The 51,481-nt window shown below is 44.8% G+C and carries 32 protein-coding genes and 1 pseudogene (1 of these 33 cut by a window edge); 15 read left to right on the top strand and 18 right to left on the bottom strand.

Translation table 11 applies throughout. The annotated features are described in order from the left end of the window. Positions 1 to 394, top strand: partial view of a hypothetical protein gene (locus BCT49_RS16885; RefSeq protein ID WP_102436808.1) — the end only. The gene continues 2,003 nt to the left of window position 1, outside the view; only the last 394 of its 2,397 coding nucleotides appear in the window; its start codon lies off the left edge, out of view; the stop codon is at positions 392 to 394. Between the two features lie 137 nt (positions 395 to 531). On the opposite strand, the gene BCT49_RS16890 is transcribed toward BCT49_RS16885, so the two are convergent. The 3 genes from BCT49_RS16890 to BCT49_RS16900 form a co-directional block, all read right to left on the bottom strand. Beyond that, a complete protein-coding gene (locus BCT49_RS16890) occupies positions 532 to 1,968 on the bottom strand; it encodes an amidohydrolase (protein ID WP_102436810.1) in 1,437 nt (478 codons plus the stop codon). 194 nt (positions 1,969 to 2,162) lie between these two features. After that, positions 2,163 to 5,231 carry an efflux RND transporter permease subunit gene (locus BCT49_RS16895; protein ID WP_102436812.1) on the bottom strand — a complete coding sequence of 1,023 codons (3,069 nt, stop codon included), beginning with the start codon at positions 5,229 to 5,231 and terminating at the stop codon, positions 2,163 to 2,165. Between the two features lie 2 nt (positions 5,232 to 5,233). Next, on the bottom strand, positions 5,234 to 6,067 hold the full coding sequence (locus tag BCT49_RS16900; RefSeq protein ID WP_102436815.1) for an efflux RND transporter periplasmic adaptor subunit: 834 nt from the start codon (positions 6,065 to 6,067) through the stop codon (positions 5,234 to 5,236). Positions 6,068 to 6,298: 231 nt separating this feature from the next. On the opposite strand from BCT49_RS16900, the gene BCT49_RS16905 reads away from it, so the two are divergent. Both BCT49_RS16905 and BCT49_RS16910 read left to right on the top strand, forming a co-directional pair. Continuing rightward, the gene (locus BCT49_RS16905; RefSeq protein WP_102436817.1) at positions 6,299 to 6,997 is read left to right on the top strand and encodes a response regulator transcription factor; all 699 of its coding nucleotides are present in this window, start codon (positions 6,299 to 6,301) and stop codon (positions 6,995 to 6,997) included. Between the two features lie 56 nt (positions 6,998 to 7,053). Continuing rightward, the gene (locus BCT49_RS16910; protein ID WP_102436876.1) at positions 7,054 to 8,304 is read left to right on the top strand and encodes a sensor histidine kinase; all 1,251 of its coding nucleotides are present in this window, start codon (positions 7,054 to 7,056) and stop codon (positions 8,302 to 8,304) included. A gap of 89 nt (positions 8,305 to 8,393) precedes the next feature. Here the strand turns inward: BCT49_RS16910 and BCT49_RS16915 are convergent, their stop codons facing one another. The 5 genes from BCT49_RS16915 to gcl all read right to left on the bottom strand — a co-directional run bounded on the left by BCT49_RS16915 (position 8,394) and on the right by gcl (position 14,371). Beyond that, a complete protein-coding gene (locus tag BCT49_RS16915) occupies positions 8,394 to 9,011 on the bottom strand; it encodes a TetR/AcrR family transcriptional regulator (RefSeq protein WP_017111425.1) in 618 nt (205 codons plus the stop codon). A 191-nt stretch (positions 9,012 to 9,202) separates the two neighbouring features. Continuing rightward, entirely contained in the window at positions 9,203 to 10,513 is a 1,311-nt protein-coding gene (locus BCT49_RS16920) for a glycerate kinase type-2 family protein (RefSeq protein ID WP_102436819.1), read from the bottom strand. A 258-nt stretch (positions 10,514 to 10,771) separates the two neighbouring features. Then, positions 10,772 to 11,668 carry a 2-hydroxy-3-oxopropionate reductase gene (locus tag BCT49_RS16925; protein ID WP_102436821.1) on the bottom strand — a complete coding sequence of 299 codons (897 nt, stop codon included), beginning with the start codon at positions 11,666 to 11,668 and terminating at the stop codon, positions 10,772 to 10,774. Positions 11,669 to 11,705: 37 nt separating this feature from the next. Then, entirely contained in the window at positions 11,706 to 12,482 is a 777-nt protein-coding gene (gene hyi / locus BCT49_RS16930; RefSeq protein ID WP_102436823.1) for a hydroxypyruvate isomerase, read from the bottom strand. A 116-nt stretch (positions 12,483 to 12,598) separates the two neighbouring features. Next, the gene (gene gcl, locus BCT49_RS16935) at positions 12,599 to 14,371 is read right to left on the bottom strand and encodes a glyoxylate carboligase (RefSeq protein ID WP_102436825.1); all 1,773 of its coding nucleotides are present in this window, start codon (positions 14,369 to 14,371) and stop codon (positions 12,599 to 12,601) included. A 313-nt stretch (positions 14,372 to 14,684) separates the two neighbouring features. Here gcl and aceB point away from each other — a divergent pair, with 313 nt between their 5' ends. Further along, a complete protein-coding gene (gene aceB, locus BCT49_RS16940; protein WP_102436827.1) occupies positions 14,685 to 16,310 on the top strand; it encodes a malate synthase A in 1,626 nt (541 codons plus the stop codon). Between the two features lie 103 nt (positions 16,311 to 16,413). Next, a complete protein-coding gene (locus tag BCT49_RS16945) occupies positions 16,414 to 16,854 on the top strand; it encodes a GlcG/HbpS family heme-binding protein (protein ID WP_008220964.1) in 441 nt (146 codons plus the stop codon). A gap of 113 nt (positions 16,855 to 16,967) precedes the next feature. Here BCT49_RS16945 and BCT49_RS16950 read toward each other — a convergent pair whose 3' ends face one another. Continuing rightward, on the bottom strand, positions 16,968 to 17,405 hold the full coding sequence (locus tag BCT49_RS16950) for a DoxX family protein (RefSeq protein WP_102436829.1): 438 nt from the start codon (positions 17,403 to 17,405) through the stop codon (positions 16,968 to 16,970). 205 nt (positions 17,406 to 17,610) lie between these two features. On the opposite strand from BCT49_RS16950, the gene BCT49_RS16955 reads away from it, so the two are divergent. Next, positions 17,611 to 18,516, top strand: a complete 906-nt coding sequence (locus tag BCT49_RS16955) for a LysR family transcriptional regulator (RefSeq protein ID WP_102436831.1) — start codon at positions 17,611 to 17,613, stop codon at positions 18,514 to 18,516. A gap of 28 nt (positions 18,517 to 18,544) precedes the next feature. On the opposite strand, the gene BCT49_RS16960 is transcribed toward BCT49_RS16955, so the two are convergent. Beyond that, positions 18,545 to 18,847 (bottom strand): hypothetical protein, encoded by a 303-nt coding sequence (locus BCT49_RS16960; RefSeq protein WP_102436833.1) that lies wholly within the window; start codon positions 18,845 to 18,847, stop codon positions 18,545 to 18,547. Positions 18,848 to 19,106: 259 nt separating this feature from the next. Next, on the bottom strand, positions 19,107 to 19,589 hold the full coding sequence (locus BCT49_RS16965) for a MarR family winged helix-turn-helix transcriptional regulator (protein WP_102436835.1): 483 nt from the start codon (positions 19,587 to 19,589) through the stop codon (positions 19,107 to 19,109). Positions 19,590 to 19,713: 124 nt separating this feature from the next. On the opposite strand from BCT49_RS16965, the gene BCT49_RS16970 reads away from it, so the two are divergent. Both BCT49_RS16970 and BCT49_RS16975 read left to right on the top strand, forming a co-directional pair. Then, entirely contained in the window at positions 19,714 to 20,607 is an 894-nt protein-coding gene (locus tag BCT49_RS16970; RefSeq protein ID WP_102436837.1) for a DMT family transporter, read from the top strand. A 218-nt stretch (positions 20,608 to 20,825) separates the two neighbouring features. Beyond that, positions 20,826 to 22,346 carry a DUF1254 domain-containing protein gene (locus BCT49_RS16975; RefSeq protein WP_102436839.1) on the top strand — a complete coding sequence of 507 codons (1,521 nt, stop codon included), beginning with the start codon at positions 20,826 to 20,828 and terminating at the stop codon, positions 22,344 to 22,346. An 81-nt stretch (positions 22,347 to 22,427) separates the two neighbouring features. Here BCT49_RS16975 and BCT49_RS16980 read toward each other — a convergent pair whose 3' ends face one another. Further along, on the bottom strand, positions 22,428 to 23,336 hold the full coding sequence (locus BCT49_RS16980; RefSeq protein ID WP_102436841.1) for a LysR family transcriptional regulator: 909 nt from the start codon (positions 23,334 to 23,336) through the stop codon (positions 22,428 to 22,430). Between the two features lie 141 nt (positions 23,337 to 23,477). Continuing rightward, positions 23,478 to 24,743, bottom strand: a complete 1,266-nt coding sequence (locus tag BCT49_RS16985) for an MFS transporter (RefSeq protein WP_102436844.1) — start codon at positions 24,741 to 24,743, stop codon at positions 23,478 to 23,480. Between the two features lie 91 nt (positions 24,744 to 24,834). Here BCT49_RS16985 and BCT49_RS16990 point away from each other — a divergent pair, with 91 nt between their 5' ends. Next, positions 24,835 to 26,571, top strand: coding sequence for an ABC transporter substrate-binding protein (locus BCT49_RS16990; protein ID WP_102436846.1), 1,737 nt, complete (start codon positions 24,835 to 24,837; stop codon positions 26,569 to 26,571). A 105-nt stretch (positions 26,572 to 26,676) separates the two neighbouring features. Here BCT49_RS16990 and BCT49_RS16995 read toward each other — a convergent pair whose 3' ends face one another. Together BCT49_RS16995 and BCT49_RS17000 are read right to left on the bottom strand one after the other, a co-directional pair. Next, positions 26,677 to 27,072, bottom strand: coding sequence for a RidA family protein (locus tag BCT49_RS16995; protein ID WP_102436848.1), 396 nt, complete (start codon positions 27,070 to 27,072; stop codon positions 26,677 to 26,679). Then, the gene (locus BCT49_RS17000) at positions 27,072 to 27,380 is read right to left on the bottom strand and encodes a putative quinol monooxygenase (protein WP_102436850.1); all 309 of its coding nucleotides are present in this window, start codon (positions 27,378 to 27,380) and stop codon (positions 27,072 to 27,074) included. Before BCT49_RS17000 ends, BCT49_RS16995 begins: the two co-directional genes overlap by 1 nt. Positions 27,381 to 27,494: 114 nt before the next feature. Here BCT49_RS17000 and BCT49_RS17005 point away from each other — a divergent pair, with 114 nt between their 5' ends. The 4 genes from BCT49_RS17005 to BCT49_RS17020 all read left to right on the top strand — a co-directional run bounded on the left by BCT49_RS17005 (position 27,495) and on the right by BCT49_RS17020 (position 32,093). Next, positions 27,495 to 28,397: a LysR family transcriptional regulator gene (locus BCT49_RS17005; protein ID WP_102436852.1), complete on the top strand. Its 903-nt coding sequence runs from the start codon at positions 27,495 to 27,497 to the stop codon at positions 28,395 to 28,397. Positions 28,398 to 28,649: 252 nt separating this feature from the next. Continuing rightward, positions 28,650 to 29,567 (top strand): DMT family transporter, encoded by a 918-nt coding sequence (locus BCT49_RS17010; protein ID WP_102436854.1) that lies wholly within the window; start codon positions 28,650 to 28,652, stop codon positions 29,565 to 29,567. A gap of 250 nt (positions 29,568 to 29,817) precedes the next feature. Next, complete coding sequence (locus BCT49_RS17015) at positions 29,818 to 30,660, top strand: helix-turn-helix domain-containing protein (protein ID WP_102436856.1); 843 nt, start codon at positions 29,818 to 29,820, stop codon at positions 30,658 to 30,660. Between the two features lie 86 nt (positions 30,661 to 30,746). After that, positions 30,747 to 32,093 (top strand): MATE family efflux transporter, encoded by a 1,347-nt coding sequence (locus tag BCT49_RS17020; RefSeq protein ID WP_102436858.1) that lies wholly within the window; start codon positions 30,747 to 30,749, stop codon positions 32,091 to 32,093. A gap of 151 nt (positions 32,094 to 32,244) precedes the next feature. On the opposite strand, the gene rtxA is transcribed toward BCT49_RS17020, so the two are convergent. Genes rtxA through BCT49_RS17035 form a run of 3 tightly spaced genes read right to left on the bottom strand, consistent with a single transcriptional unit; the run spans position 32,245 to position 48,395 of the window. Beyond that, positions 32,245 to 47,541, bottom strand: a complete 15,297-nt coding sequence (gene rtxA / locus BCT49_RS17025) for an MARTX multifunctional-autoprocessing repeats-in-toxin holotoxin RtxA (protein ID WP_102436861.1) — start codon at positions 47,539 to 47,541, stop codon at positions 32,245 to 32,247. A 21-nt stretch (positions 47,542 to 47,562) separates the two neighbouring features. Then, entirely contained in the window at positions 47,563 to 48,024 is a 462-nt protein-coding gene (gene rtxC, locus BCT49_RS17030; protein WP_102436863.1) for an RTX toxin-activating lysine-acyltransferase RtxC, read from the bottom strand. Between the two features lie 26 nt (positions 48,025 to 48,050). Further along, a complete protein-coding gene (locus tag BCT49_RS17035) occupies positions 48,051 to 48,395 on the bottom strand; it encodes a hypothetical protein (RefSeq protein ID WP_004732223.1) in 345 nt (114 codons plus the stop codon). 356 nt (positions 48,396 to 48,751) lie between these two features. On the opposite strand from BCT49_RS17035, the gene BCT49_RS17040 reads away from it, so the two are divergent. Further along, complete coding sequence (locus BCT49_RS17040; RefSeq protein ID WP_102436865.1) at positions 48,752 to 50,857, top strand: peptidase domain-containing ABC transporter; 2,106 nt, start codon at positions 48,752 to 48,754, stop codon at positions 50,855 to 50,857. After that, positions 50,854 to 51,462: pseudogene (locus tag BCT49_RS17045) on the top strand (HlyD family type I secretion periplasmic adaptor subunit); the annotation flags it as partial. The gene BCT49_RS17040 and the pseudogene BCT49_RS17045, both read left to right, overlap by 4 nt. Between the last annotated feature and the right edge of the window lie 19 nt (positions 51,463 to 51,481).

Genomic DNA, 51,481 nt, shown 5'->3' on the forward strand with positions numbered 1-51,481 from the left:
CCGCGTTAGGCTTTCCACGGTACGAGTGTTCTTAGAAGGTGAAAACTTACCTTATGGCAAACAACTGAATCTACGAGTCTCCAGTTCAGGCAACTATGCCGACCGATATGAAAACCAAGATTATCAGTTCAGCTCAAACCCCGTGTCACGTGCGTTCTACTACCGTCTAGATGATCCAACCACCAACGATGTCAGCATCATCACCGACGGTGCCGTAGCGAATAAGTTCGAATACGCGTATTTCCAACCTACTCCATTCACCTCATGGAATGTCACACTCAACAATTTCGATGAGACAGACCAAGCCAACAACCAATATCTAAAAGATATCGAACAGATTCGCGTCGAATTCTTAGGCAGCGGTATCCCGAATGGCAATAGCTGCTCTAACTAACAAAGCGCTACTTTAATTAACCGAAGCGTTGCTTTAATCCAAGGAACCGAGGTTAAAGGGATAAGCCAGCAACAAAAAAGGCCGACATGATGTCGGCCTTGTTCATTCAGTTCGATTTTTAGAAACCGATTTACATCTTAATCCATCAAGCTCTTAGACTTAATCGCCTTCTTAGAAAGCTCTTTAGCAAAGGCTTTGATATCAGTTTCAAACTCATCGACGCTTTGACGAATGTCATCCAGTTGAACGGTCTGCATCACTCGATTTTCCATTACGATTTGGCCGTTAACAATAGTGGTGTCGATGTTGCTTGGGTTCGCTTGGTAAACCAAAGTCGCATATGGGTCGTAATTCGGCATCATGTTCGCCGATTGTGTCTCTACAATCACGATGTCTGCTTTCTTACCCGCTTCAAGAGAACCGATTTGGTCTTCCATGTGTAGGGCTTTCGCACCACCTAATGTCGCCATCTCAATCACTTGATCAGGAATCATGATGGTGCGATCTGAATGCTTTAAGCGCTGCATATTAGCTGCGTAGCTTAGGGTGCGCATGATATCGACTTGGTTTGAACTCATTGGACCGTCTGTTCCTAAGCCAATGCGCATGTCGGCACGATACATCTCCCAAGCAGGCGCAATGCCTGTCGCCCCTTTGGCGTTCGCCATTGGGTTGTATGAGATACCCGCGTCAGCTTGCTTGAGTAGCTTTTGATCGTTCTCTGACAGGTGGATACCGTGAGCAATCACGACACGCTCATCAAGCACACCGATTTCATCCATGTATTCAACTGGCGATGTCGCTTTGGTTTCGTCTTTGATGCGCTTTTCTTCATTCGGGAATTCAGCAACGTGAATCAACACGGGTACATCGTATTGAGCCGACAGTTTATTGATTTCTTGCAGCTTATCTTTGCTCACGGTGTACACCGCGTGTGGTGCATAAGCAGGTGTGATTAACTCATCGTTTTTGTACTGCTCAATAAAGCCTTTGGCATACTCGATGCCGCCGTAAGGTTCTTTGGCATCAACCACTGGGAATTTAATCACGGTTTCACCCAGCACGGCGCGCAGGCCGACTTCTTTGGTCGCCTTAGCCATTTCGTCCATGTGGTAATACATGTCAGCGTAAGTCGTGACACCACTTTGCGCCAACTCGATAGAACCAAGTTTGGTTGCGTTGTAAATCAATTCACGGCTTAGCTTTTCTGCTTCAAGTGGGAAGAAGTAAGCAAACAGACGATTCGAGATGCCCTCTTCCCCCAAGCCACGAAACGCTATCATAGGCAAATGGTTGTGCGCATTGACCATGCCCGGCATAACGATTCCATCTTGAGCGTCAATCACCTTTTCAGCGCGGTATTGAGTAATCAAATCCTCGTTACCAACAGCGATGATCTGGTCATCTTTCACCACAACCACACCGTCTTCAATCACATCCATTTCTGAATTGATTGTTAGAACCTGTCCATTGGTGATGATCAGATCGGCGTTGTATGTTTGCGTCGAGACTGTCGAACCACAGCCTGCCAGTAGAACTGCGCTGATGGTGCATGCCAAGCTTTTGAGCGTCATTGCTAAACCTATATGTTGTGCGTGTAATATTGTTAGAAGGTCCACTTTGGTGTTCTGAGCTATTCACTTCTAAGAACAATAAGTGTCGCTAATTTTTGCGACACTATAACCTGTTATTTAAATGAAATGGCATACCTAATCGAACCGATTTCAAGTTAAATGAGTTATTGCACAACGGGTCACAAAACCGCGCGTCATGACTCGCGGATGTTGACGTTTAACCTGCTCTCTAAGTGCAAACTGTCCTTAGTTCTCGAAACCGAGCCTTTAGAAAAGAACAACGCATACATGGCAGGAATTACCAACAGTACAACGGGCAATGAGAACAACAGACCATAGCCCAGCGTGAGCGACATTGGCCCCATAAACACATCCGTTCCCCCTAACCCATAAGCAAGAGGAAGCAAGCCAGCCACCGTGGTCAGTGATGTCATCACAATCGGACGCAGACGACTGACTGCCGCTTGAGTTACCGCGTCTATCGCATTCAAACCTTCAATTCTTAACTCATTGATTCGATTAATCAGCACCAAGGAGTTATTGACCACAACGCCCGTCATCCCAAGTACGCCAATCAATCCAAACAGAGACATCGGCTGCATGTGAACCACGAGCGCCATCAACGAAGCCATAATCGCAAATGGGATAACCGCCATAATGAGCAGTGGTTGTAACAATGAGTTGAACATCACAGCTAACACGAAGTAGATCGCTACCATTGCAGCAGGGAACACCACCATAAAGCCGCTCATGGTTTCGTTGGTACTTTCAGCTTCGCCGCCCACATTAATAGTCACGCTCGATGGGTATTGACCTGTAAGCTCTGTGATTAGCTCATCGGCTAATGCGACAGGGCTAATGCTCTCATCAGATAAAGCGGCAGACACCGTCACTTCACGTTCACCGTTGTAATGCTTGATAAGGCGCGGGATTTCTATCTGCTCAACCATAGCCAAGCGACTCAATGGCACTTGCTGCCCATCCGCCGTGTAGATTTTGGTGGTTTTCAGCTTTTCAAGGTCGCGAAATTGCTCATCTAATACCACGCGAATATCGACTTCTTGATCGCCAAGCCACGTCGATGTCACGCTGTTACCATCAAATCCAACACGCAGCGCATTCGATAAATCACTCACCGTGAGGTTGTATTTCGCCAGCCAGTGATACTGAGGAACAATGTTCAACTGAGGATCTTTCAGTGCCTCACTGTGATTGATACTGGTCACGCCTTGGTAATCTCTTAGCCAAGCCATCACTAACTCTACGGTTTGATTGCGCTCACTCTCAGTTCCACCGAGCACGCGGACTTCAACCGGGTCGCCTGGAGGTGGGCCACCAGCATCAATCGAGAACTTGATGAACATGTCATCAGACAGCGCTGCCAACTCTTCATTGAGCGCCGTGATAATCTGTTCTGCTGAACGGGTGCGTTGGTCAAAGTTCGTCAGGTTAATAATGCCCTGCGATACCGGTGATGAGTAAACCAATTCATAGCTGACCAGCTCCGTTTCTGGTAACGATTCTATCGCTTGTTCGATAGACTGATGAGCGTCTCGCACTTTAGATAATGGAGTTCCCGCCTTCACTTCGGTGTAAACCTCAATGTATTTACCCGCTTCTGTTGGGAAGATATCCACTTTCAACGAAGACACTAAATAGCCAGATACCGCGAACCCAACGATGGCTAATGCAATCACTGATTTCTTGTAGTTCAGAGCCATATTCAGCAGAGAGCGGTAACGGTTTGAGATCCATTCAAAACGGTCTTTTTCTTGGGTTTTGTTATTGCTCTCTTTCGCAGAAGCCAAGTGCGCAGGTAGCGTGAGCGTGCATTCAATGAATGAGAACACGAGCGCTGCGATAACGGTAATCGGGATCACCGAGACAGCTTTACCCATGGTGCCCGGAATGAACATCATCGGGATAAACACCAAGGCCGTTGTCACTAGGCTTGCCATCAATGGCTTGATTACTTTTAAAGTCCCCGACACCGCAGCATCGACACCTTTTTTCCCGGCTTCCTTTTCTTGGAAAATACTTTCAGCAATGATCACTGAATCATCAACGATAATGCCGATCACCAGCAGTAATGCTGCCAATGTGATGCTGTCTAAATTCAGCCCCATGATTGGCAGAACCATCATCACACCGAACACACAAAACGGAATCGACACCGACACCCAGAAAGCAACACGACGTTGCAAGATCATGCTCAAAATCAGCAGAACCAACACCAAACCTATCGCGCCATTGGTTGCCACGATAGAGAACTTCTCGCCCATGTCCTTGCCAAGATCAAGACTTGTTTGGAAGATGAATTGCTCGCTAATACGTTCGCTTTCTTTGTCCAACAAAGCCTTAATGCTGTCGATGGTCGCAATCACATCCGCACTGCCACTGTTGGTGATAGAGAAAATCACCGCAGGTTTCCCGCTCATCACCGGATCTTCGGTTGCTCGCGCAAAAGTATCGATAACGGTCGCCACATCAGACACACGGACAACTTGACCGGAATCTAATGCCTTAATCACGATGTTAGACACATCACCCGTCGACTCTACTTTGGTCATGGTGACGATCTTCTGCTCTTGACTCCATGACTCGACAAAGCCACCCGATTGAGACAAGTTGTGCTGCTCTATCGCGGTACTGACATCGTCAAAAGTCACTTGATAACGGCGTGCTTTTTCAGGATCGACTTCAACCCAAAACTCTTGCTCATTAAAGCCGGAAAGCGTGATAGAACCGACGCCACCAAGACTGTTGATTTTCTTTTCTAACTGATACGCATAATGCTGTAACGATGCTGAATCTGTATTGCTATCCGCGAGGCTCACACCAAAATGATACACATCCAAAGAAGAGGTTTTTTGCTGAGTCACAACCGGCGGCGAATCAATGTCTTTCGGCAGGTTACCGACTCTGTCTACCGCTTGCTGGATATCTCTCAAGATCACCGCCGCGTCTTCACCGGGCAGATACTCGACCTCGATAAAGGAACGTCCTTCTGAAGATTCAGACGAAAAGTACACAATGCCATCGACCGAACGAAGTTCTTTCTCTATTGGGTTAGTGATGTTCAGTTCAATATCTTGAGCCGTCGCGCCGGGATAGCTGGTTTCGATTTCCGCGGTGTCCATAGCAACATCTGGATACTCTTGTAGATTGAGCTGCATTAACGACATAGCACCCGTCAACAACACCATGACCGTAATGATACGAGCCAAAAACTGACGATTCGCGAAATATGCTAGAAAGTTCATCGTTATAGCCCTTTACCTTCGTTTGATGCTGTTTGATCCAATGCGACTTGAGCAGTTGTCATGCCTTGAATTGAAAGGTCCGTAGAGGCATAAACCGACATACCCGGCTTAAATTGATGACCTTGGTTGGTGATCTCGACCAATACTGGGTAGGTTAAATTTTGCATCTCGACACCAATGCGCTGCACGTTAGCTTCCATTTTTATCTCTGGATTGGTTTCAGACCACACCACCACTTCTTGACCAACAGTGAAGTGTTTTAGGTCATACTCACTCGCCATGAACGACAGAGTCACTTTGTCGATGTTGACCACTTCATAGAGCAAATCTCCCTCGCTCACCCAAGCCCCTGATTGCGTTGGTTTATTGGAGATGTAACCTGAAATAAGAGATTCAATCTGAGTGTTTTCAAGGTCCACTTGAGATTGTTGGTAGTCAATTTGAGCAACAGACACCGACGCCTTCGCGCTTAAAAATTCAGCACGTGCTGTGTCTAACTCACCGATTGAGAGGCTGTTCTTTTCGATAAGGGCTTGATAGCGGTTATAGGTCGCCTTTCGTAAGGCAAGATTCGCTTCGGCAAGGGCTAGATTCGCTTTAGCCTTATTAACGCTAAACTCAAAGTCGTTGGCTTTAATCTGAGCCAGTATTTGTTGTTGGTTGACGGCGTCGCCCACTTCAAGGTTATTCATCTCCACGACACCGGGCACTTCTGCCACGACACTGTGTTTATTTAAGCCTTGAACGTGACCGATCAGTTCCGTAGCTTGAGCTAGTGATATTTGAGTCGTTGAGACACCGAGAAGTGCTGCCAGCGCGATAATTTTAGTTTTCATAATTAAGCCCTCACCTATTGATGTGAACTATTGTTGAACTGGCTTTGTCGAATTAAAGTCGAAGTCGATTCGACATTGAAAAATAATCTTATGACGTTGAATTTTTTGATTAACGCTATCCATTAGACATAAATTCGACATAATTTTGGATAGGCTACTTTTTTGTTCAGAATGGATGCTTGCTGGGAGTAGATGTTTTGATGAGAGCAGATATTTTAATGGAGCAGATCGATGCTTGAGCGCAGTCGTATTTTAGTAGTTGAAGACAACATCGAACTACAAGGCATTATCGCTGACTTCTTAGAGGTCAAAGAAGCTATCGCGGATTTTGCTTCAGATGGCGAACAAGGCTTCAATTTAGCAATGCAAAACGACTTCGATGCGATTGTCTTAGATGTCATGCTGCCTAAACTTGATGGAATGCAGGTAGCTACTAAGCTGCGTCAAAATGGCATAACGACACCGATTTTGATGCTAACGGCCTTGAATGGCCAAGAAGATCTGTTAAGTAGCTTTGATTCTGGTGCCGATGATTTTGTTACCAAGCCGTTCAAGTTTCCTGAATTAGAAGCTCGCCTGTCAGCACTGATCAAACGCAATAAAGGCTTAGTCGCGAAAAAGACACTGAGCTTTGGTGCAGTGATTATTGATGAAAAGACGCATACCGCATCACGAGAGGGACAAACGCTAACCCTTACACCTATCTTGTTTCAAATTCTGAGAGAGTTGGTCAAAGCTCAAGGTGGCGTCGTGTCTCGTGAAAGCCTAATCTACATGCTTTGGGGCGATGACATCCCAGACAAAGATGTACTCCGCAGCCATATCTACCTACTTCGAAACGTACTCGATAAACCATTCGACTTTCCTATGTTAAAGACGATTCCTAAGCACGGGTTTCAGTTGATCTTGTCTGCTAGCGAGTCTCAATAAGTATGAAAATTCGAACCAAATTAGGCAACTCAATTGAAGATGTCAGAATTCGCACTTTGCGTACCTTTTCTGTCATCGCTCTGGTCTCTTCATGCGTGGTATTTTTTGTGTTCTCGCTTCGTCTCGTTTGGCAGGAAGAAGCTCAAATAGAGAATCATCTGAAATCATTCAAAGGGGTAGCGGAGCAATTCTACAAACGTCTTTCTCCCGATGGCAGCCTAAAGCTATCGGAGAACGTAACGGTTTATTATGGTGAAGCCGACTTTTCCGACCAACTCAAAAAGATCCCGCCTATGGCATTGGATACGGTAGATCGCCAACGCTTTGAACTAAGACTGTCTGAAGAACACATTCTTATACCCGGTGTGGTCGTCTATCATTTTGCCTTCGAAGACCAAGGTAGAACTATCCTTGCTTACATCGCCATCAGCTCTTTTGATATGGATCTGTGGGACGACAGTTGGGGCGTATTGATGGCAATCTCAACTCTGCTAATGCTCGGGTTGATCATCGTATTGCGGATTACCCTCAAGCGGGTGTTTGACCAGCTAATAGCGCCCATTGGAGAACTCAGCACGCAGCTCAGCAAGCATGAGTCTAATAACTTCCATGTTCCCACTCACACGGTTGATGAGTTGCAGATGCTTACTTCACACCTAAACAGCTACTCAAAAATGAAAGACCGACTAGCCAAGCAAGAGATGATGTTTGCGAAGTACGCGAGTCATGAATTGAAAACACCGATAGCGATTGTGATTGGCGCTGCCGAACTGCAAGCCATGAAGCCTAATGACCCTGCATTTCAAGCCAAGCAACGCGAGCGTATTCTTGGAGCAGCCAATGGCATGAGTTCCACCGTTGAGGTGTTATTAAACATTGTGAAACAAGAGAACTCTTCAACCGAGAGAACACTCACCGTTATCGACGATACCACTCTCGATTTCTCGAAGTACCACTCGATGCTAGCTTCTGGCGTTGAGTTGGTGTTAAACGTTGAACCAAACACCACACTTAACATGCCCTTGCCACTGCTGAACATGGTTCTGAAGAACTACATTGAAAACGCGATCCGATTTACCACGCAAGGTAAAATCACAGTGACCATCAACTCAAATACGATTTCCGTTTCTGATACTGGCGCAGGGCTGAGTGATGATACAAAAACAGAACACGGCCTTGGTTTAATCATCGTCAAACGTATCGGAGACAGTTACTGGTGGGCATCAACTCTAACTGATAACGCGCATTCAGATTCGACAACAACCAGTGCTGGCTGCACTGCGACCTTTGCTCGAAGTGATGTATAAAAGCTGTATCTAAGCGACTCTTATAAGAAACAGCGTATACAAAAAAGGGCATCGAGTGATGTCCTTTTTTAATGAATCTGATGAATCAACTATTCCGCCTTTCCTTTCACCCCACACCCTTTAATCACTAGCTGAGTGATGAATTCAGCGGCATCTTCATAGTCTTTGTCATCGAGCTGATCTTTCTGCATTACGCTGCAAATCTGCCAGCCAAAATCGGCGTAGGTTTGGGTGGCCGCCCAGATGGTGAACATCAAATGGTGTGCAGGAACGTCATCCATTAAGCCTTGTGCTGACCACGTTGAGAACTTATCGAGGATCATCTGGGATTGCTTATACAGCTCATCACCAATCTCTTTCGGCAGCACTTTCGCGCCCGACATCACTTCATTGGCAAACACTTTAGAGGCATGTGGATGGTCGCGAGAAATAATCAGTTTGGTTTGAATATATTGAGATAGGGCTTCAACAGGATCGCTGAGCTCTTCAATTGGACGAGACGCTTCCAGTAATGGCTGAGTAACGGTTTCTAGAACGGCATTGTAGAGCTTATCTTTAGAACTGAAATAATAGAATACGTTGGGTTTGGGAATGTCGGCCGCTTTCGCGATATCGGCCATTTTTGTTGCGGCATAACCATGAGTGGCGAATTGTTCACACGCGACTTCGATGATTAAATCTTGATTCTTTTGTCTGATCCTAGACATATTGCATCCTTTACAGCTCATTACTTAAGCCATAGTAATCAACGTGCTTCATTAGTCCAGAAGATAATCTCAGAACTCAAGGTCACCGCATTGATAGCAATAAAATGGTCGCTCTTATGTGCAAAAGAGCGACCATTCAATACTGCTAGTTTCCAACGTTAATATTTTTCGGGCTATTCGTACTGTTCAGATTAAAGAATCAATATGGCGCGGAAGTCATTTACGTTGGTTAGCGTCGGCCCAGTAGTCAGTAACACACCGACTTGCTTAAAGAAGTCGTAGCTGTTGTTGGCCTCTAGGTAGTCATCGGCTTTAAGCGACAGGCTCGAACCTTGTTGCCATGTTTGAGGCGTGATCCATGCGCCCGCATTGTCTTCAACACCATCAATGCCATCAGTGTCAGCTGCTAAAGCGAATATGTTTTCCTGTCCTTTTAGCTCGTTATACAAACTTAAAAGGAACTCACAATTACGCCCACCGCGACCATTGCCCTTAACGGTTACCGTGGTTTCGCCGCCAGACAGTATCACGCAAGGTGTCTCAAATGGGTGATTGTTATTAGCGACTTGTTTAGCTAATGCTGCATGCACCTTCGCCACTTCTCTCGCCTCCCCCTCAATGCAATCACTCAGCACATAAGCGGGAATACCCAAACCTTCAGCTTCTGCAGCGGCAGCTTCCAATGCTGACATTGGGGTCGCGATAATATGATGCTCGGCGTTCTTCCAACAGACGTCATCTTGCTTAACGGTCTCTGATTCTGGATTATTCAACCATTCAAATGCCGAGCGTGGTGTTTCTATTTGGTAGCGTTCTAAAATTGCCATCGCATCAAAACGTGTAGTGGTGTCCGGTACGGTTGGGCCCGATGCAATCACACTGATGTCATCACCCGGTACATCCGAAATCGCCAATGACACGACTCTCGCTGGATAAGCTGCTTTTGCCAATCGGCCGCCCTTTATTGAAGATAGATGTTTTCTAACACAGTTCATCTCATCAATGGCTGCGCCAGATTTAAGCAGTGCTTTATTGATTTGTTGCTTCTCTACCAAGGTAATATCACCACCGGGCAAGCTAAGTAATGCAGAACCACCTCCTGACAAGAGACATATCACCGTATCGTCTTGACTGAGGTTACTCACCAATTCCAACATCCGGTGGCTAACTTCCAATCCCATCGCATCGGGAACGGGGTGCGCCGCTTCAATCACCTCGATGTACTCACATGGCGCGAGGTGTTCATAACGAGTCACCACCAAACCTTCTAAATCACGTAGCGCTAGGTCTTGCTGTTTCTTGGCTTGCCATACGGCTTCTAATTCGGCGGCCATCGATGCTGCCGCTTTCCCAGCCCCAATAACGACGGTTCGCCCAGCGTGATTAGCCGAGCGATAAAATATGTCTTGAGGAAGAAAAGGTTCGATGTAATTTTTGGGTAGTGCCTGATTTACAGCACTTGAGAAAAGGGTTTGCAGAAACTGCTTAGCATCAAAGTCCATCAGCCACTCCTTAGTTGACGGAGAAAAAAAGAACCCCAATACAAGGCGAAAGGGTGCCTGCTAAGATCAAGTTGGAAAGGAACAACTTCAACCTTTGCCTCGTATCGGGAACGCGTATAAAAGGAGACGAAACTACGCGATTTATAAACAAACTGTTTAAAACTGGGGGCTAACTTATCGATGTTAGCCCTGATTCATTGGTTTTGGTTTCAGCAGAAACGACAAAACCAATGTATTAGACGGATTACTCGTCAAGGGTTAGCGAATCGAGTGATCAGAACGCTTCTCTATTGCTTGAATCAGCGCAGAGTGGTCCCAACCTTCACCGCCCATTTCGGCACACTCACCAAACAACTCTTGAGCGTTAGCCGTATTCGGCAGTGCAACACCTAATTCTTGTGCGCCCGTTAGTGCTAGGTTGAGATCTTTCTGATGAAGCGAGATTCTAAAGCCCGGGTCAAAGGTACCTTCAACCATTCGCTCACCGTGCACTTCAAGGATCTTAGAGTTGGCAAAGCCGCCTAATAGCGCCTGACGAACTCGCGCAGGATCAGCACCGGCTTTTGATGCAAACACCAGTGCTTCAGAGACCGCTTCAATGTTCAGTGCAACGATAATCTGGTTAGCAACCTTACAAGTTTGACCCGCTCCGTTGTCACCCACCAGCGTGATGTTTTTACCCATGATTTCAAACAGTGGGCGTGCTTTATCAAAAGCATCTTGCTCACCGCCCACCATGATAGTCAGCGCGGCATTGATCGCGCCCACTTCACCACCTGAAACAGGTGCATCAAGGTATGAAGCACCACCTTCATTGATACGTGCTGCAATGGCTTTAGTCGCGATAGGCGAGATTGAACTCATATCGATAACTAGCTTGCCCTTTGCTCCGCCCGCAGTTAGGCCTTGCTCGACACCGTTATCACCAAACAGCACCTCTTCTACTTGAGGGGTGTTTGGCACCATAAGAATGATGACATCCGCTTGCTCTGCGGCTTCGGCTGGGGAATGACAAACCGTCGCGCCAGCCGCAACCAGATCGGCAGGAGCTGCGTTGAAGTGATCCGACAGAATCAAATCATGACCCGCTTTTCGAAGGTTACTCGCCATAGGTTTACCCATGATGCCAGTTCCGATAAATGCAATTTTAGACATGTTGTTCTCCTTAACGTTTGAGGGTTACCAGACGCAATTAACGGTACTGGTTCAGCCAACCAAGGCCTTCTGTCGTTGTCGTTTTCGGTTTGTATTCGCAACCAACCCAGCCTTGATAGCCAAGCTCATCAAGATAGTTCAGTACGAATGGATAATTTATTTCTCCGGTACCCGGCTCATGTCGACCCGGGTTATCAGCCAGCTGCACGTGAGCGATTTGGCCAATGTTCTGCTGCATGGTTGGCGTAAGGTCGCCTTCCATAACCTGCATGTGATAGATATCGTATTGGATAGAAAGGTTATCGCTTGCCACCTCTTTGATAATGGTTTTCGCTTGCTCCGTGGTGTTCAAGAAAAAGCCCGGAATATCGCGCGTGTTAATCGCTTCAATCACTAGGCTTATACCTTCTGCAGCTAACGCATTTGCGGCGTAGTGAAGGTTAATCACGAAGGTCGCCTGAGCGTCTTGCGGGGTCACTCCTTGTGGGACAATGCCCGCCAAACAGTTCACCTGTTTACAACCAAGCTTCTTGGCATAAGCTATCGCTTTAGGCACACCCGCTTGAAACTCTTCAACGCGTGCAGGGTCAACCGCAATACCACGGTCGCCTGCATCCCAATCCCCAGCAGGCAGATTAAATAGCACTTGCTCTAGATTATTAGCATCAAGCTTTTGTTTAATCTCATCCGCATCAAAGGCATATGGGAAAAGGTATTCGACACCTTGAAAGCCCGCTTCTGCGGCAGCTTCAAAGCGATCCATAAAATCAACTTCTGTGAATAACATTGACAAGTTTGCTGCAAATTTTGCCATGACTCTGTCCTTATTCTTTCTTTTTGAAAATCTGGTTATTTGTAGTAAAGCCTCGCGCTATTGGAGACTTTCTGTAGAGCCCAATCTCGGCTCTACAGATACACATTATTTTGTGATTATTTGTACGCTAGCGCGGTTGGCGCATCGCCTCGGCTTTCGGCAAGTGGTTCAAATTCGTTGATGGCGTTGATCTCTACGCCCATCGCAATGTTGGTTACTCGCTCAAGAATTAGCTCAACGACCACTGGCACCTTGTGCTTGTTCATCAGCTCTTTGGCTTGCTCAAACGCCGCGGCAATTTGCTCTGGTTCACGAACTCGAATCGCCTTACAACCTAGGCCTTCAACAACGGCAATATGGTCAACCCCGTAGCCTTCAAGCTCTGGCGCATTTTGGTTATCGAACGCAAGTTGTACACAATAATCGATATCAAATTGGCGCTGTGCTTGGCGAATCAAACCTAGATACGAGTTGTTCACCAACACATGAATGTATGGCAGATTGAATTGCGCGCCGACGGCCAGTTCTTCAATCATGAATTGGAAATCGTAATCTCCAGAGATAGCGACAATATTGCGATTTGGATCGGCCGCTCGTACACCCAATGCGGCTGGTGTTGTCCAACCCAATGGACCAGCCTGACCACAGTTGATCCAGTTACGAGGCTTATAAACATGTAGGAACTGAGCGGCAGCAATTTGTGACAAACCAATGGTGCTCACATAACAAGTGTCACGGCCAAATGCCTTGTTCATCTCTTCATAAACACGCATCGGTTTCATTGGCGCTTCATCGAAATTGGTTTTACGCAGCATGGTCGATTTGCGTTCCTGACACTCACTTGCCCAAGCATTTCGGTTTGGCAGCTTGCCAGCATCACGCCACTCTTGCGCCACTTCAACCATTAGCTCTAGTGCTGCTTTCGCATCAGAGACAATGCCTAAATCAGGACAGAACACACGGCCGATTTGGGTTGGTTCAATATCTACATGTACGAACTTTCGGCCTTCGGTGTAAACATCCACAGAACCGGTATGACGGTTAGCCCAGCGGTTACCAACACCAAACACAAAATCAGAATTCAGCATGGTTTCGTTGCCATAACGGTGAGAAGTTTGTAACCCCACCATACCTGCCATTAACTCATGATCATCCGAGATCGAACCCCAACCCATTAAGGTTGGAATAACAGGAACACCAGTGATCTCGGCAAACTGCTGCAACAATTCAGACGCGCCAGCGTTAATCACGCCACCACCAGATACAATCAGCGGTTTTTCCGATTGAGACATCATGGTTAATGCTTTCTCAACCTGCGCGCGTGTCGCTTGTGGCTTATAAGGCTCTAGCGGTTCATAGGTATCGATATCAAACTCAATCTCAGCCAGCTGAACATCAATCGGTAGATCAATCAGGATTGGACCCGGACGACCCGAACGCATTAAATGAAAGGCTTTTTGGAACGCGCGTGGCACTTGAGCCGGTTCAAGAACCGTAGTCGCCCACTTAGTGACTGGTTTAGCGATAGATTCAATATCAACCGCTTGGAAGTCTTCTTTATGAAGGCGAGCACGCGGAGCCTGACCTGTAATACATAGGATTGGGATTGAATCTGCAGACGCCGAATAAAGCCCCGTGATCATGTCCGTTCCCGCAGGGCCAGAGGTACCAATACACACACCGATATTGCCTTGATTGGTACGCGTGTACCCTTCGGCCATATGCGATGCACCCTCTACGTGGCGAGCTAAGACGTGGTCGATTCCTCCGAGCTTTTTCATAGCCGCATACATAGGGTTTATTGCTGCGCCGGGAACACCAAATGCGATGTCTACACCTTCACGTTTAAGCACTTCTACCGCTGCTTCAATCGCTTTCATAATTGCCATTCGAACCTCCAGCTCAGATTGTATACAATTAAACTAACTTTTGTGTACTATGAATCATCCTCAGCATTTATCAAGCCCAAAATGAAACATTTTCATTACATCAGCCCGTCATATTAAGTCCGCACTTACCCTGAAAAGCTTACAATTCATTGCTTTACATAAAATATCTTTACGTAAAAATAAATTACAAAAAGATCAAATGATAAATAAATGTTAAATACCGTTTGCTTGTTTACAATTTCTACAATATAAATACTCTTAAAAAGAGCATTTTGTATACAAAGTGGCATCGTATTGTTTAAAGGAGACAACAATGATGAATGACGTAAAAGAGAGAGAAGAAGTACAATGTATGCAGGTACTTGGGAAGATGGACAACTCCGAGTACAAAGAGATCTTGTCTAAAGATGCATTAAAATTCTTAGAAGCTCTCGTCAATAAGTTTGGAGATCGCCGTCATGCCCTGCTAAGTGACCGCGACGTAAAACAAGCTCAATATGACGAGGGTGAGTTACCCAATTTCAGAAAATACACCATTTCCATTCGCCAGAATAAAGAGTGGAAAGTGGCGACACCGCCACCAGAGTTACTGGATCGACGCGTAGAGATCACCGGACCTATCGAAAGAAAGATGGTGATCAACGCGCTAAACTCAGGCGCGAAAGTCTTCATGTGTTGCTTTGAGGATGCCTCTTCCCCGACTTGGGCCAATATGGTCGAAGGGCAAATCAACCTAAGAGACGCCAACCTTGGCACCATTAGTTATTTCGATGAGAAGAAGCAGAAGCGTTACCAATTAAACGACGATCCTGCACTGCTGATCGCACGCCCACGAGGGATCCACCTTCCTGAGCAATCCATCCAATTCAACAATCAGCCTATCGGCGGTTGCTTGATGGACTTCGCCTTGTACTTTTTCCATAACTATCAGTCACGTGCACAACAAGGCTTAGGCGTTTACTACTACATTCCCAAGCTTGAGAGCATGGAAGAAGCACAGTGGTGGGACGATATTTTCAGCTTCACCGAAAACTATTTCCACGTACCCAAAGGCACCATTCGTGCGACCGTGTTGATTGAAACTCTGCCAGCCGTATTCCAAATGGAAGAGATCTTGTACGCAATGCGTGATCATATCGTAGCGATGAACTGTGGCCGTTGGGATTACATCTTCAGCTACATCAAAACGCTGAAAAACCATAAAGACCGCATCCTGCCTGACCGTCACGGGATCGGCATGGATCAAGAGTTCCTAAATGCCTACAGCCAGCTGTTAGTGCGTACTTGTCATGCTCGCGGTGCACTGGCGATGGGTGGTATGTCGGCCTTTATTCCAGCAAAAGATCCGCAAGAAATGGCGCGCGTAACCGCCAAGGTTATCGAAGATAAGCAAAGAGAATCTCAGAACGGACACGACGGCACATGGGTCGCGCACCCTGCACTGGTTGATTTGGCAATGTCGATCTTTGATAAGCACTTAGATGGCAAAGTAAACCAAATGGATTTTCAAAGCCCGGAGCATGTGATCAATGCAGAATCGTTGCTAAAACCTTGTGAAGGCAGCCGCGACGAAGCAGGAGTACGTAAAAATATACGCATTGCGCTTTATTACATTGAGGCTTGGATCCAAGGCTACGGTTGTGTGCCTATCTACGGCCTTATGGAAGATGCCGCCACCGCAGAGATCTCAAGAGCCAACATCTGGCAATGGATCCACCACGGCATCACGCTTGATGACGGCCAAACCTTTACCAAACAACTGTTCCACTCTTGGCTTTACCAGGAGTTAGACACGATAAAACATGAAGTCGGTGACTCGCGCTATACAGCAGGTCGATTTGAAGAGACAGCTGATCTTTTCTATCAACTTTCTACAGCCGAAGAGTTCGCTGCCTTCCTAACTTTACCCAGCTATGGGCTATTACAAGAGTCCAGTTAGGACTCTTGTACCGAGCTGAATCAGTCAATGATATTCACAAACAAGAGTAATGATTGGCTGGCTGAGCTTGGTACGTATGCCCCTTGAAAAACTAGGAGATAACATGGGAAGTTTGACTCTACAACAAGCGTTAACCATCATCGATGGAACCTTAAAAGCAGGAAACAAGATCCACACAGAACCTTTGACGGTCGCCGTCTTAGACAGTGGTGGCAAACTGATTTCTCTGCAACGTCAAGATGGCTCTAGCATGATGCGACCAGATATCGCGATTGCTAAAGCATGGGGGGCACTCGCACTGGGTTGTTCCTCTAGAAAACTCGCCCAAGATGCTGACAACCGACCAGCATTCATCTCCGCCGTAAACGTGCTGGCACACGGAAACATGGTGCCAGTTCCAGGGGGGCTACTGATTCGAGACAAGGATAAAACGGTATTGGGTGCTATCGGCGTGAGCGGTGACATCTCAGACATCGATGAAAGCTGCGCCATTAATGGGATTGGCTGCGCAGAACTGTTTAGTGACGAGATGCTCCAAGCATAATCCAGTAATTGACTGGACTTACAAAAGAAAAAACCGAAGCCTTAAGCTTCGGTTTTTTATTCATAAATTGCGCCAACAACACTAACGAATAAACTGCAATTGGACAAAAAACACTAACGAACAAGAACCATTAAGCGCGTCCATTTAACGTCTTGCTTCAGCTTGTTAGACAACCAGTAATCAACACTAAACGACCCTGCGCCAAGTACCGCTAACGCCAGATATCCACCAGCAACTGAGACATTTTTATAGAAGTGAATCATTTGATCCGACGAACTTGGGTCGAAGTGAAACATAACACCGGACACCAAAGAGAAAAACGCAATCGACAACGCAGTAAAGCGAGTCATAAATCCAGCTAGAATCGCAAGTCCGCCACCGAGTTCAAGCAAGATAACCAAAGGCAACAAGTAAGCGCTCACGCCTTGAGATGCCATGTATCCCGCCGTTCCTTCATAGCTAAATAGCTTTCCCCAACCCGCTTGAATAAACAAGTAAGCCAATAAAATGCGAGCGAAAAAAGTCAGTGTGTCGTTCATTCTGGTGTTCATAGTTCTAAGCCTTGATAAGTTTCATTGCCGATAGGTTATTCGACTTAGCATTAAGATGATAACGAGAAAAATAGAACAACTTGTTTGAAATTTTAGTAGACATACTCGCATACAAATTACTGACTAAATCCGAAGATTCAACATCCTCAATGCTGTTACCATTGGCTGAAATTCATTGAACACTTGCCCCATTTTTATTGATTTTATGAAGATTCTGAAGAAAACACTGCCGCTCGACACCTTACAAATATTGGATGTTCTACAACGTGAAGGGACTTACTCGTCAGCCTCTGCGCATCTCAATCGATCCGTTTCTGCATTGAGTTATCAGATTCAAAAATTGGAAGACGAACTCGGCATCTTGATCTTAGATCGATCAGGACATAGAGCCGTGTTTACTCAGGTAGGACACATGTTGGTGGAAAATGGTCGCCAGTTACTTGCGGGATCCGATGAACTTATAAACCAAATACAACGTTTCTCAAGTGGTTGGGAAAGCGAACTGTTTGTTTCCTATGACGGCATTATCGGGCAAGACATTGCGTTGTCGTTAATCGCCGAAATGGCAACGGAGTGCAGCACGCAACTTTATATCCAAGAAGATATTTTGTCGGGAGGCTGGGAAGCATTAATCTCAGGAAAAGCAGATATTCTGATCTCATCAATGCCCCATATCGAGCTACCGAATACCGTCAACAGTAAAAGCATTGGCAGTGTAGAAATGATCTGGGTAGCCGCGAAAAATGCACCCATTTTAAACGAACCAAATCCGCTCAGTGAATCCACACGACGTGAACACACGATCATCGCAGTGGCCGATACCGCTAAGTCAGCACCTAAAATCACCAAAAACATCTTACTGAACCAAAAAACCAGTACGGTCAGTTCAATGAGCAGTAAGTTGACGGCAATTCAACGTAACCTTGGTATCGGTACTCTGCCTAAACAGCTTATAGCCGCCGAGTTAGAAGCCGGAAGTTTAGTGGAAATTGGCCACGCAAGAACCGTTGATATCGTGCTTGCGTGGCAAATAGGCAACATGGGGAAGGCAAAAACACTCGCTTTGAAAAAGTTAGAAAAGTGCTGGAGAGCATCGGCTCAAACTCACTAAACCGAACCTAGTCAGACACTCCGAAAATCTATTTATCCCGTCCAATAAATCGACTTTGTTGGACACTCTCGCCTTGAGGTGTGGTTGCTTCAAATCGGTACACCCTTGGGATATTTCCCTTGTAGAAAAAGGCTTGCCCTCTGTCTGATGTTTCTGTCATTTGTTGCCCGCGAATATTAGTGGTGACCTGAGCGTTAGGAACGCGTTCTCCATCTTGATAAACGGTGACGACGACACCGTTGGTTTGTTCGTTGATCGACATTTTCAACTCTGCATGGGATGCAAATGAGGTTGCGAGTAGTGCTGCGCTAAGGGCTATTTTAAGTTTCATTTCTGTAATCTCTGTATTGTTGGAATACGAGAAATATACGGATGGATGGCATCTATTGATAACGGGAAGTCTTAAATAGGATGTCCTAAAATATTGAATTACATCAATGGAACTTGTTCGGTTTTCTAGCTCAGTGTCTCTAGCTCAGTGTCGTTCCCAAATTAACCGATACTAAGTAGCGCGACACCAAATTGAAGACACAAAAAAACCGAAGTTCATCACTTCGGTTTTCAAATCAGTTTGAGTTAGCTCACGTCAATTACTCGTAAGCGCTCAACCATGTTTTTAGCAGTTGGTTGGTGTTCTTCTTCTGGCTCGCAGACAGAGATTTAACCAGCTTCTTCTGCATTTCAACATGCTCAGTCATCATTTGGTCAATCAGAATCAAACCATCTTTGGTTAGCTCAACACTCACACTGCGTCTGTCTTCTTTGCTGTGTTCACGACTGATCAACCCTTTGGCTTCCAGTTTATCAAGGCGATTGGTCATCGCACCTGATGTCAGCATCATCGAACCTATCAGCTCTGAGGGAGTGAGTCGGTAAGGCTTTCCAGAACGTCGCAAGGTGGCTAGCACATCAAACTCACCGAGTTTCATGTCGTATTTTTTATGAAGCTCGGCAACTTGAGTCTCCATATACTTGGCAATACGCATAATCCGGCCCATCATTGCCATAGGCTCAGTTTCTAGCTCAGGCTTTTCCTTTGCCCATTGCTCTACTACGCGGTCGATAGCATCCATTTGCAATCTCGCTCCGTTATTAGTCTTGATTACTTCAAACTAGTTTAACATAAAGATACTTTACAACCACTAGTTCTCAGTATACAGTTCACACAATAGTTATCTTAACGTAAAGATATTTTAAATGAACATATTATTAGCAATGATCCCCGCGTTCTTTTGGGGAACAACCTATGCAGTGACGCAATTTACGCTACAGGAGTGGCCACCATTATTATTGGGTGCTTTGCGTGCGTTACCTGCTGGTTTGTTATTGCTAGCAGTAAAGCCGACACTGCCTAAAAAAGGCGAGTGGCAGATCATTTTCACATTGGGCCTTATCAATATTGCGACCTTCTTTGGCCTGATCTTCGTGATGGCACTAACGCTGCCTTCAGCGATTTCTGGCGTGGGTATGATCTCTGTACCTGTGTTCGCGATGATCTTCCATTGGGTAGTGAAAAAGCAACGCCCGCATCTGATTCAAGCCCTTTCTGGTATTGGCTTGATCACCTTAGCGTGGATACTGTTTAACCCAAGCCAAATCGCTTTGAATCCAATTGGTTTAGGCGCCATGTTCGCCGCGATCATGTGTATTGTCATCGGCAGCAGCATTACCAAGTCACTGGGTAACCGCATGCATTGGTGGAAGGTATTAACATGGCAGCTGATTTTAGGCGGTACGATTTTATCTGTCGCGTCTGGCGTTCATGCCTTCATCGACCCACAACCTTATGTTAATGCTGTCACTCATTTCGATACTCGCAACGCTATGGGTCTATTGTGGGTAATTGGGCTAAACACAGCACTAGGTTACGGCATGTATGTATGGCTACTACAACGTATGTCAGTAGTTGATTTCACCTTTGGTGGTATCGCTAACCCAGTTGCTGGCATCGTGACGGGCATGGTGTTGATGGGTGAATCCTTCACTCCAGTACAGTACTCGCTAATGACAGGCATGATCGTAATGTCACTACTACCGCAACTCATCCTTGCAGTAAGACAAACCAAACAAGTTAAGCCTGTTAGGCAGTAAAAAGATTTAGAGTGTTACGAATAAACCCGCCAAGTGCGGGTTTTGTTTTATCTACAATACTAACAATTGCAGTACAGACACCGTATTTTGCGAGCGCCTTCTTACCCCCATCTTTTAAACCGATCTTTGAGACTCATTTTTGAGCCTGCCGCGTATCAGATATGTTTTTTCGACTAGCATAAAGTAAGTACATCGAAACGAAACTGAAAGGTGACATCATGATTACGTCGAAGCTAAAAGCAATTGTGTTAGCGAGCAGTATTTTTATCTCACACCAAGTACTGGCGACTGAAAACTACAATACTGATATTCCGTCAAGCATCATGACGCCAGATACAGTGCAAACCAGCATCGGCGAATTGAATTTTAAAGATGGTGCGCCAACGGCTGAAACCGCGCAAAAGCTTTATGACAATCTAGATACGCTTCGCTCAACAGAGGTGTTCCTCAATGCGATTCCAATGGCTTCACTTGAAGCTCTGCGTGTTGGTCATGAGGGGATCGGTTCAACATCATCAAACCAAGTGGTGGTGTTCGATAATCTGATGGATTCAAACCCTCTATTTTTAACCGGTAACACCGACACCGTTTATGCTTCGGTTTTCCTAGACCTAGAGAAAGATGGTCCAACCGTCATTGAGGTACCAGAAGGCATGGGACCAACAACGGTGAACGATGCGTTCTTTCGTTTTGTTATTGACTTGGGCATCGTGGGGCCAGATAAAGGCAAAGGTGGTAAGTATCTAATTCTTCCTCCGGGTTATGAAGGCGAAGTACCTGAAGGCTATTTTGTTTCACAATCCACCAGCTACACCAACTGGTTTATTGCGCGCGGATTCCTGAAAGATGGCAAGACCGACGCAGCAGTAACAGCTTATAAAGAGAAGCTGAAGATCTACCCATTAGCAAAGAAAGATGATCAACCAAAAATGGAATTCATCTCTGGTAGTGGCAAATCATTCAATACCATTCATGCAAACGATGAGCACTTCTACACCGAGATTAAAACAGTCCTAGATAAAGAGCCGATTTCCTTCATCGACCCAGAGCTTCGTGGATTAATGTCGAGCATTGGTATTCAGAAGAACAAACCTTTTGCACCCGATGAGCGCATGCAAAAACTGATGAAAGATGGCGTCGCGATTGGTAACGCAACAGCGAGATCACTTTACTTCCAACCAAGAGACAAGAAAGCTTACATCTATGAAGATCGCCTATGGAAAACGGCGTTTATCGGCAAAGATTACCAATGGTTAGTCGACCAAGGTGAAGGTGGACGCAACCTAGATGCTCGTTCTTACTTCTTCTACATCGCGACAGTGAATACACCAGCGATGGCTCTGAAGCTTATCGAAAAGGGCTCTCAATACGCATTGATTGACCAAGCAAAAGACGGTGAATACTTCGATGGTGGCAAACACTATAAATTGAATATTCCGGCGAATGTGCCAGCTAAGAACTTCTGGTCTATTGTGGCTTACGACACGCAAACGCGTTCAGAGCTGCAAACTAGCCAACCGCTGCCAAGTAAGAATAATCAGCGTGATGACTTCATTGAAAACAAAGATGGTTCGGTTGATTTGTACTTTGGCCCTACCGCTCCAAAAGGCAAAGAGGCGAACTGGATTGAGACGGTTCCGGGCAAGGGTTGGTTTACAGTACTGAGACTCTATGGACCACAAGAAGCATGGTATGATCAAACGTGGAAACCAAGCGACATTGAAGAGGTGAAGCTGTAACACCAAGTCTGCATCGTTAATCAAGCTGTAAACCTAAAACAAAAACGCGCCTAAATCGGCGCGTTTTCTGTTATTTCATCATTAACGATTTTCCAAACTTTCACTTAAAATCTGTTCGATGCGTTTCACTATGGGGTGCTGATAACAAGCGCGGTGGTATTGGATACCAACATCGAAAGTCACCGTTTCTCCATTGAACAATACAGGTCGCTGACTAAGCCCGCTTGGTATGGACGCTGAATCCATATCAAATCCAACGAATACATATTGGCTCACCTGAACACACTCCAGAGCTGAAGAGACCGACGCGACCGTCAGCTTTTGCTGTAATACCAACCCTGTGCGTTTTTTCAAACGTTCGTAATAAGAGTTAGCGTCCAATGAGCCCATCGAAACACGCACCGTATCAAAGCTTTCTAACTGAGTAAGGTCGATGGTTTCATTTTTGGCTAAAGGATGTGCATCTGTCACATAAGCGAACAAGTCTAGCGAACCGACTTTACGCTCTACAATACGATCATTCAGTTCGTTGGGGTAACCTGAAACGCCGATCGCTAAAGTTCCCGCTTTTGGGAATTCAACTCCATCCAACGACCAATCCATCATCGATATTTTGGGCTTTGATTCTTCACTTGTTAACCCTTTCAATAAGGGAACGGTAAACAATGTGCTCAACGGGTTAGCAGCATGAAAAACATATTCAATATTCGAATCGGCTCCGACAAACGACTGCGATATTTGCTGTGCTTGCTCTAACCTTTCTAGAGGCTCTTTCACCACCAACATCAATTGAGTGGTGAACAAGGTCGGAGCGTAAACACCTTTGGTCGCGATGAATAATTCATTAGCAAACAGATCTCGGCAATCGGCCAAATGACGATTAAACGTCGCTCGGCTAATATCTAAAATATGACACACCTTCGCCTGAGATTGTTGCTCATAAAGCAGATCCAAAAATCGATACAGATTTAAGTCGATTGTGTTTTTCAAATCCCCTACCTCATTTCCATGTTATGTCGTTCCTTTGTTCAGTATGAACGCGAACAAAATAAACCTTCAACACTCTATGCTATAACTTTGCTGCCAGTAGCGTTTTTCATGCAAACTTCCTAAAAGAAAAACGTCAACGTACTAGGGAATACGTCGGACACTGGTCATCATGAGCCCAAGAGCCGCGAACACTTGAGCGACAAAACAGGCAGCAAAGAGTGTCGGTATACCAAATATCGCCACCAGATAACCTGAAGCAGCCAAACCAAATGGCATCAACAGTTTAAATAACGATCCGGTAATACCTGCCACGCGGCCAAGGTGCTTTTCCTCGAAGGCTTCTTGGCGATAACTCCAGATACAGATGCTGCTGTAAACACCAATAGCACTCACCCACAAGAACGACGCCATTAATAAGCCTTTTTCAATCACAACTCTGTATTCTCCGGAGACACCTTGTAGTAAATAACTTTGGCTCAATAACGCTGGAAATAAGAACCCAAACGCCTCTAATGCAACGGACAAAATTAGAAGCACGCCGAGTCCGATACGTTTTCTAACTTTATCTCCGGTAAAAGAACCTAATAAACCGCCCACGCCTGAAGCCGCGATCAAGTACCCCACTTCCATGTGATTGAGTGCCAACTCCGCTTTGGCAAAGTAGATAGCTTGAATCCAGAAAATAGATCCAGTGGTGTTAATCACCATCACTACCAAGGTGATGTGCCACATGTTCTTGTTCGCATACAAAATAGACCAACCTTCTTTTAGTGCGCTAAACACCGACTGATGGACAACGGGCGTAGACGGTTTGAGGTCCAACTTATTGAGCTGCCAAAAAGCAAGCACGTACATAACTGCAATAAGTAGAAACACGTTATGTAACGCTGATAAGAGAAGCAATCCCCCAGACAACACCGGACCAACCGTTTCTAACAAACTGTACAAGGAACTCATTCTGGCAGTAGCTGTATTTTGCACTTGTTGAGGTAAGACATTTTTCATCATCCCGATACGTGCATTGTGATAGCCATAGTTAAACGCCATCATTAGGAATGCACACGGGAACAGCACATATAAAGGATTCGACAACCATCGCACAGCGATATACGAGATAACCAACACAACGACTTGCCCAAGCAACATGCATTGCGACCACTGCTTCTTATTAAACTTATCAACCCATACACCGATGAACAGCGCTAGAAGCAGATTTGGCAAAAACTCAACGGCTCTCATCCAGCCCATCATCTCTGAGGACTGTGTTAACTCGTACACCAACAAGGGAAGAGCAAGGTCATAAATCTTAGTTCCAAAGGCGACAAAAAACGCCGTCGAAAACAAAACAATAAAGCTCGAGTTTTTCCAAATTGAGTTGGTCGCCTTGGAAGCTTTTACACCTTCCATTTTTCATTCCTTTTAAAAACAATCGAATAACTCTATTATCGAGATTAAAAGATGAAGAAAAATAGAAAGATTTAACAGGGATTTCACCTTTATGCATTACTGGAAGGCACTGGCATTTTTACGTTCTCGGGTACTCATTAACCAACCGACTCAACTTTCGCTGACAGAAATTACTGAAGCTCTGGGGTGTACCAAACGTAACGCACAGCTGATTATCAAAAAGCTAGTAAACGAGGGCTTGATTGATTGGAAGTCAGGTATTGGCAGAGGCAACCTACCCACACTCACTCTACTCAAAAACGTGAACCATAAATTAGAACTGAGGATTGATGAATTACTATCGGAAAACAAAGTTGACCAAGCATTAGAGCTCATTGATGATTCACAACGCGATCAGTTTCTACTTGGTTATATCAGCCGTTATCAGAGCTTACCGACCACACTCGATATTCTGCAAATTCCCTTTTATCGAGGCACACATAACCTAGACCCGATTGAAGTAACACGACGCACTGAAGCGCATATCACTCGTTACCTGTGCAGTAATTTACTGTGTTTCAACACACGAACTCACTCGTTTGAGGGAGACCTTGCAATTGACTGGTACCAAGATGAAAGTCGTTGGTATTTCACTTTGCGAAAAGATTTAGTATTTCATGACGGCTCGCCGATTCTAGCGCAAGACATCAAAAACCATTTCCGACGCTTGCTCAATAGCTCTCACCACAATAGTCAGCAGTTTCACTGCATCTCAAATATCACTGTTGTAGACCCACTTCATCTCTATTTTGATACCAAGGCCAACGCAGGATATTTACCGTCACTGCTATCCAGCTCAGCCGCGGGTATTACGAAAAAGGTAGGAGATACGCGCCTTGGTAGTGGCAGCTTTAAATTGGTCGAACAGTCTGAATGGCTTACCAGACTGGAAGCATTCAAACACTATCATGGTCACCGCCCTTGGGTAGATGGCATAGAGATATGGAATGTCGGTGATAAAGCCAAAGACTATGAGATGCACTGCGATATTGTTCATTCGCACCCGCATTACCAACATTCCTCAATATCGTTGGGGCTTGAAGAGATGGAACAGTGGGAAAAAGGTTGCGAATACGCCTTGATTAACCCACATCGTCACCCTTGGTTTGAAAAACCAGAGCGCTACCAATCAATAAGTGAATTACTTCGCTTACTTGGTGTAGCTAAAGATATCCCTAGGCAGAGCATCGGTTATGCCAATGGAATGCTTGCCACTTTTAGCCAGTCATCAAGCCCTAAACTTATCAACGCCAATGACCAAGGCGTATTGAAAGCCGTTCATCATTTAGCTGACTCATTAACCAAACCTACCCAACCATTAAAGATCCTGACCTACCAGCTGTTTGACCACATCAAAATGGCTCGTCATTATTGTCATCGATTGAATGAACTCGGTTTTGCTTGCGAATATCAAGTGCTCGAGTTTCCAGATTTTTGCCAACCGGATAACCTAAAAGATGCTGACATATTAATTAGCGGTGAAGTGTTTTCAGATAACCTCGACAGCAGCTGGATGGGGTGGTTACAAAGTTCTATCGCATTAGAAGTGTGCCTCACTGATGAGCAAAAACAGTGGCGAGATGAAAACCTTGAGCAACTTTGGACACTCAATGATTACCAACAACGACAATCAGCCTTTCTAGAACTCGAGGCACAGCTAATAAAGCTCGGCGTTTATAGGCCGATTTTCCGCGTTAAACAGCAACTCAATTATGCCAAAACAGTCAATCCCGTTGAACAGTTAGCTAATGGTTGGATTGATTTCAACCAAATCACTATACGTCGCTGAGCAGGAGTTTCTCGATTAGAAATAGCCCCTTTATCAACGATTAGATAAAGGGGCTTTTGGCTTCACATAATGATCTTTTTACCCATTAAAAATCCAATAATCGACTTAAATCAGTTTCGCCGCTTCGGCCTCAATTTCAACTTTCCATCGCTCATCAAAGAGCCCTTGAACGAATAATAATGTCGTTGGAAGTCCACCAACATCAAAGGGCAATCGTTGCTTTGCGGCTTGGTAATCAGACATATCATTCCGATCAACTAAGTACAGTCTTACACTGATTAAATCTTCCATATCCATTTGATTTGCCTGAAGCACTCCTCTCAGATTTGTCCAAGCCAGTACAATCTGTTCTTCCGCACTTTCAGCAACCACACCTTCGCTATCAATCCCAAGTTGCCCAGCAATATGTAACCGCGTTGAACCGGCGGGGATTAACGCACATTGATGATAGTTAGCGGCCGGAGCTGGTACTGAAGAAGGACTCCATATCTTATTCATCATTACACCTCAGATGATGTGACGATTTTAGACATGACTGTAATGGTCGGCATATCCGTAAGCATCGCACCTAAACGGTCAAAATCGCCAATATCTTTGCGCCAAGCAATGTATTCATTGAAGTTATCCGTACTTTCCCATTCTTCACATAAAACCAAGGCATTTTCAGACAAATCTTTTTGATAAAGCTCCGCAGAAAGGTTGCCGTTAAAAGTACGAGTATCTGGCAAGATTTCGTTAAAAAACTCAACGATCTCTGCCGTTTTATCTTCAGTATGGCTCAAGGTAAATTGCACTAAAATAGTCATCATTCTCTCCGTTTTCTTATCTTGTTAAGGTACGAGGAGAATCTTACTTGTTTGTAAAAATAGATAAATACAGTAAAATTTCAAACATAGTTCGATCTAATGAGACAATAAATCACCATGAAAAACGAATTGCATCGCATGCAAGTGTTCGCTCAAATTGTAGAATCGGGCTCCATAACGAAAGCTGCTGATAAGCTAGATCTATCAAAATCTGTCGTTAGCCATCACTTACAAGGGCTTGAGCAACACCTTGGTGTGAAATTACTCACTAGAACAACACGTCGCCAATCCTTAACCGACGCTGGACAGCGTTTTTATCAAAGATGCTTAGAAATGCGAAAACTAATGTCGCTTGCGGAAGAAGAAGTGCGCGAGTCCTGTTCTGATTTTGCAGGCACAATCACCATCACATCTCCACACACATTGATGACACATCTTATTGGACCTGCAATGTGTGAGTTTATGAAAAGCCACCCTCGTATAGAGCCTCAACTATTGGCCAACGATATGCGCGTAGATCTTATTGATAAATACATAGACCTGTCGGTCACCGTTGGAGAACTTCCTGATTCCACATCTCGAGCTATAAGGCTAGGAGACCTTCAACAAGTACTGTGCTGTCATCCTGATTATCTTACAAAGGTACAAATTCAGCTTCCAATCACATCAAATGACCTCTCAAAATATGACTACATTGCCAATCAATGGGAAGGTATCAACAGTCAAAGAAGCTTTGCTATCAATAAAGGGAAAATAAGTACCTATCAATTTAGAGCAAACAGAGTTGGAGACAGTGTGCCAACCATACGAATGATGGCTTTATCTGGGTTAGGAATTGCGTGTCTTCCTAAACAAGCAATTGAAGTAGACCTCCAAAATGGTACATTAATTAATATACTGCCAGATGAAATAGAGCTTAAGGCTCCTTTCTATATTGTACACAATTTTGGATTGCAAATGCCGGCCAGAATTCGGGCCTTCATTGACGATCTTAAAAGACATGCCAAGTCTTACTCATAAAAGTTACGTCATCAGAAAACATCCATAAACAAACTCACAAATTAGACCTTACAAAGAATAATGCCTTTAACTTAATCTAATTTCATAGAAATAATTTATAAAAATTAACTATATTAGAGATTTAATTTCCACAAATCATTTCAATTAGAGACAAAAAGACAAAATTTTTCTCCGACTACCTACTTATACTGTGCCACGTCATTAAGGCGCTACAAGCCTATGATTTAAAATAATTATTAATGAGTAGTCACCATGAATTCGAAGTCGCTAACTATCTTGCTTTTTGTCTCTGTTTGCTTAATTTGGGGAACCACTTGGTTCGCTATGGAAGTGGCATTGCATTCTATCCCACCTATTTTTGCCACTGCATTGCGCTTTTTATTGGCTGCACCGTTGCTCGCAGTATTGGCGAAAGTGTTCAACCAGCCTTTGCTTTTCCCTAAAGGTAAACGTCAATGGCTACTTATTGTGGCACTGATGTATTTTGCTATTCCGTTCACTTTGATGATCTATGGTGAGCAATACATATCTTCTGGTTTGGCGTCGATCATCTTCGCGAACATGCCGGTCGCTGTGATGCTGATGTCTGGTTTATTCTTAGGTCTACGATTGGCGAAACATCAAATCTTCGGTTTGATCACTGCTGTTGTGAGCCTATGTTTAATCCTTGGCAACGAAATGCAAATGGGTGGTGATGACTACCTTATCGGCACAATTTGTTTAGGCCTTGCTGTGGCGATTCATGCGGTTATGTATGTGTTGGTTCAAAAGCACTGCAAAGGAATCGAAGTACTGACTTACAATGCTGTACCGAGCTTAATTGCTTCCCTATTCTTGTTCGCCGTTTCTGCGGTGGGTGAAAGCGTTAATGTTGAATCCTTCACTTGGGATTCAATCTCAGCCGTGATTTACCTGGGCTTTGTGGCGAGTGTTGGCGGCATTGTGGCTTACTTCAAATTAGGACAGGTTTCGACACCTTTCCAAGCCTCTATATGTTTCTTAATTTTTCCGGTAGTAGCACTTCTGATCTCTTGCTACATCAATGGTGAAGTGCTTTCTGAACAGTCATTGCTTATGATGATTCCTCTGCTTTGTGGCATCTTGCTGACCAAGGCACCAAAAGGGATCTTTAAGCTACGCTCTTCGTTAAATACAGCGAGCAGCAACTAAGTTCTATGAATTTACCCTAGAAGCCCGCAATGCGCTTCTAGGGTTATATTTAGCAACTCAAATCTAAGCTTCTAACTCACTCCCCTCTGTACACTCCTATCTGTTTCACCGCGTCCATTCTTTCACTGCCCATCACTCATTGATAATGGCAAGCGAATGACTTAAAAGTCGCAATCGGCTACATTAGCAACACCAATCATTGTCGGCTTTGGTCATAGCCTTCAGCGCCCTTCTCCAACAAAGGAATGTCATGAGTACTCCCATCAAGCACATGCGCCTTATTAAAGGTCAACCCTGTCGTGTGACTGAGTTATCTAACAGCGACGATGCGTTCTTAGAACCACACAGACATGAGTATTGGGAGTTGGTGTGGTGTGTGGATGATCTCGGCAGTCAGAGTATTGATTTCGTCGACTACGACAACAAAATCGGGCGTATTTTTACCATTGCTCCCGGTCAGGTACACCGCTCAGAACTGGTGGGAGAAAATGCTCGTTTACTGGTATTTACCCCAGGTTTTATCAAAACCAATCATCGCAACACACAACTAGTCGACACTGTTTTTGCCATGCATCAAAGTCGCCCTCCCTATTTGGATTGCAGTGAGGAAGGCAACCGCTACCTGCTGCCTATTTTCACCATGATCAAAGAAGAGTGTGAGCGAGTGGATAGCGACTGGGATTTGGTAGAATCACTGATGAATAGCTTTTTGCGCTACATATTACGCTTCGCCACCCAGTCCTCATTGAAAGGAGAAGTGCGCGACAGCCGAGTCAACAAGGTTGTTGATTTGATTGAGCAGCATTACGCCACGCACAAACATTGCGAATTTTATGCGCAAGCGCTGTCGATCACTAACAAACGCATCAACGAGATCGTCAAAGCGGAGCGAGGTAAAACGGTCACTCAATTAATCCATGATCGAACCATCTTAGAAGCGAACCGTGAATTGATCTTTTCTACCAAGACAATTAAAACCATCGCTTTTGAACTCGGCTTCGAAGACCCTGCCTATTTCAGTCGTTTTTATCGCGGCCAAATGAACGAGTCACCCGCGGAGTTTCGAACTCGATGTGCAGATCGTGCAACATAATGCGCAGATAATCCCTTTTTAGAATCCACTTAAGTTCGGATAATGCTCCCTCTTTATTTCATCCAATTTGTTGGGAGCTTTCTGGAATGGGCATTAATCTCAAAACCGATCCGATCTCAAAATCCTTTTATCAATACCTTTGGCCCGCACTAACGGGCATGGTGATCAAGTCTCTTTTTATCATGGGAGATGCTTGGTTCGTCGGACGCGGTGTTGGCCCTGATGGGCTTGGTGCTATCGCTTTAACCATCCCTGCTTTTTCAATATTCACCGCCATTGCCATGATGGTGGGCATTGGTGGCGCAGCACTTATGTCTATCGAAGTCGGCAAAGGAAATACAACGTCGGGTCAAACCCTCTTTAGCCAATCAATGCTCAGTACCGCTGTGCTTAGCACCATTTCAGTCAGCATTGCCCTGTATTTTTTAGACGATATGATTGCGTTAATGGGCGCTTCTGGTTACATGGCTGAACTGACTCACGATTACCTGTCTGTGATGCTGCCATTCTTTGTGTTGTACTCGTTAGCTTGGGTCATGTCGTGCTTTGTTCGTAACGATACCAACCCAAAACTGGCGACTTACGCGATGTCGATAGGTGCTGTGGTTAACCTAGTTTTGGACTACTTCTTCGTCTTAGAATTTGGCTGGGGTATGAAAGGCGCAGCCTACGGTACAGCAATTGCTCAAGGTGTTATCGCTTGTATTCTATTAAGCCACTTTGTACGTAAACAAGGCACCTTGGAAATGAGCTTAAAAGGGATTGGTTTGGGAAAACTGCCAAGCATCCTAAAAATAGGTACGCCGACATTCTTCATTGAAGTAACTGCAGCGATGACCATCTTATTGTTCAACTACGTGTTGCTGCATCAGTTTGGTGAGAATCATATTATCGCCTATGGCTTAACGGCAAACATCGGGGTATTCGCCCTGTTTGTGATGGTCGGAATCGCTCAAGCCTGCCAGCCAATCATCAGCTTTAATCATGGAGCCAACCAACCAAACAGAATCGAAGCGATTTTTCGCTTAGGTTTAAAAAGTGCAATTGGCAGCGGCTTGGTATTTATGGTTCTGGTGTACCTGTTTGCTCCTCAAATCGCAGCCCTCTATTTGGGTGATTCAAGCGATTTAATTGGACTGTCATCAACCGCATTGACGTTCTTCTTCTTTGCTGTGCCGCTGATGGGCATAAACTTAGTGATCGCCAACCTGTTTCAAGCAACGGCCAAACCTAAACAAGCAACACTGATATCTCTTGGACGCGGCTTTGTGTTCGTCGCCTTGGGCATCATGATTTTGCCAAAGCTATTCCCAGAACAAGGCATTTGGGCAAGTATCCTGTTCGCAGAAACCGTAACAGCCATATTCAGCCTAAGTATGTTACGCAGCTACAAGAAGCGCTTTTCTGGCTCATTAGAAAAACAGGCGGTATAGGAAGTCATCCGTTTAGAACGCCACGCCTTTGACTACCAAATAGCACATACAAAAAAGCTCCAATATCACTATTGGAGCTTTTTGTTTATCTCATCTTCCGCAGTTAACAAGAAGACGGCCTATATCATTATCAAATAATATAGTTTATTAGCTAAGCAAATGCTTTTTTTCCGTGAGAAGTATCAGACCATGCCATTGTAATTGCAGCACGAGATTTACTATTAAGGTTATCAATGAAACCATTATCACCCGCTTGAGGCGAAAATCCACTCATGGCTTGAACCAACGCATCAATCGAGGTATCAGATAACGTGGTGTACTCTCGTTCACCTCCTGAATCCTTATCCCCCATATCAACAACGACTTCTGCACGGTTACCATTGAAGTAATCATTGAAAGTTACAGAACCAATGTGTTCAAACTTGGCTTGGTCACTTTCACTTTCACTTTCAGGATCGCGCAGTATCGACAATTTAAGATCATAGCCACTGCGTTCTAACCACAATTTCTGCCAATCAATCCCATTGAAAACAATGTTGTCTTCGCTGCGAATGTCTTCAACGAGGTTGTCAATGACGTCACCACTTACAACAAAGCTATCTACGCCAGTGCCGCCCTTGAAGGTATTTTGGAATCCACCAAGTACCATCACATCACTTCCTTCGCCACCATTGAACTGGCTGAACTTAGAAAGCGCAGCAGCAATTAGGTGATCATCACCTTCGCCACCGTTGAGCACCGCGTTATAACCCATTAACTTAACAACATCATTGCCGCCACTAGCATTGATACGGTTGTAATTGCCAAAGACATTGGCGAAGTCATTACCAGCCCCCAACTCAACTTGGTTATTATTACCAATCGTAACTGAGTAGTCTTGATCGTCGCCTGTATCAACACGGTTATAGTTACCAGATGTGACGACATAATCACGGCCAGTTCCAGTGTCAATCTCGCCACCTTCACCAAAGACAAACGACTCATCATCACCTGCACCCAAGAACACGTGATTGATTCGTCCAGCAACGACGGCAGTATCATTGCCTTCGCCACCGAACATCATATTTTCACGTCCCATTAGCACACCCATATCATTGCCTTCACCGCCGGTAAAGATATTAGATGTTCCTGTTGCATAGTAGACATCATCACCTCGACCACCCCAGAAGTTATTGTTATCTCCTAGATACGCGCCGAGGTCTTTACCATCCCCCCCCCAATTGAAGTTGTAATTACCTAAAGAAACGTTGATGTCTCCATCGCCTTGCAAATGACCGCTATTACGAAGGAAATCAAAGGTTTTCTCCTTCATATTCAGTAGATCAGCCGTCAGGTTTTCTTTTAAGTTTTCCACCAGCGACTTCATTTCTGTTTGCTTATTTTCACTGAAAATAGTCGCAAACAAATTAGGTAGATTTAGCGAATTAAAACCAAATGCACGATCTTCTTTAGCGGAGCTATCTGCCGTTATTACATCGCCGTTATCCTGAGCTCCAGCGACGTTAGTGCCATTAACAGAAACGGATGAATCATCTTCTTCCTCTTTCGGTGCTTTTTCTTTCAAGCCGTGTGTTTCTGCGAACGTCTTAATGCCGTCAGCACCCATATTGACACCCGACTCTAGGTTGTCTAACAACTTAGCTGGGTCAACGAAGGCTTGTAATTGATCGCCACTAAACTCACCAACAACTTCCAGCATTTCTTTTAGGATTGCGACACCATCTACTGATTCGCCAGTACGAGACACAATATGCCCTGCTGCTGTGTAATCCACACCGAAAATATCACCTAACGTCGTCTCTGCGCCTACACCGGCGAGTTGGCCTAGAAGCTTATTTTTTAACTGACGGGGAAGATCTTCGAGGCTGTAAGTAAACGTTGTTTTAGCTTGCCCCGTTGTGGAAAATTGTTGAGTCATAAGACCAAACAACGAACCCAAATTGGTATCAAGAATCGACTGGATATTATCACCGAACATAAAGTTCCAGTTACCCGTCGTCACTTGAATATCAGCACCTTGGCCACCAACAGCAAAGTTAAACGCTAGCTTCTCATTCGCTTGACGGAACTTATCTGCACGGCTCATTTTACTTGAATCAGAGTTATCACTTCCGCCTAACCACTGGTTGTATTGCTTGTTTAACGTCGCTTCAGCGTCATTCTTCAAGCCGCGGCTACTGCGTTCATTTTGAGAATCCAAGTCAACCAAGCTTGTGTAATCAACACTGCTACTCTGATCTAAGCCAGACATGTCTTTAACAAACTTTTTAGCCCCAGATAATGTCCACTGCTGCTCTTGAGCGGCTAACCAATCTTGACCTTCACCTGAACTCGCTATGCTTTTTAACACACCAGAGATTCGAGAGGCGCCGTCAAACGGATTAACCAGAGGAGGCGTAGGAATTGATTTATCCATCATCACAATAAGATCGTTGCTTTGCCCTAAATTGAAGCTCACATTACGATTACCGATGAACATCTGTGCGCCTTCTAGAGCTTGATATCCACCAATATCAAAGCTGTGTTTACTTTCCCCATCACCAACATGAACCATCACATTGTTGTCACCAAAAGCTAGAGATTTAAAGCCACCTGTACCTACTTTAATACCTACGTTCGAAGTGCCCCAGTTAACTGCAGTAAACTCACCATCACCGACATTAACTTGGATATTGCCAGAATAGCTGAGCTTGCTCTTACTGCTACCAGATGATGAGGACTCTGTATCATTCTTGCGTTTTTCTGGTGCATTGAACACATCACTGTTTTCAGCAATTGCGCCGCGAGCTAGAGCATCAACGTCGCTAGTGCCCACTCGAGAAAGATCGATGTCTCCTTCTGCGATACCATTTCTGATACGCTCATGTTTTTCTGTCACTTTGCCTTGTTCATCCCAGCTAAGTGTCACTTTGTTGCTTTTCTCTTTTTGTACCCAATGACCATTTTCGTCACGGGTATGTTTACGACCATTCGAGTCAACAGCAACTTCTGAGCTACGGACAGAAACATTGCTGCGGATATCGTTGTCACCCATCGATTGAATAAGAAGTCTTCCGAAGCCATTTTGTTTGTCATCACTGATTAACGAACAACCGACGACACTAATATGATCAGGGTTAGTCTTCACATTTTCAGCTTCACTAAACGCTTGATTGAACGCTGCTAGTTTCACGGCTAACTCATCTGCGCTGTAACCGCTTAGATGAGTATTATTGTTTTCAGATTCATCACGACCATGACCAACTAGTTGCCAACGTAATTGTCCAGTTGACTTGTCTTTAGGTAACTTAGACGGATCACCGTAAACCACACGATAATTACCGTCTGAGTCTAGCTGAACAACCACGGTACTATCTGGATGTTTACCTGCTAAATTTTCAGCCGCTTTGGAAACCGAAGAATCATTCTCCATTTGGATAATGATTTGACCATCAAAGCGCGTTTCACCACCGTCAGATTGAGGGGATACTATGAGGCGTTCCCAACTGTTAACGTCTTTGTTTTTAACCGTGTCATCCGAGCCACTCAAGCTTGATCGGAAATCAATCTTAGGTTTGTTCGCCACATCATCATAGACAGTGCGTAAAGTCTTATCATCTTGTTCGATGACAAACTGATCCGAGGCACTCACTTTAAGTGCAGGCAACCCTAAACGATGGGTAATACCTGGAACAAAGCTTTCGATGCCTTTATGTGACTGCAAGTGCGCTTTCCCGTAGATAGCGACAAACTTTTCGCCGTCAGGAAGAGCTTGCAATGCATCGACGGCAACGTTGTTCGCAGCACCAGCACGGTACATCAAGCCATGCTCTGTCCCCGAAACTGTAGGTCGCGCTGTACTATTTGCATCTAGAGCAAGAATACGCATCCCGTTAGCACGGGCGTTTTCAAACAACGTAATATCTAAATGCTTAGTTTTGATCATTGCACTTAACTCACTAGACATAATGCCTGTGGACAAATAGTTGTCGAGCAGTGGTTGGGCGAGGTCGGACCGGAGATGCTCTAAGCCGATGACAGTCACACCTTGCTTTTTGAGCGCGTCCATTTGTTCATTAACAAAGCGCAGACCATTCACATCGCTTCCATGAACTTCCCCAATTAGGAGGCCTTTGCGCTCGTTAAGAAGTACTGACAATTGTTCTTCAACACCGCCGTTCGCACCCGCAAGCTTGTCGCTTAACTCATCATAACCAGCACCAGAATAACGGCGATCCCAGTTGTCGACGTCGGTCTCATGACTGCTGCGATATATACCCTCAATTTGGTCCATACGATCTGTCTCAAGCTGAGATATATAGCTTTGATCAGCGAATTTTTTCAGCAATATCATTTCAGCGGAGTCACTGGTCATTGGGTCAGACTTTTTAGCGGCTTCTTTCAAGAAGTAGAAAGCCATTTGTACCGACTCAACCCCCGTCAGATCCTGAAGCTCCTGATAGCTATAGCCAAGGTGAACGGTTTTTGTTGCCTCATCCAAAACAGCTTTACTAAGCAAGTCAGCGGACTGCGATTTTTCTAACCATTGTTTAAAGTCAGAATACTGTTCCCCAAGCTCGATGTGATACTTCGCGTCAAAGCCCAAGTCACTCGGAGTTTCTCCTGCATAACCTTGTTTTGGCGATAAGTATGGGTCTTCATTAGCCCAGCGCACCATCATATCCGTTAGGCCAGCATGCTCGCCATTTGCTTCTTCCATAGCAACAACATAAATACGAGCGGCCAAGTCGGTTCGCGTCTGCGCGATAGCATCAATGTTCTCTTGGGTTACTTTCATCTTGCCACTGAACAGCGCCGTGTTTACTTGCTCTTTCAATGTCGTCAATGCAAGGTTACGTCCAGAGGTTGGATGTTCAGCCAAATAATTATTGATTTGCTTGTTCAGTTCAAAACTCGCCCCCACCTGACCTCGACCAGTAGAACTATGCACTAATTCAACTTGATCCAAGATAGCTTGATAAGAAGCACCAATCGGTTTAGCAAAGACTTTCCCGCCATCTTTCAACTCTTGCTTCGTCATGATGGTAGACAAATCAACGACTAATTTTGTCTTGTTTCCTAACGACTCAAGGTCCGTTACTTTTACTTCTGTTGACTTCTTAATTGGTGTTGCGTCAAAGACAGGTAAATCAAGAATTCCCTGCAATGTCGTCTTGTCACCTAATGTAGGCTTGTAAGTAGCTAACGTATTGCCGTCCATTACCACAACACGGTTGAAAATAGCTTCTCCAACATCATTTTTTGGTAGTCTGTAACGTTGAGCCATATTTAAATCAGACTTACCAAAGAAGCGAGTCAAGTAAGTACTAAACTTGTCTTTTGATGAGAACTCTACAACACCTGCATTCGGGTCATAGAAACCGTAAACACGATTTTCTCCATCACCTTTTGCCCAAGCAGCCATTGCATGACCAGGAGCATCTAGTTCTAATAAGACAGGCTTGTTGTCAACTGAAACGTCTGTGATCTTTTCAATTACACCCGTAACCGTTAGAGCTTTCTTACCCTCAAGCTTCTCTTGCCATACTTTCATAGAAGTATCATGCATTGGGTTTTTAGCATGGATCGCTGCAAGGCTATCCATTAGCTTACTGGCGTTTGCCCTCTCCGTTTCCGAATAAAGCGTAGGGTTACTTAAGACTGCAGCTGTTGAATACATCTTTTCTAACAGCTTTCTCGCCACGCCAACTTGACCATCGCTTTCTAGCTGTTTAGCGACAAGTATCAGCTTAGATAGCGGGTCACAACGGCCACCAAATCCATCGTTTGATAAATTCAATAACAACAATTGAGGAGCAAGTTGTTCACTGGCTTTAACGTCAGTGACTCCTGAAGACGCCACGTCACGGAATAAGCGATTATGCTTCTCCGATTTAGCTTGGAATGTTGCCTTCAAACCTCGGCTTTCGACTTCCCAAGCAAGCGCACCTTTCTGTTCTGCACTCCAATTACCTTTGACCAATAGGTCCACTAACTGCTTGATATTCATATCAGGTCTAAAACCTTCCACAATATCTTTCGCATGGTCAGTTTTGTAACCATTCAAGAAATCTTTGGTAGTGCGAATGTCTTTTGATTTACCTGGCACCGTTGTGTCTGGTTTTAGTGCTTCACCGTAGCGAGAAAGGTCGTTTTTGATGCCTTTTAGTACTTCACTTGCATCGGCTGATACGCGGTCTGCGTCAAACAAACCAGATACGATTTGCTCAGCGTATTGGCTCATCAAGCGATTACTCGCCTCGTGGCCATAGAAGGTTTGCTCACCGGTCACATTAAAGCCAGATACCGCTAGCTTGGCACGAAGCTTCTCACCTTCGCCGCCTAAACCTTCATTATCAGTTAACAGCATGATCGGCGTATCTTTCGGTAAACCTTTCAAGTTTTTCTCTACGGAAAATTGGCCATTGACCGCTTTAGACAGAGCTCCAACAATTCCTGCCGGATTCGCCACTTCATGCGCAGTGATCGCTTTGGTCATGCTTGGCATTGGTCTATCCAATAACAAGCCAGAGACAGCTTGACCATTTTGAGCAGCGAAACGCGCGAGATCAGCCGCAATCGGACCGCCCATAGAGTACCCGTGAATAATAATGTTACTTGGGTCTATACCCTTATCATTCACGAGATACTTGAACATAGTACGGGCATCTTGATAGAGACCTTTTTCACTCGGCCCACCGTCGCTTTCGCCATAACCACGCATGTTAACAGCCAACATATCAATATTTTGCTTGTGATAATGACTGCGAATTGCGCTCGCTTGTTCTTCTGAGGATGAACCAGAACCGTGTAGGAACAGCACTACTTTACCGTTCCCTACACTCTCTTCGCCTTCAGATGCTTTAGCCCCCTTATGGAAGTATCCTGACAAACGTCCAGCTTCACCTTTCAGAGTCACTTTTTGAGACTCGCCTTTTTCGACAGCAAGCCCTAGCAATGTTTGGGTGATATCACCAACCTTACGACGAGCATCTTTAGTTCCGAACAACTCATTGTTTAGGAAACGAGTTAACGGACTAACAGACTCTTTGTCGCGCGGTGGTGTACCATCATTTTCAATCGCTACGTTTTCTTTGTGCTTCTCATTGCCTGATAAGACATCACTAACTTCCGGTTTACTGATTGGCGTTGCATCAAACACAGGCAAATCAAGGATTCCCTGCATAGTCGTCTTATCACCAATTGTCGGCTTATAACTCGCTAACGTGTCGCCATCCATCACCACCACGCGGTTGAAGATCGCTTCACCTGCGTCGTTTTTACCCAGCTTGTAGCTTTGAGCCATGTTCAGATCGGACTTACCGAAGAAACGCTTTAGGTAAGCACCAAATTTCTCTGCTGAAGAGAACTCAACAATGCCAGCATTTGGATCATAGAAGCCGTAAACACGGTCGTCACCTGAGCCTTTTGCCCAAGCCGCCATCGCATGCTCCGGAGCATCAAGTTCCAACAACACAGGTTTACCGTTAGCCGATACATCGGTGATCTTTTCAACCACACCGTTTACAGTAAGCGCTTGCTTCCCTTCCAGCTTTTCCTGCCATACTTTAATCGACGTATCATGCATTGGATTCTTCGCATGGATAGCTGCCAAGCTGCTGAGCAACTTGCTTGCATTGGCTTTTTCACTGTCTGAGTAAAGCGTTGGATTGCTAAGCACCGCGGCCGCAGAATACATCTTCTCCAGCAGTTGTCTTGCAACGCCGGCTTGACCATCGTTTTCTAGCTGTTTGGCGACCAGAACAAGTTTAGAAAGTGGATCACAACGTCCACCAAAACCGTCGTTCGATAGGTTCATCAGCATTAACTGTGGTGCAAGTTGCTCGGTGGCTTTCGCATCCACCACTCCAGCAGAGGCAATCTCACGGAACAGTCGGTTGTACTTCTCAGACTTGTTCTGAAACGTCACTTTTAGCGCACGACTTTCGATTTCCCAAGCAAGCGCACCTTTTTGCTCTGCACTCCAGCTACCCTTAACAAACAGATCCACCAGTTGCTTGATGCTCATGTCTGAGTTGAAGCCGTCAACGATATCCTTCGCATGGTCGTTTTTGTAGCCATTTAGGAAATCTTTGGTAGTACGAATGTCTTTCGATTTTCCTGGCACGCTAGTATCCGGTTTCAGCGCGTCGCCATAGCGTTTAAAGTCTTCCTGTAGTCCTTTAAGCACTTCGCCCGTATCAACCTTCGCTTGTGTTGACGTGCTCGTCTCATTGCTTTCGATATAAGGCGCGGTGATTTTTGTCCATTTATCAGCATGCTGCGTCATTAACCATTCGGCTTTGTGATTCGCAGAAGCACTGGATTTAGGCTTTTTAACTGGTGGTTGGCCTTTGCTTGCGCGATACTCCTGATACCAAGTATCGAAATCATCACTACCACTAACCAAAGCGTTCACTTCAGCAATAATGGCTTTACGGCTTGCAGAATCAAAATGATCGAGTGCCTTCACATCAACTTTTGCCGTGGATTCTGTTTTAGGCACAAATTCACTTAACACGTTCGGCACGCTTCGAAACTCAAACAAGATAGCGGGTTCTGGCTGCTGCACATTTCCTGTCGTAGCGTTGTTGATGCCATGTCCTGCCACTTCGCCGCCATACTGGAAGTATTCAAATACACTCTTAGCAAGGCTTTCTGAATATGAACCTTTCAGCTTACCAATGATTTGTTGTCTCACGTATCGTGAATCATCTGCACTAAGAAGTTCCAGCATTTTGACAGGCTTAGTTCTTGGCAAAATCTCCCAAGCATTTTTTACTTTCGGATCGGTTAACCCTTGAGCGTTTGGAGAGAAACCCTCCGATACAGGATCCCAATCATTGATGTAGATACCGTACTCTTTGGCCAGATCTGCAGTTTTTGAATAGATCGATGTAAGATAGGCAAACACGTTTTGTGCAGCCGTCGGATCATCTAGTTTGTGCTCATTAGAGTTGACTAAAAACTCATCTCTAAGTCCCGACTGGTACCAAGGTGCCGACTCTAGAAGCCTTACTTCCAATGACGAGCTTGAACCAAATTCTTTCGCACTAATACCCATCGTGGCTTGTTGTCCACTAGGGGTCATCCCTATTGTCTGCCCTTGAGCTTCAATTGCAGTGCCGTTACCAGCCGCGATGAGATGCTTCGAATTCGAGATAACCAGCGTAAAGTGTCCATCATCACTCACCAATTGAGGTAAGCTTTGGTGGTTTGACTGGTTGATATGGCCTGTAAACTCTTTCGCTAACCAAAGCATTGCTTCTTTACGACTTTCAACCGCCGTCGTATCACTGGTTTCACTAGGATACGTAACCAATTCAATTGTGTGCGTCTGCCAGTTGTTCACGCCATTGATATCCGCAATACGAGCTGGGTTGCTATAACCGCCTTGATTCATATCTTTGGTTAACATGAACAATGGGTTACCTTGTGAATCATGCACATACCCAAACGTCTGTGCTGAATTCTTAGGTAAAACAACAACTAGACCAGATAGTTCGTTTTCTATACCAATTGATGTCGAGGAAAAATGACCCTGAAACCCAGGAACACTTTTTGAACTATGTTGACCCGTTGCTTGATTTCCTTGTCCACCACTTAACTCTTCTAAGTCCACGCCTGAAATACGGATCTCTTTTCGAGCCACATCCTGAGAGTACGTAGTTGGCAGCACAATGCTATCTGCATTGCTCTCAGTGAACAGAGAAGTGACTGAGCTTCCGGTATTTTTAGTACGAATGCCTGCGTTAATTTGCAGACGGTTCACTGCGTTTGTCGCACCTTCCAGCGCTTCTTGCTCTTGTTCGCTCAATCCTTCACTGAATCGACCGTCGGCACTCTGTGGATTTACCGTATCGACATCGCTACTGGTTGTCTTTTCACTCGGAATAGAGTGACTTTCATTAGATAAGCCGCTGCCAGAGGCACCTTGACGATCAGGGCGGTCATTTTCGTTTTGCTTAGAACCTTTCGCGTCCGCTTGTGCTTGATTCGCTTTATTTTCAGCATTTCTGGCATCACTATTACCACGTTCTTCAGCGTCTCTAGCTGAATTATTGGCATTCGATTCAGCTTGTTTAGCTTCATTGGTTTTCGTGGTCGCTTCTGCTTTACGTGCATCAGCATCGGCTTTAGCGTCCGCAATATCTTGCTCTGCACTAGCACGATTATCTTCGCCTTTCGCAACGCCTGCTTCTGATTTAGCCACCGAATCGTTGACGTTCTTTTGGTTGTCTTTATGAGCCTGTTTCGCATCGGCGATCTGCTCGCCAGACACATCTTTGGCATTATCTAATTGGGTTTGTACATCCTTTAGAAGACCACCAGCAAAACGATCGCGCCAATGATCACCAGACACTCCCGTATACTCAGCTTTGTTGTCAAGTACATCAAGGCCTTGAGCCATTGCCGTTAGATCTTTAGTTACCGCTTCAGACTCTTCGTTCACAGCGTCGCGCTGCGCTTGACCATTACTCTCTAATGCTTCTTGATCGGTTGATTCTAATTGAGCCTGAGAACCTGATACAGCTTCAAGTTGTTTCTGCTTTTCTTGCTCTAAACGCTGGCGATCGGCTTCCGCTCGTTCTTTGTCAGACATCGCATTTTTTGCAGCTTGATTTTGTTCCGCATTATCGGCAACAGCATTAGCTTGGTGTGACGTTTCAGATTTCGCCACCACATTATCTAAAACATAGCCCAACCCATCATTATGGCCTGTGCCTTTGAATTCTATTCGGTTGCTGCCAGAATTTGCAGTCAACTTAAGTGTTTTTTGTTGCCAAGCTGCTTCATCGCCAGAGGTTGAGAATACAACATCACCGTTCCAGAGAACCTCTATGCCTTCGTTGCTTGAAATGCCTGCACGCTTTGCAAAATCAAAGCTAACCGCAATGACTTCACCTTCCGCTAAATCCGTTAAATTTTGAGAAAGACTTGTATTAGTATAAGTATCTAGCTCTGTTACACGTGAGCCATGGCCTTCGCCACTTACGCCATAAGCGCTACTTGAATATGATGCTTCTACGCCATGAGTAGATTCCCAACCGTCGCCACCTTGTTCAAAATCGCCATTAACGATTAGGTTAGGTGCTTGCGCTTGATCTGAAGACTCTTCGATGTTGAGTTCATTTTCCATGCTGCTGAGATCAGGTGTTTCAACGTTAGTCACGCTTCCACTTAGCCCGTCTCCTAGATCGGAACCTACTTCTTCGATTTCATCCAGAGCGAAACCATCAAGTTCCGTAATTTCAGGCGTTGAAATAGCACCTCGCCCTTTCTGAATTCCTGATGACGAAGCTTCATCACCTTGAACTAGGTAATTAATCGCTTGGCTGCCACCTACTCCAAGAAGAGTTTGTTTAATATTATCAAACAGTGCGGAAAGCTTATTGCTGCTAGTGTTACTTGACGCGACGGCTAGGCTATAGAAATCACCGTTACCCACTTTGATAGCAACGTTATTTCTGGCATAAGAAGCGTTAATCCCTAAGCCATCACCTACGTGAATGTTCACGTTTGCTTTGCCTTTCATCACCGCAACATTGAGACCGTCACCCACTTTGGTGTTGACGTTATATTTGCCCCATGCAACGTTAACTGAAATACCGTCACCAATTTTGGTGTTGATATTCGCATCACCATAGGCCGCCGTTACACTCAGGCCATTACCCACAGTTGTCGTAATGTTAGCTTTACCTTTCGCCGCCGTGACCTGCATACCATCACCGACTTTAGTGACAATATTGCCTTTGCTCCAAAGTGCGTTGAAGCTATCTCCGTCACCCACTTGAGTAATGATGTTCGCTTCACCTTTCGCTAAAACAACATTACGGCCATCACCCACTTTCGTAATGATATTCGCTTTGCCCCAAGCTCCCGTGTAATCATCGCCATTACCGACGTGAGTAATGACATTCGCCTTACCTTGAACCACAGAAACTTCTTGACCATCACCTACTTTGGTAATGATGTTCGCTTCACCTTTGGCGAAGTTGTATCGATCACCGTCACCGACGTGAGTGAAGATATTTGCTTGTCCCCAGGCCACGTTAACGCCTAATCCATCGCCCACTTTTGTGATGATGTTAGCTTTGCCTTTCGCCAAACCAATAGTCGTACCATCACCCACATGGGTCATGACATTGCCCACTTTTGATATCAGTAAACCAACGGTGGTTCCTTCGCCAACTTTGGTTAAGATATTACCTTTACCCGCCAACACAGCTGCGGTTGTTGCATCACCAACATGGGTCACTACGTTTGCTTTCGCAGCGGCGACAACACCCATGAAGTCATCACCGACTTTCGTTATGATATTCGCTTCACCAAGGGCTAGTACGCCAGTAAGACCATCTCCTACGTGAGTCATAATGTTTGCTTTACCAAACATCGCGGCTAAGGTTGTTCCATTACCCACTTTCGTCATCACGTTTAGTTCGCCAGCAAATAAACCTAAGCTTGTGCCATCACCAACGTGAGTATAGATATTCGCTTTACCGATCATTAATGCAGCAGTTAGGTCATTACCCACTTTAGTCATGATATTGGCTTGGCCAAGCATTGCAGCAAACGTGCTGCCATTACCCACCTGAGTGAATATATTTGCGTTACCTACCATCGCGGCTATCGAAGTACCATTGCCCACTTTGGTTGCGATATTGCCTTTCGCCACCATTAATGCGACTGTTGTACCATCACCAATATGCGTAAAGACATTGGCTTCCGCGACCATAAGCGCTAATGCATCACCATGACCAACCTTGGTAAATACATTGCCTAGGCCCCCCATTAGCGCCCACGCGTTGCCTTCACCAACGTGAGTGAAGATATTGCCTACGCCGATCATAGCTGCTATTGAAGTGCCGTCGCCTACTTTGGTGAAGATATTACCCGCAGCACCCATTACGCCAATTGTTTGGCCATCGCCGACATGAGTCAGTACGTTACCAATACCCAACATAATGCCAGTGGTATCACCATCGCCCACCTTGGTTAGAATGTTCGCCCCACCAACCATGACGCCAGTTGTCGTGCCATCACCAACATGTGTAAGTACGTTAGCGCCTCCTCCCATAACGGCAAGCGCATTGCCATTGCCTTTTTTGGTTAGGATGTTTGCACCACCAAGTGCGACTGCGGTCGTATTTGAGGCCGTATCATCACCGCTAATATGAGTAATGATATTGGCACCACCAAGCATACCTGCCGTGAGATCACCGTCACCCACTTTAGTCATGACATTCGCGCCACCGACAAGTACAGAAGCAATGTCACCCTTACCAACCTGTGTCATGACATTAAAGCCACCGACCGCTAACCACAACCCGTTGCCAGAACCAATTTGGGTATGCGTGTTGTAGCCGCCTAGCATAGTCAAACGACTATTACCGTTACCTTTCTGAACTGAAATATTGCCATAAGCAAGTAAGTGAGCTAAGTATTCGCCATCACCAATACGAACCAATACATTGACCGCACCGCCTGCATAGACATCCATTTTGCCTTGCTTGCTCTGATGGACTAATACGTTAGCCAAGCCAGCACCACGGAAAGTGAGATCGCCTTCATCGCCACTTTTAACAATAACGTTAGCCGCGCCACCACCAATAAATTCAGTATCACCAAACTTAGAGCTGTGAAGGATAACGTTGGCAATCCCTCCACCATTAAAATGAACATCACCGCGGGTAACATTGGACTTGATGACGTTACCACCACCAACACCATTAAAACGCACATCTCCTGAGCTTTCACCGGTATCTGTAGCAGGTTTAATCAATGCTTGTTCATTGTACTCGTCAATATCTGCGACCGTTTCGCTAGTACTTCTTACCGCATTTACACTGTACTGAAGATCACTCAGCGAATACCCACCTCGACCCATTGAGTGATATCCATTTGCTGACGAAATATCCTCATTGGCCAAATTTCCGGTGTAATTACCTTCTTTGTACCAAGAGCGGGCCTGGTACTTTAACTCGCCAGTTTCTGAATCATTTGCTAATTCAACCACCACAATTTTTGTATAAGGGCCAAGCACTTTCGCATATACATACGTGTTTGATTTACGATTTGACTTAACACCTTTAACATCAACTGTTGTGCCATTTGTAGAAATAGCATGGCCACCCATTTTTGCATCGGCCAAAACAACATCTTCAGCATCGATTAAGGCACCGTTTGCGTATGTAACCCATTCATATTCAGTCAGGTCTTTCTCAACAGCATGAACTGTTACTGACTGTTGATGTTCCACCGTGAGATCAGATAGTGTATACGCGCCATTAATGTTGACAGCATTGAATCCTCCCTGAGAAGAGATATCTAGATCTGATAGGTTATCAAGGTGATTACCCGCTTTATACCAAGCGGTAGAGTAGTACTCTAACAAGCCAGTTTGAGGATCGTTACGAAGCTGAACTTTGTTAATTTTTGTATAAGTATCGTCTGCGAATGCAAACAGGTAAGTATTAGGTTCACGAGATGAGCTGATGCCCGTCACTTGATGATTTTGACCAACCCAAGAGCCGCTCATGACAGCCTTAGTAAGCACGATTTCATCGGCATTGGCATTGGCTAACCCTTCGCCTTTGAAATCGTTACCAGACCCTTTACGGGTAATCTTGTTGTAAGCCCCGCCTCCAGAGAAATTAATATCGCCGTGTGCCACATCAGAATAGATACTGTTGTATCCACCAACGCCTTCAAAGCGAATGTTGCCACGTGTTTCCACATAGACATCATCCGATTGTCGCGTACGTTCAATGCGGTTTGATGCGCCCGCACCCTGCAATGTTATATCACCGACTTTACCTTTTCGAACGAGATGGTTATCGGCACCAGCACCACGGAAAGTGATATTACCCGTTTCTACTCGTGAGCTAATACTGTTGGCAGCACCAACACCATCAAACGTCACGTTACCGCTAGAGCCCTGGTATTTATTGAACCAAGTTCGGTCAAGTTTGTTTCCGGCCCCAGCTCCAGTAAAGGATAAATTACCTTGATTTGTTTCATGCCAAAGGCTGTTATAGCCACCAGCTCCACCAAACGTCACATTACCACTTAGGCCTTTACGGGTTATCCCATTATATGCAGCAACACCGCCATAATTTACGTCACCGCGATTACCTAGATGATCAATAGAAACTCCGCCAGCAGCGCCAGCGAATGAAACGTTCCCATCGCCACTTTTGTTAATGTCCGCATACCCGGCAGCACCTTTTACATTTAGGTTGCCAACAGAGTCTTCTACTCTTAGATATGCCGCACCACCTACTACCGTATCATTTCCGCTACCCGTATAAACCGTCGCCCCAATTGAACCGACAGTGACGTGATCATCACCTCCACGAGCATGTATTTCGCCGCCAAAACCGATAGCAACAATGTTGTTGTTACCTTCATCGGCGGAATAGTTCCCTGTAAAGAAGTATTCAACACTTCTCCAAAATGGTTTTCCCATAAAAAAAACTCTAAATTTGGGTTAAATAGAAAACCACTGTACTTTTCTGATACAGCGATCATTTTGAACATCGACCTTGCCGCGGACAGTGCAAACTTTCTGCCCCTTCCACGGAAGGAATACACGGCGTCGAAGGTCATTTACGACCTCTCGACCATGCCCGAATGGCGCTATCATCTCTGGAATATAAATATGCTGACCGGACCGCCAGTCAGATAAAGAGATTTCTCGATCCCCTGATAGCAGTGCATCTCGACTCTGCTCAGACAAAAACGCCCAATTACAAAATGCAATTGGGCGACCTTGTTCATCTTCGTAATAGCAAAACTGGTTTAGCTCAAACGCCGGCATAATGCGCTGCTGCCATTCAGCAACAACGTATCTGCTGTGGAGAGGCGAATGCTGACTTAACAACATCACCCCACCAATTAAATTTTTAATTTGAGCTAATGTAAGATTTGCTGATTGATGTGTAATAGACATATGCTCTATATCACCGAATACAGCTATTATTTAGCTTTAGAAGCTCTCTTCTTTGGCGCAGGTTTTTCTTCTGTCTGCACTTCTTCAGTCTGCTCAACATTAGGCTCGTCTGAAGGTAAAAAACCTGCTGCAACTAACTTGTCAAATTCTGCCGACATACGAGGATCTTCGAGCATATTTTTAACCATTGAGACCATATACATAAAACCAGAAGCTGGCATATGAACGACTTGTTTAAGTTCGAGGTCACCATCATTTTCAGCCATTACGCCGCTAGCCATATTGTTTTGATCTTGACCTACGAAATAAAGAGAGAAAACACCTTTATTGTAATTAACACTAGATACTGTTTGAACAAACTTTTCTGTCATAAATTAAACCTGATTAATTATACACAACGGCTCGATTAGCCTTAAAACAACTATTATTAAAATAGACAAAAACACCAAATAATGATTAATGATATTTTATAAATTAATTTTACACTCCAAAAAAACTTGAATCAACTTACTTTTATTTTTGTTTTAGAGTATATATTCTATTAATTTAACAACTAAAACCGCCCATTATCACAATAAAAAAAATAAACAATGCACTTTCTTAGAGGAATATTGCATGTTTTTTTTTGTTGTGGTTATTAGAAATATAAATTTGAAGAGTTACTTACGTGCTGATACTATGCCGCCCTTTTTTAAACACCATAAAAATCAGCAACGAAGCTTAAATAATGACACAAAATGAAGTTCTAACCCTGAAATGTATAAACCTCTACTTAAGTATTTTAGGCGTAAAAGAAGACATAACGAATATAAAAAACACAACTAAAGAATCAAACAACTTCAACGATGAATTAAAGAAAATACAAACAAACAACAAAGTTAATGTTGTAATTAAACGTTCAAAAACAAAAAAAATTAACAATATAACAACACCTGTTATTCTATTTGATGCTCAAGGCTTACCATTTATTTTAGCTAAAGCTAATAAAGAATCTTGTTTAATACAAAACCCTAATAAAGAATCTCCTGAAGTTATTCCCTATGATAAAATAAACTCGATATGGAACAAAAGTTGGCTTGAAATAAAACAACCTCAATCACGTTTTGATATCACCTGGTTCATTCCTGAGTTTTTGCAACACAAAAGAATACTCGGGGAAATTTTTTTGTTTTCTTTTGTATTGCAAATACTCGCCTTAATCTCACCGCTATTTTTTCAAGTTGTGATGGATAAAGTGCTTGTACATCAAGCTTGGTCAACCCTTGATGTGCTTGTTATAGGGCTTGTGATCACTGGTATTGTAGAGGTTATACTTCGTGGCTTGCGCGAATATCAATATGCACACACAGCCAATAGAATTGACATTCAATTAGGGCTTAAGTTGGTAAAACACTTGTTTGGCCTTCCTCTAATGTTCTTCAAAACACGCCAAGTAGGAGCCATCGTAACTCGCGTGCGTGAGCTTGATACAGTACGAGAATTCTTAACAGGCTCGATGTTTACTTTAACGGTCGAGTTCTTGTTCATGTTTGTCTTTCTCTACGTAATGAGTTTACTTTCACCTCCCCTCACATGGCTATTTATTGCAACCATCCCTCTTTATGTATTTCTCGCTTGGTGGCTAACACCTCGAATGCAAACTGCGGTAGAAGAGCAATTTACGCACGCCGCTGCAAATACCTCTTTTCTCACAGAGACAGTGGCTGGCAGCGAAACTCTAAAAAGCTTAGCCGTAGAGCCTCGTTTTGTTCGCCGTTGGGACGATCAAACGGAAAAAATGGTCTCTACTGGGTACGTGGTTCAGCAACTCAACAACCGATCCAACCATGTCGTTCAACTCATCCAAAAAGTAACAAGTGTAGGAGTTCTGTGGTTAGGGGCAACAGAAGTACTGTCATTGGAAATGACTATCGGCCAACTGATCGCTTTTAATATGATGACAAACCATATAGCCCAACCTTTATCACGCATGGTTGAGTTATGGGGGCAATTTATTCAAACGCGCGTGGCACTAGAAAAATTGGGAGACATGCTCAATTTACCTGTGGAGCAACACACAGGGAACGATACGATTGCATTACAAGGCGCGATTTCATTCAAAAACATCCTATTTCGTTACCAACCAGATATCCCACCGACCCTTAAAAACTTGTCCCTAGATATCCAAGCAGGTGAAACATTAGGCGTTGTGGGAACATCAGGTTCAGGGAAAAGTACTCTAGCTCGATTACTGCTACGACTCTACAGCCCTGAAAAAGGGTTAATAACGGTTGATAACACACCACTGAATCAAATTAGCATCCAGCAACTGCGCCAACAAATCGGCATAGTTCTGCAAGAAAACTACCTATTTAACAACAGTGTTTGTGAAAATATTGCCCAATCGAAACCTGAAGCTAGCCTAGAAGAGGTTATCGAAGCGGCGAAACTTTCTGGAGCTCACGAATTTATCATGAAGCTCCCAATCGGCTATGACACGATCTTAGCCGAAGGTGGGCAGTCCCTTTCTGGCGGGCAGAGACAACGCCTGGCGATTGCGCGAACTCTACTTTCAGACCCCAAAATTATGATCCTGGATGAAGCCACGAGTGCACTAGATGACGAATCACAAGCGTTGATTCAATCCAATATGGCAAATATCGCGAAGGGTCGTACGGTCATCACTATCGCTCACCGGTTATCCACCGTACGAGATTGCGACCGAATTATCGTTCTACACCAAGGTAATATCGTCGAGCAAGGTAGCCACCAGCAGTTAATCACATTGGGCAAACAGTACAAACAATTGTGGCAACTTCAGCAAGAGCTCAAGCAAGAGGATTCAAACGCATGAAAAGTGTCATCAAGCGATTCTTGGCCAAATTTCAAATAAACCAAGCGACTGAGAAGCATTACGAGTTTTTGCCTGCGCACCTCGCCCTATCACAACGCCCTCCTTCACCATTTGCTCGAATAACGGCCATCACTCTCAGCTTGGGAGTCATTGCTGTATTAATTTGGGCGTATTGGGGGAAATTAGATATACAAGCGACAGCTACCGGGCGTTTCGTTGTATCTGGCCGATCACAAGTGATTCAATCTTATGAACAAAGCCGAGTTCTCTCTATTCACGTCAAAGATGGGCAACGAGTGACAGAAGGTGCGCCGCTTCTTACTCTTGATACCTTAGGCATCAATCAAGACATTACCCGTTTAATCACTCAGTCTGAATTTCAGACTAACGACCTAATTCGATACCAATCTTTAAATAGTGGCCTACCACTATCTAAGAACCTATTATTTTCAGCCTTACCACTCGAACAACAAGCGTTGATCAATGAAAACTTCTTGAGTGAGAAACGTGAATATGAGTCGACCCTTGCAAGTATCAAAGCAGAAATGCAGGTCAACAAAACATCACAAGCGGCTCGTCAAAGTGACATCAACGCATTAATCCAGTGGCTCTTCTCCGCTTAGA

The sequence above is a fragment of the Vibrio lentus genome, from assembly GCF_002875945.1.
GTDB lineage: Bacteria > Pseudomonadota > Gammaproteobacteria > Enterobacterales > Vibrionaceae > Vibrio > Vibrio apostichopi.

Coding starts and splice junctions, on each gene's coding strand:
- BCT49_RS16890 (WP_102436810.1), bottom strand. CDS start 1,968: ATGACGCTCAAAAGCTTGGCATGCACCATCAGCGCAGTTCTACTGGCA.
- BCT49_RS16895 (WP_102436812.1), bottom strand. CDS start 5,231: ATGAACTTTCTAGCATATTTCGCGAATCGTCAGTTTTTGGCTCGTATC.
- BCT49_RS16900 (WP_102436815.1), bottom strand. CDS start 6,067: ATGAAAACTAAAATTATCGCGCTGGCAGCACTTCTCGGTGTCTCAACG.
- BCT49_RS16905 (WP_102436817.1), top strand. CDS start 6,299: ATGCTTGAGCGCAGTCGTATTTTAGTAGTTGAAGACAACATCGAACTA.
- BCT49_RS16915 (WP_017111425.1), bottom strand. CDS start 9,011: ATGTCTAGGATCAGACAAAAGAATCAAGATTTAATCATCGAAGTCGCG.
- BCT49_RS16920 (WP_102436819.1), bottom strand. CDS start 10,513: ATGGACTTTGATGCTAAGCAGTTTCTGCAAACCCTTTTCTCAAGTGCT.
- BCT49_RS16925 (WP_102436821.1), bottom strand. CDS start 11,668: ATGTCTAAAATTGCATTTATCGGAACTGGCATCATGGGTAAACCTATG.
- hyi (WP_102436823.1), bottom strand. CDS start 12,482: ATGGCAAAATTTGCAGCAAACTTGTCAATGTTATTCACAGAAGTTGAT.
- gcl (WP_102436825.1), bottom strand. CDS start 14,371: ATGGCAATTATGAAAGCGATTGAAGCAGCGGTAGAAGTGCTTAAACGT.
- aceB (WP_102436827.1), top strand. CDS start 14,685: ATGATGAATGACGTAAAAGAGAGAGAAGAAGTACAATGTATGCAGGTA.
- BCT49_RS16945 (WP_008220964.1), top strand. CDS start 16,414: ATGGGAAGTTTGACTCTACAACAAGCGTTAACCATCATCGATGGAACC.
- BCT49_RS16950 (WP_102436829.1), bottom strand. CDS start 17,405: ATGAACACCAGAATGAACGACACACTGACTTTTTTCGCTCGCATTTTA.
- BCT49_RS16955 (WP_102436831.1), top strand. CDS start 17,611: ATGAAGATTCTGAAGAAAACACTGCCGCTCGACACCTTACAAATATTG.
- BCT49_RS16960 (WP_102436833.1), bottom strand. CDS start 18,847: ATGAAACTTAAAATAGCCCTTAGCGCAGCACTACTCGCAACCTCATTT.
- BCT49_RS16965 (WP_102436835.1), bottom strand. CDS start 19,589: ATGGATGCTATCGACCGCGTAGTAGAGCAATGGGCAAAGGAAAAGCCT.
- BCT49_RS16970 (WP_102436837.1), top strand. CDS start 19,714: ATGAACATATTATTAGCAATGATCCCCGCGTTCTTTTGGGGAACAACC.
- BCT49_RS16975 (WP_102436839.1), top strand. CDS start 20,826: ATGATTACGTCGAAGCTAAAAGCAATTGTGTTAGCGAGCAGTATTTTT.
- BCT49_RS16985 (WP_102436844.1), bottom strand. CDS start 24,743: ATGGAAGGTGTAAAAGCTTCCAAGGCGACCAACTCAATTTGGAAAAAC.
- BCT49_RS16990 (WP_102436846.1), top strand. CDS start 24,835: ATGCATTACTGGAAGGCACTGGCATTTTTACGTTCTCGGGTACTCATT.
- BCT49_RS16995 (WP_102436848.1), bottom strand. CDS start 27,072: ATGATGAATAAGATATGGAGTCCTTCTTCAGTACCAGCTCCGGCCGCT.
- BCT49_RS17000 (WP_102436850.1), bottom strand. CDS start 27,380: ATGATGACTATTTTAGTGCAATTTACCTTGAGCCATACTGAAGATAAA.
- BCT49_RS17005 (WP_102436852.1), top strand. CDS start 27,495: ATGAAAAACGAATTGCATCGCATGCAAGTGTTCGCTCAAATTGTAGAA.
- BCT49_RS17010 (WP_102436854.1), top strand. CDS start 28,650: ATGAATTCGAAGTCGCTAACTATCTTGCTTTTTGTCTCTGTTTGCTTA.
- BCT49_RS17015 (WP_102436856.1), top strand. CDS start 29,818: ATGAGTACTCCCATCAAGCACATGCGCCTTATTAAAGGTCAACCCTGT.
- BCT49_RS17020 (WP_102436858.1), top strand. CDS start 30,747: ATGGGCATTAATCTCAAAACCGATCCGATCTCAAAATCCTTTTATCAA.
- rtxA (WP_102436861.1), bottom strand. CDS start 47,541: ATGGGAAAACCATTTTGGAGAAGTGTTGAATACTTCTTTACAGGGAAC.
- rtxC (WP_102436863.1), bottom strand. CDS start 48,024: ATGTCTATTACACATCAATCAGCAAATCTTACATTAGCTCAAATTAAA.
- BCT49_RS17035 (WP_004732223.1), bottom strand. CDS start 48,395: ATGACAGAAAAGTTTGTTCAAACAGTATCTAGTGTTAATTACAATAAA.
- BCT49_RS17040 (WP_102436865.1), top strand. CDS start 48,752: ATGACACAAAATGAAGTTCTAACCCTGAAATGTATAAACCTCTACTTA.